Source organism: Rhodobacter viridis, assembly GCF_003217355.1.
GTDB lineage: Bacteria > Pseudomonadota > Alphaproteobacteria > Rhodobacterales > Rhodobacteraceae > Rhodobacter > Rhodobacter viridis.
The window spans coordinates 1-55,707 of sequence record NZ_QJTK01000018.1; the positions used below are offsets into that span (position 1 = coordinate 1).

47 protein-coding genes are annotated in these 55,707 nt (G+C 66.5%); 30 read left to right on the plus strand and 17 right to left on the minus strand.

Annotated elements, in window-relative coordinates; genetic code table 11:
* Window positions 1–251: 251 nt before the first annotated feature.
* From C8J30_RS16175 to C8J30_RS16205, 7 genes are all read right to left on the minus strand, one after another.
* Window positions 252–734, minus strand: a complete 483-nt coding sequence (locus C8J30_RS16175) for a diheme cytochrome c (protein WP_110806879.1) — start codon at window positions 732–734, stop codon at window positions 252–254.
* A 15-nt stretch (window positions 735–749) separates the two neighbouring features.
* On the minus strand, window positions 750–1,145 hold the full coding sequence (locus C8J30_RS16180; protein WP_110806880.1) for a DUF1924 domain-containing protein: 396 nt from the start codon (window positions 1,143–1,145) through the stop codon (window positions 750–752).
* Between the two features lie 4 nt (window positions 1,146–1,149).
* Complete coding sequence (locus C8J30_RS16185; RefSeq protein WP_110806881.1) at window positions 1,150–2,262, minus strand: cytochrome b/b6 domain-containing protein; 1,113 nt, start codon at window positions 2,260–2,262, stop codon at window positions 1,150–1,152.
* Window positions 2,263–2,344: 82 nt separating this feature from the next.
* Window positions 2,345–3,688, minus strand: coding sequence for a sensor histidine kinase (locus C8J30_RS16190; RefSeq protein ID WP_110806882.1), 1,344 nt, complete (start codon window positions 3,686–3,688; stop codon window positions 2,345–2,347).
* Entirely contained in the window at window positions 3,685–4,350 is a 666-nt protein-coding gene (locus tag C8J30_RS16195; protein ID WP_110806883.1) for a response regulator transcription factor, read from the minus strand. The genes C8J30_RS16190 and C8J30_RS16195 overlap by 4 nt, the downstream gene beginning before the upstream one ends.
* Complete coding sequence (locus C8J30_RS16200) at window positions 4,350–4,658, minus strand: PepSY domain-containing protein (protein ID WP_110806884.1); 309 nt, start codon at window positions 4,656–4,658, stop codon at window positions 4,350–4,352. Before C8J30_RS16200 ends, C8J30_RS16195 begins: the two co-directional genes overlap by 1 nt.
* A 59-nt stretch (window positions 4,659–4,717) precedes the next feature.
* Window positions 4,718–6,307: a coiled-coil domain-containing protein gene (locus C8J30_RS16205; RefSeq protein WP_110806885.1), complete on the minus strand. Its 1,590-nt coding sequence runs from the start codon at window positions 6,305–6,307 to the stop codon at window positions 4,718–4,720.
* Between the two features lie 257 nt (window positions 6,308–6,564).
* Here C8J30_RS16205 and C8J30_RS16210 point away from each other — a divergent pair, with 257 nt between their 5' ends.
* The 9 genes from C8J30_RS16210 to C8J30_RS16250 all read left to right on the plus strand — a co-directional run bounded on the left by C8J30_RS16210 (window position 6,565) and on the right by C8J30_RS16250 (window position 15,308).
* A complete protein-coding gene (locus C8J30_RS16210) occupies window positions 6,565–6,828 on the plus strand; it encodes a hypothetical protein (RefSeq protein WP_110806886.1) in 264 nt (87 codons plus the stop codon).
* 2 nt (window positions 6,829–6,830) lie between these two features.
* Complete coding sequence (locus tag C8J30_RS16215) at window positions 6,831–7,196, plus strand: response regulator (RefSeq protein WP_110806887.1); 366 nt, start codon at window positions 6,831–6,833, stop codon at window positions 7,194–7,196.
* Between the two features lie 18 nt (window positions 7,197–7,214).
* On the plus strand, window positions 7,215–9,191 hold the full coding sequence (locus C8J30_RS16220; RefSeq protein WP_110806888.1) for a chemotaxis protein CheA: 1,977 nt from the start codon (window positions 7,215–7,217) through the stop codon (window positions 9,189–9,191).
* Between the two features lie 10 nt (window positions 9,192–9,201).
* Window positions 9,202–9,684, plus strand: a complete 483-nt coding sequence (locus C8J30_RS16225) for a chemotaxis protein CheW (protein ID WP_181420921.1) — start codon at window positions 9,202–9,204, stop codon at window positions 9,682–9,684.
* 21 nt (window positions 9,685–9,705) lie between these two features.
* Window positions 9,706–11,898 carry a HAMP domain-containing methyl-accepting chemotaxis protein gene (locus tag C8J30_RS16230; protein ID WP_110806890.1) on the plus strand — a complete coding sequence of 731 codons (2,193 nt, stop codon included), beginning with the start codon at window positions 9,706–9,708 and terminating at the stop codon, window positions 11,896–11,898.
* Between the two features lie 111 nt (window positions 11,899–12,009).
* On the plus strand, window positions 12,010–12,546 hold the full coding sequence (locus C8J30_RS16235; protein WP_110806891.1) for a chemotaxis protein CheW: 537 nt from the start codon (window positions 12,010–12,012) through the stop codon (window positions 12,544–12,546).
* A 50-nt stretch (window positions 12,547–12,596) separates the two neighbouring features.
* Complete coding sequence (locus C8J30_RS16240) at window positions 12,597–13,457, plus strand: CheR family methyltransferase (RefSeq protein WP_110806892.1); 861 nt, start codon at window positions 12,597–12,599, stop codon at window positions 13,455–13,457.
* A 3-nt stretch (window positions 13,458–13,460) separates the two neighbouring features.
* Window positions 13,461–14,567: a protein-glutamate methylesterase/protein-glutamine glutaminase gene (locus tag C8J30_RS16245; RefSeq protein WP_110806893.1), complete on the plus strand. Its 1,107-nt coding sequence runs from the start codon at window positions 13,461–13,463 to the stop codon at window positions 14,565–14,567.
* Window positions 14,568–14,705: 138 nt separating this feature from the next.
* On the plus strand, window positions 14,706–15,308 hold the full coding sequence (locus tag C8J30_RS16250) for a FecR domain-containing protein (RefSeq protein WP_110806894.1): 603 nt from the start codon (window positions 14,706–14,708) through the stop codon (window positions 15,306–15,308).
* Here C8J30_RS16250 and C8J30_RS16255 read toward each other — a convergent pair.
* Entirely contained in the window at window positions 15,298–17,049 is a 1,752-nt protein-coding gene (locus C8J30_RS16255) for an adenylate/guanylate cyclase domain-containing protein (RefSeq protein WP_110806895.1), read from the minus strand. The genes C8J30_RS16250 and C8J30_RS16255 overlap by 11 nt on opposite strands.
* Window positions 17,049–17,750 (minus strand): Crp/Fnr family transcriptional regulator, encoded by a 702-nt coding sequence (locus tag C8J30_RS16260; RefSeq protein ID WP_110806896.1) that lies wholly within the window; start codon window positions 17,748–17,750, stop codon window positions 17,049–17,051. Before C8J30_RS16260 ends, C8J30_RS16255 begins: the two co-directional genes overlap by 1 nt.
* 135 nt (window positions 17,751–17,885) lie before the next feature.
* Here C8J30_RS16260 and C8J30_RS16265 point away from each other — a divergent pair, with 135 nt between their 5' ends.
* Window positions 17,886–19,763: a calcium-binding protein gene (locus C8J30_RS16265; RefSeq protein WP_181420922.1), complete on the plus strand. Its 1,878-nt coding sequence runs from the start codon at window positions 17,886–17,888 to the stop codon at window positions 19,761–19,763.
* A 59-nt stretch (window positions 19,764–19,822) separates the two neighbouring features.
* Here C8J30_RS16265 and C8J30_RS16270 read toward each other — a convergent pair whose 3' ends face one another.
* Window positions 19,823–20,752: an L-lactate dehydrogenase gene (locus tag C8J30_RS16270; protein WP_110806898.1), complete on the minus strand. Its 930-nt coding sequence runs from the start codon at window positions 20,750–20,752 to the stop codon at window positions 19,823–19,825.
* A gap of 295 nt (window positions 20,753–21,047) precedes the next feature.
* On the opposite strand from C8J30_RS16270, the gene C8J30_RS16275 reads away from it, so the two are divergent.
* The 12 genes from C8J30_RS16275 (at window position 21,048) to recN (ending at window position 35,092) form a co-directional block, all read left to right on the plus strand.
* A complete protein-coding gene (locus tag C8J30_RS16275) occupies window positions 21,048–22,217 on the plus strand; it encodes a peptidoglycan glycosyltransferase FtsW (RefSeq protein WP_110806899.1) in 1,170 nt (389 codons plus the stop codon).
* 11 nt (window positions 22,218–22,228) lie between these two features.
* Window positions 22,229–23,332: a UDP-N-acetylglucosamine--N-acetylmuramyl-(pentapeptide) pyrophosphoryl-undecaprenol N-acetylglucosamine transferase gene (locus C8J30_RS16280; RefSeq protein WP_110806926.1), complete on the plus strand. Its 1,104-nt coding sequence runs from the start codon at window positions 22,229–22,231 to the stop codon at window positions 23,330–23,332.
* A complete protein-coding gene (gene murC, locus C8J30_RS16285; RefSeq protein ID WP_110806900.1) occupies window positions 23,329–24,735 on the plus strand; it encodes a UDP-N-acetylmuramate--L-alanine ligase in 1,407 nt (468 codons plus the stop codon). The genes C8J30_RS16280 and murC overlap by 4 nt, the downstream gene beginning before the upstream one ends.
* A 12-nt stretch (window positions 24,736–24,747) precedes the next feature.
* Window positions 24,748–24,987, plus strand: a complete 240-nt coding sequence (locus tag C8J30_RS16290) for a DUF2484 family protein (RefSeq protein WP_110806901.1) — start codon at window positions 24,748–24,750, stop codon at window positions 24,985–24,987.
* A gap of 185 nt (window positions 24,988–25,172) precedes the next feature.
* Window positions 25,173–26,093 (plus strand): UDP-N-acetylmuramate dehydrogenase, encoded by a 921-nt coding sequence (murB, locus tag C8J30_RS16295; RefSeq protein WP_110806902.1) that lies wholly within the window; start codon window positions 25,173–25,175, stop codon window positions 26,091–26,093.
* A gap of 113 nt (window positions 26,094–26,206) precedes the next feature.
* Complete coding sequence (locus C8J30_RS16300) at window positions 26,207–27,085, plus strand: D-alanine--D-alanine ligase (RefSeq protein WP_245909874.1); 879 nt, start codon at window positions 26,207–26,209, stop codon at window positions 27,083–27,085.
* A complete protein-coding gene (locus C8J30_RS16305; RefSeq protein ID WP_110806904.1) occupies window positions 27,073–28,023 on the plus strand; it encodes a cell division protein FtsQ/DivIB in 951 nt (316 codons plus the stop codon). The genes C8J30_RS16300 and C8J30_RS16305 overlap by 13 nt, the downstream gene beginning before the upstream one ends.
* Window positions 28,020–29,348, plus strand: a complete 1,329-nt coding sequence (gene ftsA, locus C8J30_RS16310; RefSeq protein ID WP_110806905.1) for a cell division protein FtsA — start codon at window positions 28,020–28,022, stop codon at window positions 29,346–29,348. Before C8J30_RS16305 ends, ftsA begins: the two co-directional genes overlap by 4 nt.
* 202 nt (window positions 29,349–29,550) lie before the next feature.
* The gene (gene ftsZ / locus C8J30_RS16315; protein ID WP_110806906.1) at window positions 29,551–31,281 is read left to right on the plus strand and encodes a cell division protein FtsZ; all 1,731 of its coding nucleotides are present in this window, start codon (window positions 29,551–29,553) and stop codon (window positions 31,279–31,281) included.
* Window positions 31,282–31,496: 215 nt separating this feature from the next.
* On the plus strand, window positions 31,497–32,414 hold the full coding sequence (gene lpxC / locus C8J30_RS16320; protein WP_110806907.1) for a UDP-3-O-acyl-N-acetylglucosamine deacetylase: 918 nt from the start codon (window positions 31,497–31,499) through the stop codon (window positions 32,412–32,414).
* A gap of 152 nt (window positions 32,415–32,566) precedes the next feature.
* Window positions 32,567–33,412 carry an outer membrane protein assembly factor BamD gene (locus tag C8J30_RS16325; RefSeq protein WP_110806908.1) on the plus strand — a complete coding sequence of 282 codons (846 nt, stop codon included), beginning with the start codon at window positions 32,567–32,569 and terminating at the stop codon, window positions 33,410–33,412.
* Window positions 33,413–33,442: 30 nt separating this feature from the next.
* Window positions 33,443–35,092, plus strand: a complete 1,650-nt coding sequence (gene recN, locus C8J30_RS16330; protein ID WP_110806909.1) for a DNA repair protein RecN — start codon at window positions 33,443–33,445, stop codon at window positions 35,090–35,092.
* A gap of 171 nt (window positions 35,093–35,263) precedes the next feature.
* Here recN and C8J30_RS16335 read toward each other — a convergent pair whose 3' ends face one another.
* Together C8J30_RS16335 and C8J30_RS16340 are read right to left on the minus strand one after the other, a co-directional pair.
* Window positions 35,264–35,656 (minus strand): SgcJ/EcaC family oxidoreductase, encoded by a 393-nt coding sequence (locus tag C8J30_RS16335; RefSeq protein WP_110806910.1) that lies wholly within the window; start codon window positions 35,654–35,656, stop codon window positions 35,264–35,266.
* Window positions 35,653–37,038, minus strand: coding sequence for an FAD-binding oxidoreductase (locus C8J30_RS16340; RefSeq protein ID WP_110806911.1), 1,386 nt, complete (start codon window positions 37,036–37,038; stop codon window positions 35,653–35,655). The genes C8J30_RS16335 and C8J30_RS16340 overlap by 4 nt, the downstream gene beginning before the upstream one ends.
* Before the next feature lie 158 nt (window positions 37,039–37,196).
* Between C8J30_RS16340 and C8J30_RS16345 the strand changes: the two genes are divergently transcribed.
* Together C8J30_RS16345 and C8J30_RS16350 are read left to right on the plus strand one after the other, a co-directional pair.
* Window positions 37,197–38,582: a bifunctional enoyl-CoA hydratase/phosphate acetyltransferase gene (locus tag C8J30_RS16345; RefSeq protein WP_110806912.1), complete on the plus strand. Its 1,386-nt coding sequence runs from the start codon at window positions 37,197–37,199 to the stop codon at window positions 38,580–38,582.
* A complete protein-coding gene (locus tag C8J30_RS16350) occupies window positions 38,582–39,751 on the plus strand; it encodes an acetate/propionate family kinase (RefSeq protein ID WP_110806913.1) in 1,170 nt (389 codons plus the stop codon). Before C8J30_RS16345 ends, C8J30_RS16350 begins: the two co-directional genes overlap by 1 nt.
* Window positions 39,752–39,913: 162 nt before the next feature.
* Here C8J30_RS16350 and C8J30_RS16355 read toward each other — a convergent pair whose 3' ends face one another.
* Genes C8J30_RS16355 through cobS form a run of 3 tightly spaced genes read right to left on the minus strand, consistent with a single transcriptional unit; the run spans window position 39,914 to window position 44,579 of the window.
* Window positions 39,914–41,713, minus strand: coding sequence for an aminopeptidase P family protein (locus C8J30_RS16355; protein WP_110806914.1), 1,800 nt, complete (start codon window positions 41,711–41,713; stop codon window positions 39,914–39,916).
* A 7-nt stretch (window positions 41,714–41,720) separates the two neighbouring features.
* The gene (gene cobT, locus C8J30_RS16360) at window positions 41,721–43,595 is read right to left on the minus strand and encodes a cobaltochelatase subunit CobT (RefSeq protein ID WP_110806915.1); all 1,875 of its coding nucleotides are present in this window, start codon (window positions 43,593–43,595) and stop codon (window positions 41,721–41,723) included.
* A 9-nt stretch (window positions 43,596–43,604) separates the two neighbouring features.
* A complete protein-coding gene (cobS, locus tag C8J30_RS16365; RefSeq protein ID WP_110806916.1) occupies window positions 43,605–44,579 on the minus strand; it encodes a cobaltochelatase subunit CobS in 975 nt (324 codons plus the stop codon).
* 183 nt (window positions 44,580–44,762) lie between these two features.
* On the opposite strand from cobS, the gene C8J30_RS16370 reads away from it, so the two are divergent.
* Window positions 44,763–45,131 carry a DUF4177 domain-containing protein gene (locus tag C8J30_RS16370; protein ID WP_110806917.1) on the plus strand — a complete coding sequence of 123 codons (369 nt, stop codon included), beginning with the start codon at window positions 44,763–44,765 and terminating at the stop codon, window positions 45,129–45,131.
* 146 nt (window positions 45,132–45,277) lie between these two features.
* Window positions 45,278–45,901 carry a J domain-containing protein gene (locus tag C8J30_RS16375; protein ID WP_110806918.1) on the plus strand — a complete coding sequence of 208 codons (624 nt, stop codon included), beginning with the start codon at window positions 45,278–45,280 and terminating at the stop codon, window positions 45,899–45,901.
* 145 nt (window positions 45,902–46,046) lie between these two features.
* Here C8J30_RS16375 and C8J30_RS16380 read toward each other — a convergent pair whose 3' ends face one another.
* Window positions 46,047–48,200, minus strand: coding sequence for a malate synthase G (locus C8J30_RS16380; RefSeq protein WP_110806919.1), 2,154 nt, complete (start codon window positions 48,198–48,200; stop codon window positions 46,047–46,049).
* Window positions 48,201–48,355: 155 nt separating this feature from the next.
* Between C8J30_RS16380 and pepN the strand changes: the two genes are divergently transcribed.
* The 4 genes from pepN to C8J30_RS16395 all read left to right on the plus strand — a co-directional run bounded on the left by pepN (window position 48,356) and on the right by C8J30_RS16395 (window position 55,070).
* A complete protein-coding gene (gene pepN, locus C8J30_RS16385) occupies window positions 48,356–50,902 on the plus strand; it encodes an aminopeptidase N (protein ID WP_110806920.1) in 2,547 nt (848 codons plus the stop codon).
* Window positions 50,903–51,075: 173 nt separating this feature from the next.
* Window positions 51,076–52,593, plus strand: coding sequence for an Asp-tRNA(Asn)/Glu-tRNA(Gln) amidotransferase subunit GatB (gene gatB, locus C8J30_RS16390; protein ID WP_110806921.1), 1,518 nt, complete (start codon window positions 51,076–51,078; stop codon window positions 52,591–52,593).
* Entirely contained in the window at window positions 52,503–54,095 is a 1,593-nt protein-coding gene (locus C8J30_RS18390; RefSeq protein ID WP_220033809.1) for a HEPN domain-containing protein, read from the plus strand. The genes gatB and C8J30_RS18390 overlap by 91 nt, the downstream gene beginning before the upstream one ends.
* Complete coding sequence (locus tag C8J30_RS16395; protein ID WP_110806922.1) at window positions 54,096–55,070, plus strand: DUF808 domain-containing protein; 975 nt, start codon at window positions 54,096–54,098, stop codon at window positions 55,068–55,070.
* A gap of 3 nt (window positions 55,071–55,073) precedes the next feature.
* Here the strand turns inward: C8J30_RS16395 and C8J30_RS16400 are convergent, their stop codons facing one another.
* Window positions 55,074–55,577 carry a hypothetical protein gene (locus C8J30_RS16400; RefSeq protein WP_110806924.1) on the minus strand — a complete coding sequence of 168 codons (504 nt, stop codon included), beginning with the start codon at window positions 55,575–55,577 and terminating at the stop codon, window positions 55,074–55,076.
* Window positions 55,578–55,707: the final 130 nt, after the last annotated feature.

The following is a 55,707-nucleotide window of genomic DNA, read 5'->3' on the forward strand; positions in this document are numbered from 1 at the left end:
GCCCGGATCGCCGCCGGAACGCCGCCCGTCAGGAAGACCGAGAGCATCGCAAGACCCTCGACCCAGCCCGCGCCAAGACCGGGAAAGATCCAGTGGACGATGCCCCCGACGCCCATGCCCAGAATGGTCAGCGCCGTCAGGATCAGCCGCTGCATCTCTTCGTCGATCTTCATTCTTCCGTTCCTTTTTTCACGTCGAAGCCCCGGCGCATCTGCTGCGCCGGGGCCAATCCTGTTTTCCTGTCCGAAAGCTCAGTCGCCCTCGAAAGCCCCCTGCGCGGCGCCCTGATGGCAGGCGGCGCAGTTCGACATCGATTTCGCCTTCGTCTTCATCTGGTTGGAAACCTCGCGACCATGTTCGCGCACGAACCACGACAATTCGCTGATCCGCAGCGGCGTCGCCCCCGGGGCCGGATCGCGCCGCCCCCAGCCCGACTGCACATCGGCGGCGTTCTGGGTCAGGTAGCCTTCGATCTCGGTGCGGGTCTTGTCATCGAGCGTCGCGTTCTCGCCGAAATGGTCGTCGAGCCCGGCCATGATCGCCGTCCACGACCGCGCGGGCAGGAAGCCCGCCGGATAGGCGATGTGGCAGCTGCCGCATTCGGTCTGGAACGTCGGGTTCGCGGCGACGGCGGTGCGGAACCCGCCTTCGCCCTCTTCCTCCTCCTCGGATTCGGCAAAGACGGGGGTAGCGGCAAGGGCGAGGCAGAGGATCAGGCTAGCAGGACGGATCATCAGGATCTCCAGAGGTCAGAGGGACGAAAGCCAGGCGAGCAGGTTGGCTTTCTCGGCATCGGTGCAGGCGCGGCCGAGGACCGAATCGCAATTGCGCCCGAACCATTTCTCGACCTTGGCACTGTCGGTGAAGCGCGCGGGCGTGGCGGAGGGGGCAAGCGGATCGATCGCCTTGCCGGTGCGGGCCTGACCGGGTTTCGTCGGGTCATTGGTGTGGCAGGTGGTGCAGGACGGCGTGTCGGGTTTGCCGCCAGTGTGATTGGCGAGGAAGAGATCGCGCCCGGCGGCCGGATCGGCCTTGGCACCGGCGGCGGCTTCGTAGCCCGCGATCAGCGCGGCGGGGGTGGTGTCTTGTGCCACGGCGGGCAGGGCGAGGGCGCAGAGCGCAAGGGTCAGAGAGAGCGTTTTCATCAGGTCACTCCTTGGGGATGGCAATGGCGAAGGGGCTGAAGCGGCCCGTCGCGGCGTCGTGGTGGCAGGCGGCGCAATTGGCGCGGCTCGCCACCGGTTTGGCGCGGAAAAGCGCCTCCGGCAGATCGCCGTGAATGCGTTTCCAGGCCGGGGTCTCGGTCAGGGTGAAGGGGGCTTTCGCATCGGTGCGGGCAAAGATCCGGGCGGGCAGGGTCTGCACGGTCTCGGCGGCATTCGCGGTGAGCCAGCTTTCGATCTGCGCCGCGGTCGCGGGCGGCAGCGAGGCATCCTCGCCGAAGTGATCGGACAGGCCCGCCATCAGCGCCTGCCACGAGGCGGCGGGCAGCAGCGAGGGCGGGTAGGCCATGTGGCAGGCGCCACATTCGGCCGCGGTGGTGGCGTCGATCTGCGTCACCGGCAGGCCCGGCACCGGGCGGTGCGAGAGCGCGGCATTGGCGGTGAGGAAGCTTGCGCCCAAGGCGGCGATCAGCAGCAGCGCCATCAGCAGCTGCGCCTTGGTCTCGCGCACCGGCACATCGCCCGGACGGCTTTCCTTGACCCCGGTCAGCATCGCCCGGGCCAGATTTTCGCGCGAGCGGCGGCTTTCGAAAACCACCCCAGCGAGATGCGCCGCGATCAGCGCGACGACGCAAAAGGCAATCATCTCATGCAGTTCGCGGGCGCCAAAGCCCGCATCGGGGCCGAAACTGGCGGCGAGCGGTCCAAGGCGCAGGACGCCGCCCAGAATGACGAGTCCGGTTCCGGCAAGCACAAGCACCGCGGCAAGCATGGCGAAGACCATCAGCGCGCCGAGCGGATTATGGCCCAGATGCCGGGCATCGGCGCCGTTCAGATGCGCGCGGATCGCGGCCGGATCGGGCAGGAAATCGGCAAAGCGCGCATGGGTCGGGCCGAAGAAGCCCCAGACGATGCGCGCGATCACCAGCGCCGCCGCGATCAGCCCGGCGGTGATGTGGATCCTGAGCGTGTCGGCCTCGCCCAGAAACCCGGTCAGGGCGGCGAGGCCGACGGTCAGCGCCAGCGCCCAATGAAAGAGCCGCACGCCAAGATCCCAGACGGGGGTCAGGGTCGGTTGAGTCGTGGTGGCTTCGGTCATGCGATCCTCTCCGATTGGGCAGGTGAGGAGCGTTTCGCACAGGGCTGCTGACAGGGTTCTGACAGCGCCCGTCAGCGTTTTGTCAGGGAGCCGCGGGCAGCGTCAGCCGCGCTTCAAGGCCGGGATCGGCGGGGTGAAGGGTCAGTTGGCCGCCCAGAGCCTCGGCGATGTCATGGGCGATCGCAAGGCCAAGGCCGGTGCCCGGCCCGAGCAGATCGGCGCGGGTGCCGCGTTCGATCAGCGTGGCGATGCGGTCGGGCGGAATGCCCGGACCATCGTCGATCACCGAAATCCGCGTGCCCTCGGCGCTGGGTTTTGCGCGGACAAGAACCCGGGTGCGGGCATGGCGGGCGGCGTTTTCCACAAGCGCGCCAAGGGCTTCGGCCAGATCCTCCGGTTCGGCGGCGAGCACGAGGCCGGGCGCAATCTCGGTGACCCAGTCGCGCGCCGCCCCGGTTTCGGTGCGTCGGATCACCCGGATCAGCCCCGCCACCACCTGCGCCACATCGGCCCGCGCCTGCGGCCCCTTCATCGCGACGCGGGTCCGGGCCAGCTCGCGTTCGACATGCGCGCGCATCGCCGAGGCGATTTCCTCGATCGCGGCGGCCTCGGGGCGGCCCGCGGCGCGCAGCCGTCCGGCCTCGCCCAGCAGTGCTTGCAGCGGCGTCTTCAGACCATGCGCCAGATCGCCCGCGCGGGTGCGGGCGCGGGCCAGCTCGGTTTCGCGGGCATCGAGAAGGGCATCGACCTCGGCCGCAAGCGGCAGAGGCTCGCGCGGCAATTCCTCGCCCAGCCGCCGCGCGCGCCCGGCCCGCAGCGCCGCGATGCGGGCGCGGATGTCGGAGAGCGGGCGCAGCCCGACCGCGATCTGCCCCCAGCCCGCCATCACGAGGACAAAGGCCAGTCCCGCCGACCAGGGCGCCAGATCGCGCAGGAAATCGCTCCGCGCCTGCGTGAGTTCGGCGCGATCCATCGCCACCGCCGCCCGCATCGACGCCGCGCCGAGCCGCGCGGGCAGGGTGACCGAGCGCTCGACGACCAGAAGCGCGGTGTTCGCGGGACCCGGCAGCGCATGGATATGCTCGGCCCCGTCCTTCAGATCATCGGGGGGCAGCGGAATTTCGACATCCCACAGCGAGCGCGAGCGCATCAGCCGCCCCTCGGCCGAAATCTGCCAGTAAAGCCCGCCATAGGGGCGCTGAAACCGCGGATCGGCGGGCGTGGTGGAGAGGATCAGCTTGCCGTCGCCATCGCGTTCGATCCCCGCAAGCACCTGATCGAGCTGCACCGAAAGCTCGGCCACGGCGCGGCGCTCGACATGGGCCGAGAAGAGCGCGGCCAAGCCGAAGGAGGCGGTGGCGATCGTCAGCGTCACCGCCGCGGCCCCGGCCACGACAAGGCGCAGCCGCAGCGAAAGGCGTCTCATGCTGCGGCACCTTCCAGATAGTAGCCAAAGCCGCGCCTTGTGCCGATGATGCCTGTACCGAGCTTGCGCCGGAGCCGCGCCACCAGCGCCTCGAGGGCATTGGCCTCGCGTGAATCCTCGTCGCCGTAAAGGTGTTCGAGCAGTTCCGTCGGGGCCACCACCCGGTCGCGATTGAGCACCAGATAGGCGAGCAGCCGATATTCGAGCGCGGTCACCGCGACCGGCAGGCCCCGCACCGCCACCGTCATCCGGTTCGCATCAAGGCTCAGATCGCCCACCTTCTGTTGCGCGCTGCCCCGCCCGGCCGAGCGGCGCACCAGCGCGCGGGCGCGGGCCACAAGCTCCTCCATCCGGAAGGGTTTGGGCAGATAATCATCGGCCCCGGCATCGATCCCCTCGACCCGTTCGGACCAGGTGCCGCGCGCGGTCAGCACCAGAACCGGCATCTCGCGGCCATTCGCCCGCCAGCGCTTCAGCACGGTCAGGCCGTCGAGCCGCGGCAGGCCCAGATCGAGCACGATCAGGTCATAATCCTCGGTATCGCCCAGAAACCAGGCCTCTTCGCCGTCCGCGCAGCGCTCGACCCGATAGCCCACGGTTTCCAGCGCGATGGCCAGATCGGCGCCGATGCGGGGATCGTCTTCGACCAGAAGCACCCGCATCAGTCGCCGTCCCCGTCATGGCCGCCGGTCTCCGCCCCGATCACCGCGCCGGTCGCGGCGTCGACATTCACGTCGACGATCTGGCCGCGCGGGGTGATCAGTTCGAATTCATAGACGAACCGCGGGCCTTCCTCGTCCAGTTCGACGCTGAGCAGCCTTGCGCCAAATTGCGTCTGCAGCCCCGGAAGAATGGCGGAGAGCGGCAGGATCGCGCCCTGCGCCAAGGCGGAATGCGCGCGGTCGTGATCGTCCTCGGCCAGCCCCGGGACGGTCAGAAGCAGCAAAAAAAGGGCGCTTCGCAGGATCATGCGCCGGTTCTACCGTCTCGAAACTTGCGCGTCGCTGACAAAACGCGACGGATCAGCGGTCAGAACAGGATCGAGTCGAGCGTATCTTGCGGCGCGGGCGCCGACAGGGTCCCCACGCCGAACCCGGCCGCGTCCGGCGACAGGCCCAGCACCTCGGCATGGACCTCGCGTTCGCGGTCCATGGTGTAGATCGGCGCGATCTCGGCCAGGCAAGACATGTCTGGGGCCGCCGTCAGCCCCTCGCGCAAGAGCGCGCCCAGAGCCTCGATCCGCAGGATCGTCTGCACGAGCCCCGAGGTCATCTGCCGGCCCGAGACCGCCAGCCGCGCCAGCGCCGTGGTTTCCGTCCGGGTCTCATCTTCGAGCCGCGACAGCAGCGCCTGCCGCGTGCGCGCCTTGTCCAGCCCCGCGGCGATCTGGCCCAGATCGCCTTCAAGCCGGTTCATCCCGTCTTGCAGCGCGGAAAATTCCCCGGTGTCGAAACTGGTGCGCAGCTTGTCGAGCGTGCGCCCGGTATCGGCAAAGGTCTTCAGCGCCTGTTGCGCCGTCTCCTTCACCGACATCGCGATATAGGTCAGTTCCTTCTGTCCGACCTCGGCGCGGGCGGCTTCCAGATGCGAGTTCACCCCCGCAAGCCCGATCGTCTGGCCGATCCCGGCAAGGTTGTCGAGCCGCTCATGCAGCAGGTCGATCTGCCCCTCGAACCCGGCAGAGCGGGCGATGATCCCCTGCAGCGTCGGCATCACCGTGCCAAGCGCCTCGTTGAGTTGGCCAAAAGCCCGGTCCTGCGCCGCCAGAAGCGGTTCGACCTCGGCGCGCTGTGCGGCCAGTTCGGCCACGAAGCCGCCGCCAAGCCCCTCGATCGTCTGGAAGCTCTCGTCGAGCAGGGTCAGGATTTCGCTCATGTCCTGTTCAAGCGCCTGCAACTGCGCCGAGGCCAGCCGCTCGAACGCCGCCCGCTCCGGCCCGGGCGGGTGGGCGGCGCCGCGCGCCAGAATCGTCTCGACATGTTCCAGCCGCTGCGCGGCCGAATCCGAGAACTGGAAAGTGCCGACAAGACGGGCGATCACCTCTTCGATCCGGCCCGACAGATCCTGCGCCTGCTGCGTCACCCGACCCCGCCGCGTCCCCATCTGCGCCTGCCCGGCGACGATCGGGGCCAGGATCTCGGTCAGCCGACGCGCGGCCGGATCGAGATGATCGGCGCCCTCACGCGCGACGGTCAGGATCGACTCGAAGGACTGGTCGAACGCGTCGAGCCCGCCTTGCGCCTGTGCCAGTTCGGTCTCGATCTGCGCCGAAACGCCCCGCAGCGCGCCGACGAAAGCGCTCAGCTGACCCGAGCGGCTGCGCGAGATCTGGATCGAGGTGATCGTCGCAAGGAATTGAAAGAAAATGCGAATGCGCGTCAGGCCGTTCAGCAGCGTCCGGGTTTCGCGCAGCAGCATCCGGCTGGTGCCATTCGTCATGCTGCCCGACCAGTGCCGCATCGCCCCGGCCAGATCGCTGGCAAGTTCGGGGATGTGGGTGACGCCCTCGATCGGCTCCTGCTGCGCGCTGACAAGCGCGCAGGTGCGATCGTTCACCGCCATCAGATGCCCCCGCACGTCGACGAGCAGCGAGGACAACGCATCGAGCGATGCGATCATGTCTCGTCGCACGGACTGTACGGAAGATAGTCTGTCCATTCCTGCCCGATCCTGACTGACCCCGGACGGCGCCAAAGTGCCGCAAGTGCCCCCCACTCTCGACGAGGGTGATTAAGAAACCCTCTAGGCCTGCGACAGGATCGCCAGAATTCTCCGAAACCGCTTTTGCCCGCCTGCCGGGCCGCGATTAACCGGCGCGAAAGACATCGCGCGTATCAAATTGCCTCTGAGACAGTAAGACGCAGGGAGAGGCAGGCGTGACCGACGACGAAATGCTGACATTGGCGATCCCGGCCGATCTGGCCGTGGCCGATGCTGAAGAGTGCCGCCAGCGCCTGCTGGGCCTTCTCGCGGCGGGCGACGCTCCGGTGACGGTGCTGTTCGAGGGCGAGGAACGTCTGGGCGTGGTGGCGATGCAGCTGGCGCTGGCCGCGACCACTGCCGCCAATGCCGCGGGCCGTGCCGCAAGCTTTGATGCCGACAGCCGCGCCGCGCTTGCCCACCTTGGATGGGAAGGCTGAACATGGCGAAAACGGTTTTGACGATTGATGACAGCAAGGCGATCCGTGACATGGTGTCTTTCACCCTGTCGGGGGCGGGTTATCGCGTGGTCGAGGCGGAAAACGGGCTTGAGGGGCTGGCGAAGCTGAAAAGCGAGCCGGTGTCGCTGGTCGTGGTCGACCTCAACATGCCGGTGATGAACGGCTTCGAATTCATCCGCAAGGCGCGGCAGGAGCCGCGCGGCTCGGGCGTGCCGATCCTGATGCTGACTACCGAAACGAAGCCCGAGGCCAAGGCTGAGGGCAAGGCGCTCGGCGCCACCGGCTGGCTGAACAAGCCTTTCGATGCCGCCATGCTGGTCGCGGTCGCGCGCAAGCTTGTCGGCTGACGGACAGAAGGGACCCCCATGAACCCCGCCGCCCAGAGTTACATTCATGAAGCCCGGGATCTGCTGACGCAGCTCGAACAGATGCTTCTGGATCTTGAGACCGATGCTTCGCCCGAGGCGATCGACTCGGTGTTTCGGGCCTTGCACACGCTGAAGGGCGGGGGGGGCATGTTCGGCTTCCCGGCGCTGTCGGCCTTCGTGCACCATTTCGAAGATGCCTTCGACCGCGTGCGCGAGGGCAAGATCGGCATTTCGAAACCGCTGCTTGATGCGGCGCTGGAAGGTCGCGACCACGTCATCGCGCTGCTCGATGCGGGCGGCGACGAGGCTGCGACGGCGGAGCTGGTGGGGTCGAATCAGGCGCGGAGGATTCTGGCGGCGCTCGAGGGCGCGGTGGCCGGGGCCCCGCCCGCGGTGGTGCGCCTGCACCGCTGGGAGGTCTCCTTCCGCCCGTCGAAAGGGTCGTTGCGCTGTGGCATGCGCCCGGATCTGCTGCTCGAGGAGTTGCGCGAACTGGGCGAATGCCGGATCCGCTGCGATGTTTCGGATCTGCCGTCGCTTGAAAGCCTTGATCCGACGCTGTCGCATCTGGGCTGGGTGGTCGAACTGACGACCGCACAGCCGCGCGCGGCGATCGAGACGGTCTTCGTCTTCGCCGATGACGCCGACCCGCGCATCGTGCAACTGGATCTGGACGAAGAGCCTCAGATTGTCGCGGCCACGCCGGTGACCGCGGCTTCGGCCGAGGTTGTCACGGCCCCGGCTGTTGCGACCGCCCCGGCGGCGCCTGCGGCCCGCTCCGGCCAAAGATCGCAAAGCCTTGCGGCGCAAGATACCGTCCGCGTGCCCTCGGCGAAGCTCGATTCGATCCTGGATCAGCTCGGCGAGCTGGTGATTGCCCAGGCGCGGCTGAACCAGACCGCGGCGCGGCTGGGCGATTCAACGCTCGAAGGTCTGGTCGAAGAGGTGCATCGGCTGGTGACCGGCCTGCGCGACACCACGCTTTCGGTGCGGATGCTGCCGATCGAGACGGTCTTCGGCAAGTTCCGCCGCGTTGTCCGCGATTTGTCGACCGAACTGGGCAAGGACGTGGTGCTTGTCACCGATGGCGGCGAGACCGAGATCGACAAGAACGTGCTTGATCGTCTCAGCGAGCCGCTCGTTCACATGATCCGCAATTCGGCCGATCACGGCATCGAAGCCGCGGCTGACCGGGTGGCTGCAGGCAAACCGGCGCAGGGCCGGGTGCGGCTGGCCGCCTCGCAGGATGCGGGCGAGATCGTCATCGTGATCGAAGACGACGGCCGCGGGCTCGATCACGAGAAAATCCGCCTGAAGGCGATCGAACGCGGTCTTCTGGCAGCCGACGCCCGCCCGAGCGAGGCCGCGCTGGCGCAGATGATCTTTGCGCCGGGCTTTTCCACCGCGGACAAGGTCTCCTCCGTCTCCGGCCGCGGGGTCGGCATGGATGCCGTGCTCTCGGCCATCACCGCGCTGCGTGGCACGGTCGAAGTCACCTCGCGCAAGGGCGAGGGGACGCGGCTGACGCTGCGCCTGCCGCTCAGCCTTGCGATCATCGACGGGCTTCTGGTGCGGCTTGGCCCCGATGTCTTCGTGCTGCCGCTGATCGCGGTCGAGGAATGCGTCGAATTCGACGTCACCGAACTGACCCGCAGCAGCGGCCGCCGGATGCTGCGGATCCGCGAACATCTGGTGCCCTTCGTCGATCTGGCCGATGCGCTGGACGGCACCGTCGAAAACGATGGCCGCCGCCGCGTGGTGATCGTGCGCGCCGAGGGCGAGCGGATGGGTCTCGTGGTCGATGACATCCTTGGCCAGCACCAGACCGTCATCAAACCGATGAGCGCCTATCACGCCGATCTCGAGGATTTCGCCGGGGCGACGATCCTTGCCGATGGCACGGTGGCGCTGATCCTTGATGTGGCGATGCTGCTGCGCCGTCTGGGCGGCACCGGCATCGGCCTTGCCGCCTGAGGAGACAGCCATGACCCAGATGCCCAGTGCCGCTGCCTTTGCCGATGACGAGGCGAATTCCATCGCCTTGATCATCCGCGTCTGCGGCGAGGCGCTTGCGATCCCCGTGAGCCATGTTCACGAGGTCATCGATCCGATCCCCCGCACCCGCGTGCCCCGGGCCTCGGCCTTTGCGCCCTGGCTGATCAATGTGCGCGGCGCGGTGGTCCCGCTTGTCGACGTGCGCCAGCGGCTGCGGATGCCGGTGAGCCATGGCAATCAGGGCCGCATCGTCGTGCTCGACATTGCGATGGGGGCGGATTCCTTCCGCCTCGCGATGCTCGCCGACGAGGTGCAGGAGGTGGTCGACATCGACCCGGCCGCCGTCGAGCCGCTGCCGGAAAACGGCTCTCCCTGGCCTGCGAACTATGTCACCGGCGCGCTCAGACGCGGCGACGACCTGATCCTTCTGCTCGATCCCGAAAACCTCTTCCGTCCCGAACAGGCGGCCTGAACCGAACAAAGTGAGACAACCATGAAACTGACTATCAAGGCCAAGTTGATGGCCACCTTCGGGCTGGTGCTGATCTTGCTGGCCGCCATATCCTGGATCGGCCTTTCGGCGCTGGGCGGGGCCAACGCCGATGCGAACAAGATGGCGAATGTGAATGCGCGCATGCAGACCCTTGTGGGCGAGCTGAAGGAAAGCCTCGCGCTGTCCGACATCAAGACCTATCGGCACATTGCTGCGAGCAGCGACGCCGAGATGCAGGGCTACGAAGAGGGCATCGCCGCCGATCGTGCGCTGCGCACGAAGCTGATGGACGAGATCAAGAGCCTCGACGACGGCACGCTGCGGGACGATTTCGCGCGCTATGACGAGCTTCTCGCCAAAGCGAAGGACCTGCGCGATCAGGCGCTGAAACTGTCGCGCGAAGGTAGCGTGGCGAAAGCCAAGAAACTGTTCATCTATGGGTCCTATGCCGAGCTCGAAAAGATGGATGTCGAGGTGGCCCGACTAGAAGCTGCGCTCGAAAAGGCGCCGATGCTGCCCTATCCGGTCGATGCCGCGAAGGTGCGGATCCTCGATCTGGAGCGCGCGCTGATGGAAGTGAGCTCGATGAACGCCCGCGCCATCATGGAGGAAAGCGACGCTGGCACGGCGGAATTCCTTGGCAAGATCAAGGAGCTGCGCGCTGATGTTGCGGCCCAGATGGACAAGATGCAGGCAATGCTCGGGCCGCAATTCCCTGAGGAAGTGGCCAGTGTGCAGGCGATCGTGACCGACTACTTCAAGATCAACGACGATCTGGAAGCCAACGCCGCCTCGAATTCGGAGCCGCGCGCCATGGTCATCATGGCCGGGGATTTCCGGGCTGCGATCGACGCGCTGGGCGCTCAGCTCGACACCATCACCGACAAGGCTGGCGCGGCCATGGCGGCCTCGCAGAAGGGCCTGAACGACAGCTATGCGGCGAGCAAGTCGCAGATCCTGACCATTGCCGGCGTGGCGATCCTCGGCTCGCTGATCGCGTCGACGCTGATCCTGATCGGCATCAGCCGCGGCCTGAGCCGTGCCGTCTCGGTGGCCCGCAAAGTGGCCGAGGGCGATCTCAAGGTCGATGTCCGCGTGACCTCGAAGGACGAGATCGGCGAACTGATGGAAGCGCTGGGCGAAATGACCGTCGCGCTGGAAGGCATGGCGACTGTCGCCGAGTCGATCTCGCGCGGGGATCTGACGGTGAACATCAAGCGCCGCTCGGAGGCGGATTCGCTTGGCATCGCGCTGGAAACCATGATCACCAAACTGCAGGAGATCGTGATCGACATGCATGTTTCGTCGCAAAGCGTCTCGGCGGGCGCCCATGCGATGAGCGCGACGGCCGAAGATCTGTCCTCGGGCTCGACCGAGCAGGCAGCGGCCGCCGAACAGGCCAGCTCGGCGATGGAAGAGATGACGGCGAACATCCGTCAATCGGCCGACAATGCGGCCCAGACCGAGAAGATTGCGACCCAGGCCTCGGCCCGCGCGATCGACACCGGCAAGGCCGTGGACGAGGCGGTTGGTGCGATGAAGACGATTGCCGACAAGATCACCATCATTCAGGAAATCGCCCGTCAGACCGACCTTCTGGCGCTGAACGCCGCGGTGGAAGCCGCGCGGGCTGGCCAGCACGGCCGCGGCTTCGCGGTGGTCGCCTCGGAGGTGCGCAAGCTGGCCGAACGCAGCCAGCAGGCGGCGCGCGAGATCAACGAACTGTCGAGCCGCTCGGTCGAGGTCAGCCGCAATGCGGGCGACATGCTCGGCGAACTGGTCCCGGCCATCCAGCGCACGGCCGATCTGGTGCAGGAAATCTCCGCCGCGATGCGTGAGCAGAACACCGGCGCCGATCAGATCAACCTTGCGATCCGCCAGCTCGATACGGTGATCCAGCGCAATGCCTCGGCCTCGACCGAAGCCGCCTCGGTCTCCGAGGAACTGGCGAGCCAGTCCGAGCAGCTGCATGACGTGATCGGCTTCTTCAAGGTGCAGGGCGAACCCGGTCGCTCGGATCGGGCCGAGCGCGCCAAGGATGCGGCCTGGGCCCGCACCGCACGGCACGAGGCCCCCGCTGCGGCCCCGGCCAGCCGTCGCAAGACACGCGCGGCGGCGGGCACCCGCAATGGCGGCTTCGCCCTGGATCTGTCCGAAGACGACATCGACGATTCGGACTTCGAAAAGATCTGATCCGCGGGCCATGCCCCAGCGCTCCGCCCGGCCGGCACGGCTTCGGGCGGGGCTTACCCCGACGCGGGTCCCCCCGCCGCGGGAAAGTTCAGCACCGAAAGGGACCCCCGGATGTCTGCCGCCCCGCTTCTCAAGGAAACGTCGCCGTTCGGCCACCAGGTCGAAGCCGATATCGTCGACACAAGGCGGGCCTATGTGACCTTCGACATCGGCAGCCAGATTCTGGCGGCGGAGGTCGCGGATGTGCGCGAAATCCTTGATCATCAGGTGATTGCCCCGCTGCCGAACGCCACCGCGGCGCTTCTGGGCATGATCGACCTGCGCGGCGAGGGGATCGCCGTGATGGATATCGCGCTGTCGCTGGGTCTGTCGCGTCAGGTCGATGATTGCGACGGCCGGATCATCGTTCTGGATCTGCAGACCGACCGCGAGGCGGCGATTGCGATCGTCGTCGATCGGGTGCGGACCGTGGTCGAAGTGGACGAGGCCGATGTCGATCCGGTGCCCTCGGTGCCGGGCGGCTGGAATGCCGGGGCGATGTTCGGTCTGACCCGGGTCGAGGGCGAGCTCGTCTATCTGATCGATTTGCGGGCCGCCCTCGGCCAACCTGGGTCGGCAGGCTTGCCCGGACCGTTCGATTTCGACTGACGGAGGCTGCCTTGCGTCGATCCGCGCGGGTTTCCGCCGACTATGCTGAAATGCTGATGCAGCCGTCGGTGCCGATGAGCACGGCCGCCGCGCGCGAGATCGTGACGATCCTGAAGGCGGAGGCCGGGATCCGGATCGATCCGTCGAACACCCAGTTCATCTCCTACCGGCTCGACCGGCGGGTGACGGCCTTGGGCATGAGTGATTACGACCAATATCTGCTGCATCTGCAAAGCGCCGAAGGCCCGGCCGAGATCCAGCGGCTGGTCGAAAGTCTTGCGACCCACACCACCAGTTTCTTCCGCGAAAAGGCGCATTACGACTGGCTGGAGACCGTCGGCCTGCCGAAGCTGGTCGAGACCGGGGCAGGGCGGACGCATCCGTTGGTGGTCTGGAGCGCGGCCTGTTCCTCGGGCCTTGAACTCTGGTCGGCGGGCATCGTGCTGGATCGCTACAGCCACAGGGTGCATGGTGGCCTGCGCTGGGGGCTTGTCGGCACCGACATTTCGGCGGCCATCCTGCGCAAGGCCCGGCTTGGCATCTATTCGTCGTCGGAACTCTCGGGCCTGTCCTTCGATCTGCGCTCGGAATATCTCTTGCGCTCGAAGCCCGGCGCACGGATCTCGCCCAAGCAGCGCGTCTACCGGATCGCCCCGGCGCTGCGCAACCGCGCCCATTTCAGCCCCGCCAACCTGCTGACGAAACTCGAGGGGCATGTGCCGCTCGCCGATGTGGTCTTCCTGCGCAACGTGTTGATTTACTTCACGGGCGAGGATCGGATCCGGGCGATCCGCAATGTCATGCAATGCATCCGGCCGGGGGGCTTTCTGCTTCTGGGCCATTCCGACAATCTGCGCAGCCTGCCCGAGGGCCTGACCCAGGCGGGCACGGCGATCTTTCGAAAGGACTAGGTGATGACCGCGATGCCCGATCCGAAATCCACCCGCCTGCCGCCCGACGGCCGCCCGGTCCGGGTCTTCATCGTCGATGACAGCGCGGTGGTGCGTCAGGCCCTGACCGACATCATCGGCTCCGATCCGCGGCTCGAAGTGATGGCGACCGCGGGCGATCCTTTCGCCGCGGCGGAGCGGCTGAAATCGATGGTGCCCGACGTGATCATCCTCGATGTCGAGATGCCGCGGATGGACGGGCTGACCTTCCTGCGCAAGCTGATGGCGCAGCATCCGCTGCCGGTGGTGATCTGTTCCTCGCTCGTCTCGGACCGGTCGGAAACCTATCTGGCCGCGATGTCGGCGGGGGCGGTCGATGTGATTGCCAAGCCCGAGATCGGGGTGAAGCAATATCTGTCGGAAAGCGCGCAGCGGATCCGCGATGTGCTGGTCCACGCGGCCTCGGCCAAGGTGCAGCCGATGCGCGAGCGCCCGGTGCAGCCGAAACTGAGCGCCGATGCGATGCTGGCGCCGCCGCGCGAAAGCGGGGCGATGCTGCGCACGACGGAAAAGATCGTGGCGATCGGCGCCTCGACCGGCGGGACCGAGGCCTTGCGCGAATTGCTGCAGGCGATGCCGCCCGATTGCCCGCCGATCGTGATCGTGCAGCACATGCCGGAGCTGTTCACCGGGGCCTTTGCCAAGCGCCTGGACGGGCTTTGCGCGATCAGCGTGAGCGAGGCGAAACCGGGCGATCGGCTTTTGCGCGGTCATGCGCTGATCGCGCCGGGCAACAAGCACACGCTTCTGGCCCGCAGCGGCGCGCAATATCACGTCGAGGTCCGCGATGGCCCGCTGGTGTCGCGCCACCGCCCCTCGGTCGATGTGCTGTTCCGCTCGGTCGCGCGGTTTGCCGGGCGCAATGCGGTCGGCGTGATCATGACCGGCATGGGCGACGATGGCGCCCGCGGCCTGCGCGAGATGCGCGACACCGGGGCCTCGACGCTTGGTCAGGACGAGGAAAGCTGCGTCGTCTATGGCATGCCGAAAGAGGCGATGGCGCGCGGGGCGGTCGGGCAGGAACTGGCGCTGGGGCAATTGCCCGGGGCGATCCTGCGCGCGGCGCGCTGATCCGGGGCGCTTGATCCGGGGCGGTTTCGCGTCATACTCATCGGGGGCGCTTCGGAACATCCGGAACAGGGGGCGGGATCGCGGGATCGAGCGCGGCACCGGCGGAGGCCCGACAGGGAAATTCCGAACGGGTGTCACATGACCATAAGCCGACGTCTTCTGCTCTCTCTGCCTGCGCTGGCCTTGCTGCCGCGCGGCGCCCTTGCGCAAGCCGCGATCGGCACCACCCGGGCGCTGACCGGGCAGGCCAGCCTGACCCGCGCCGGCACCAGCGCCGATCTGCACCCGCGCGATCCGCTGATGGAGGGCGACGAGGTTGCGACCATGGCCGCCTCGACCGCGGCGCTGGAGCTTTTCACCGCGACGCAGATCAACCTTGGCCCCGAGACCCGGTTCACCCTGGATCGCTTCACCGCCGATCTGGGCGGGGTGGTCAGCATCGGCGGCGCGATGGTGTTTGACCGGCCCGAGGATCTGCCGAAACTCGATCTGACGGTGCAAAGCGCCTTTGCCCGCATCGGCGTGCGCGGCACGCGGTTCTTCTGCGGCCCGTCGAAAGGGGTTTACGGCATATTCGTCGCGCGCGGCGCGATCGAGGTGGTGGCGGGCGGCGAGACCCGGCGTCTGGGACCGGGCGACGGCATCGACATCGTCCGCCCCGGGGCCGCACCGAGTGCGGTGGCGCAATGGAAAGCGCCGCGGATCGCCGCCGCCTTCGCCTCGGTCGGGCTCACGCCCTGAGCGTGTAAAGGGCAAGCCGCCCGAAGCTGCGCAGCTCGGTCTCGCCCAAGGGGACAAGGCCGGGCACCCGCGCAGCGAGCGCCGGGCCGATGCAGATCCTTGTGCCAAGCGCCTTGTTCGCCTCTTGCAGGCGGGCGGCAAGGTTCACCGCGGGCCCATGCGCGGTGTAATCGATGCGGGTGCCAAAACCGACATCGCCCAAGACCGCGGGGCCGCATTCGACGCCGATCCGGGTGATGCCGAAGCCGTTGTTTTCGCGCGCGAAAACCTCTGTCACGGCGAGGATCTCGGCGGCACAGGCGAGCGCCGCCGCCTCGTGGCCCGGCTGATCCAGCGGGGCGTTGAACAGCGCATGCACGCTGTCGCCCACCAGCTTGTCGATCATCCCGCCATGGCGCAGCACGATCGCGCAGGTCAGCGCGAAATAGGCGTCAAGCCGCGCCACCATCTCGACCGCGCCCATCGCCGAGGTGGCGGCGGAAAAGCCCTCGATATCGGTGAAAAGCGCGGTGACCTCGCGGGTTTCGCCTTCGAGCCGCATCAGGCGCGGCTGCGCGGCAATGCGGCTGACAAGGGCGGGGGGCAGCAATTGCCCCATCCGGTCGCGCAGCACCCGCTCGGCCCGCGCGAGCGCTGCGGCGCGGCCCAAAAGCGCGGTCAGCAGGATCAGCGCCAGTGCGAAGACCGGCAGGATCGGATCGATGAGCACCCCGCCGCGCGCCAGAAGTGTGGCCGCCCCAGCCCAAAGGGCTGCAAGGGTTCCGGCCGCGGCGGCGGCGCGCGAAGGGGGGAGGCGCAAGAGCAAGATCAGCGTCAGAAGCCCCGCCAGAGCGGCAAAGCCGCCCTCCACCACCGGCGCCCAGCTGGGGCGCTGCGGCATCTGCCCCGCCCGCAGCCCCGCCACCGCATCGGCGAGGATCTGCACCGAGGGCATCACCGGGCTCGCGGCGCTTGGCCGGAGCCCGCCGCGCTCGGGCAGGCTCGATCCGATCAGCACCACCGCGTCTTCGGGCGGCAGCGCCTGCCCCGCCAAAACGGCCGCGGCGGGCAGGGTGCGAAGGGGCCAGTCCGCGGGGCGCGAGGCGGCAAAGCGCAGACTGCCTGCCTCGAGTGGGAAGGTTTTGGCGCCAAGCCGCAGGCCCGCGGGGCCGATCAGCGGCAAAACCCGCTCGGCCCGGGCGGCGATGGCGACGGCGAGACCGGGCAGGGGCTCGCGCCCCACCGCAACGGCGGCCGGAACCCGGCGCACCGTGGCGTCAGGGTCGCCCATCAGCGCCATCACCGCCCAATCCTGCGCAGCGAATTGCGGGCAGGGCGGCTCGGCCCCGGCTGCGGGCCAAAGCGGCAGCGGCCCGGTCTGGCCGAGCCGCGCGGGCGGCAGGCGCGGGCCGGGGGTGTCGGCAAGCAAAAGCCCCATCACCGCGGGTTGGTCCTGCAAGGCCCGGGCCAGATCGCGGGCGGCCGGGCCGTCGCAGTCGTCCGCGATCAGCATGTCGATCCCGATCACCCGGGGCTTCGCTTGCGCCAGCCGCGCCACAAGCCGCGCCGTCGCGGCTCGGGTCCAGACCTGCCCGGTCTCGTCCTCGGCCCCGATGTCGATCACCACGATGCCGCGACTGTCCGCCGGGCGGGGCAGGGGATCGAAAATCCGCTCCTGCAGGCCCCGCAAGGACGCGGGCGGCAGCGCGAGCAGCAGGCCAAGCGCCGCCGTTGCCGCCAGAACCGCGCCGCGCCAGACCATCACGCCTCCGGCTCGGCGGCGGCCAACAGCGCCGCCATGTCGAGCGTCCAGGCACCATCCTTGCGCAAGATCGCCCCGGCGGCTTCCAAAGCCTGCAGGGCGCGGTTCACCTTGGGACGGCTCGCGCCGAGCACCGCGGCCAGCTCGCCTTGCGAGATTTCGAGCCGCAAGACCGCGCTTGGCGGCAGATCGGGGCCATTCAACTGCCGCAGGCTGAAGAGCAGAAACCGCGCCAGCCGGGCTTCGAGCTGATAAAGCGCGATGCCCTCCAGCTGCTCGGTCGTCTCGCGCAGACGGCGGCAGAAATAGCGCGCGACGGACAGGCCAAGCGCCGGATGCGCCTCGGCCAGCGTGGCAAACCGCGCCCGGTCGAGCACGAAGCCCGTCGTCGCCATGACCGCCGTCGCATCGGCCGAGCGCGGCTCGCCATCGACCAGCGCGAATTCGCCCAAGGTGTCGCCCGCCTCGGCATGGCGCAGGATCAGCTCGCGCCCGCCGGGGGCCAGCAGCGTCAGCTTCACCCGCCCCGCCGCCAGCGCGACCATCCAGTCGCCCGGATCGTCGCGCTGAAACAGCATCTCTCCGGGCGCCCACTGCCGCAGCCGCGCCAGACCCGACAGCGCCGAGAGCGCTGCCGCATCCAGCCCCTCGAAGAGCGCGAAAGAGCGCCAGAAGGCCGGTTTTCCCGCCAGATCCCGCATATGTGGCCCCTTTCCCTTGCCCCATGCTGGCCGGGCCGGGGCCGTCTTGCAAGCCTGTTCCCTGCGGAACAGCGCCAGCGCCCGCGACCGGGCAAGGTGACCCCATCGCAACATTCCAACCGAAAGGTCACTTCCATGGCGGACATCATCGGCACCAACGGCTCCAACACCCTCGACGACGCGTTCTCGCTGGGGATCCCGGGCTTTCGCAACGACCGCGTTGCGGCGCTTGGCGGCAATGACACAATCACGATCAACGACGGCAACGACACGGTCTTCGGCGGCAGCGGCAACGACCGCATCGTCGATGCCGCGCTGATCGGCTTCATCTCGGGCGATGACCAGATCTTCGGCGAGGCGGGCAATGACACGATCGTTGCCGGCGAGGGCCGTGACACGATCGATGGCGGCTCCGACACCGACACCGTCGATTACAGCCGCTCGGGCGCGGCGATCACCGTCAACCTCGGCTCGAGCTCGGCGCAATCGGGCGGTATGGCCTCGGGCGACCGTCTGTTCAGCATCGAAAACCTGATCGCCAGCAATTTCAGCGACAACCTGACCGGCTCGTCCGCCGCAAACCGGATTTCGGCCTCGGGCGGCAATGACCGGGTCTCGGGCTCGGGTGGCAATGACGTTCTGGACGGCGGCAGCGGCAATGACACGCTGTTCGGCGGCACCGAGAATGACAGTCTCATTGGCGGGACCGGCAATGACAGCCTGGCGGGCGAGAGCGGCAATGACACGCTTTCCGGCGATGACGGCACCGATACGTTGTCGGGCGGCACCGGCGATGACCTGATGTCAGGCGGCACCGGCAACGACCAGCTGGACGGTGGCGACAATGACGACCGGCTTTCGGGCGATGCGGGCAATGACGACCTCTTGGGCGGGTCCGGCAACGATGTGCTGACGGGCGGCGCCGATGGTGACACGCTGTCGGGCGGGACGGGCAATGACACGGTCGATGGCGGCGATGGCAGCGACTTCGTGCGTTTCGAAAGCCGGACCGACGCCGATCGTCTCGAAGGCGGCGCCGGGATCGACACGCTCAGCTTCTCGACCCTGCCCACCGTCTTCCTGCCGCCGGGCGTCTTCACCGGCATCGATCTGGTCACCGGCCGCGCCTTTGCCACCACCTTCCACGGCTTCGAGAATGTCATCGGTTCAGCGCAGGCAGATGCGATCTCGGGCGATGCGCTGGGCAACCGTCTGGATGGCAGCTCGGGTTCGGACCGGATCGATGGCCGCGACGGCATCGACACGCTGATCGGCGGCAGCGGGGCCGATACGGTTTCGGGCGGCAATGGCACGGACGGGCTGTTCGGCGGCACCGAGGGGGACCTGCTGTCGGGTGGCAATGAGGGCGACCGGGTCGACGGCGAGGCCGGGGCTGACCGCGTGAACGGCGATGCGGGCAATGACACGGTCTTTGGCGGGCTCGACAATGACACCGTCTCGGGTGGCACCGAGAATGACCTGGTCTCGGGCGGCTCCGGCAACGATCTGGCGCATGGCGATGCGGGCAATGACACGGTGACGGGCGACAGCGGCGCCGACACGATTTTCGGCGACGATGGGGCGGATCAGCTCTTGGGCGGCACCGAGGATGACCGGCTTGACGGCGGTACCGAGAATGACGTGCTGCGCGGCGACGACGGTGCCGACGTGCTGATCGGCGGCACCGGGGCCGATACGATGGATGGCGGGGCGGGGGCGGATACGTTCGTCTTCGTGACCACTGTCGACTCGCTGAACTCGGTGGGGGGCAGCGATCACATCACCCGCTTTGAACTCGGTGTGGACAAGATCGACCTCTCGGCGCTCTCGCCTGCCGCCGAGTTCCATCTGGCGCTGGTCGCCGATGGCGCCGGGGCGGTGGTGACGAACGTGGTCAATGGCGCCACCGTGGTCAGCGTCTTCACCGATGCCGATGGCGCCCCGGATCTGGTGTTCCAGATCGATGCGCTCTCGGGTGTGGGCACGCTGACCGAGACCGACTTCCTGTTCTGAGCCGTCGCAAGACGATGCCCCCGGTCCGCAAGGCCCGGGGGTTTTCGCGGTTTCAGGGGTTACCAGAGCCCCGCCGTGCTGTCCTTCAGCACCTCGGCCGAGCGTTTCAGCGCCGCCCATTCCCCGTCATCGAGCGAGGGCACCAGCGTCGACACCACCCCCGCCGCGCCGATCACCCGCGGCAGCGACAGCGCCACATCGGCAATCCCCGCCACCTCGGGCGAGCGGATCGAGACCGACATCACCGCGCGCTGATCGTCGCGGATCGCCTGCACGAGCCGCGCGAGCCCGGCGCCGATGCCATACCACGTCGCGCCCTTGCCCGCGATGATCCGGTAGGCCGCCTGCCGCACCCCCGCATCGATCTTCGCGCGCACCTCCTCGGTGATCGCAACGCCAAGCTGCAGGGCGATCCGGTCGAGCGGCTCTGCTCCGACCCGTGCGCTCGACCAGGCCAGCACTTCGCTGTCGCCATGTTCGCCCAGCACGAAGCCATGCACCGAATGCGCCGCAACCCCCAGATGCCCGGCCAGAAGCGCACGGAAACGGGCGGAATCGAGCAAGGTGCCGGTGCCGATCACCCGCTCCGGTGGCAGGCCCGAGGCGCGCTGCGCCACCTCGGTCATGATGTCGACCGGGTTCGAGGCGACGATGAGCAGGGCATCGGGCGCGTGCTGCCGCACCCGGGCGATGACCTCGGAAAACACTTCGGCATTGCGGGCGAGCAGGCTCAGACGGCTTTCCCCCGGCTTTTGCGCCACGCCCGCGGCCAGAATCACGATGCCCGCGCCCGCCAGAACCTCGTAATCCCCCGCGCCCAGCTTCACCGGATGGGCAAAGGGCACGGCATGGCCGATGTCCTCGGCCTGCGCCTGCGCCAGCGCCGCGTTGCGATCGACAAAGACCACCTCGCGCGCGCCGCCGCGCATCGCGATGGCAAATCCCGCCGCCGAGCCGACCATGCCCGCCCCCACGATTCCGACCTTCATCGCCCGACTCCTTCCGATTGGTGGCGCTACCATGTCACGCCCGTGCCGCCACGCAACCCCGTTTCGCAGCGTCTGCAGCGCTCCCGGCTTCGGCTTTTCCTTGGCCAAATACGCCCGGGGGTGCGGGGGCGGAGCCCCCGCGGGTCGCCCCGGCGCAGCCGGGGCGAAAGCGCAATCGCCTTTTTCCCACAGGCAAAAGCTCTGGCCAGCGCGCGCAACTTGGGCTAGAGTCGCTCCTCAAGACCCGGTGACCGGGCGTCTCTCGGCAGATACAGGCAAACGAGCGGTTTTCGCGATGACGGAAATGGTTTTCGGCACCGTCCCCTTGCGGGCGACGGATCCCGTGCTTCCACGCTGGTGGCGCACGATCGACAAATGGGCGCTGACCGCGGTCTTCGCGCTCTTTGGTGTCGGCATGCTGCTTGGCCTTGCGGCCTCGGTGCCGCTCGCTGAAAAGAACGGGCTCGAGCCCTTCTATTACGTCAAGCGTCAGGCGCTTTTCGGCGGCATCGGCCTTGCGGTGATGATCGCGCTCTCGATGATGAGCCCGCAACAGGTGCGCCGCATCGGGGTCGTGGGCTTCGCGCTGGCCTTCCTCACGCTCATGGCGCTACCGGTGATCGGCACCGATTTCGGCAAGGGCGCGGTGCGCTGGATCTCGCTCGGCTTCGCCTCGTTCCAGCCCTCGGAATTCCTCAAGCCCGGCTTCGTCATCGTCACCGCCTGGTTCATGTCGGCGGCGATGGAGGTCGCAGGCCCGCCCGGGCGGCTTTATTCCTTCATCCTGACCGCGCTGATCGTGGTTACGCTGGCGCTTCAGCCCGACTTCGGGCAGGCCTCGCTGATCCTGTTCTCGTGGATGGTGATGTATTTCGTTTCCGGTGCGCCGATCCTGCCGCTGGTCGCGGCGGGCGGTCTGAGCGCCGCGGGCGTCGTCTTCGCCTATAACGTCTCCGAGCACGTCGCGCGGCGGATCAACGGGTTCCTCTCGGCCGAGGTCGATCCCCGCACCCAGATCGGCTATGCGACGAACGCGATCCAGGAAGGCGGCTTCTTCGGCGTCGGCGTCGGCGAGGGCACGGTGAAATGGTCGCTGCCCGACGCGCATACCGACTTCATCGTGGCCGTCGCGGCCGAGGAATATGGCCTCGTCCTCGTGATCGGCATCATCCTGCTTTATGGCACGGTCGTCCTGCGCTCGCTTTACCGCTCGATGGGCGAACGCGACCCCTTTGCCCGGATCGCGGGCGCGGGTCTCGCCTTTGCCTTCGGCGTGCAGGCGCTGATCAACATGGGCGTGGCGGTGCGGCTTCTGCCCGCCAAGGGCATGACGCTGCCCTTCGTCAGCTATGGCGGCTCTTCGGTGATCGCTTCGGGGATCGCGCTTGGCTTCCTGCTCGCGCTGACCCGCACCCGGCCGCAAAACGAGATCGCCCGCATTCTCGGCAATCGTCCCGCCGCCTGATGGAGGGTGACATGGGCCAGACCAAACCACCGCTGCTTCTGATCGCTGCCGGGGGGACCGGGGGACATATGTTCCCGGCCCAGGCGCTCGCGGAAGCGATGGTCCGCCGCGGCTGGCGGGTGAAGCTCTCGACCGATGCGCGTGGCGCGCGCTACGCGGGCGCCTTTCCGGCGCAGGTGCCGGTCGAGCAGGTCGCCTCGGCCACCTTTGCCCGCGGCGGTCTTGCAGCGAAGCTCGCGGTGCCGTTCCGGCTTGCGGGGGGGATGGTCTCGGCGGTTGCGCGCAATCTGATCGACCGGCCCGCCGTCGTGGTGGGCTTTGGCGGCTATCCGACGATCCCGGCGCTGAGCTCGGCGCTGGTGTTGGGCATTCCGCGCGCGATCCATGAACAGAACGGGGTGATGGGCAAGGTCAACCGCGTCTTCGCCCGCCGCGTTCAGGCCTTTGCCTGCGGCACCTGGCCCACCGATCTGCCGCCCGGCGTGCAGGGCGTGCACACCGGCAACCCGGTGCGCGCCGCCGTGGTCGAGCGTGCTGGCGCCGCCTATATCCCGCCCGGCGCCTATCCGATGTCGGTTCTGGTGATCGGCGGTTCGCAAGGCGCGCGGATCCTGTCGGATATCGTGCCCGCCGCCTTTGCCGCGCTGCCCGAGGGCCTGCGCCGCCATCTGCGCATCGCCCATCAGGCCCGCCCCGAAGATGCCGCCCGCGTCACCGAAGCCTATGACGCCGCGGGGATCGAGGCCGAGGTCGAGCCCTTCTTCACCGATGTGCCGCGTCGCCTGGCGGAATGCCAGCTGGTGATCTCGCGCTCGGGCGCCTCGTCCATTGCCGATATTTCGGTGATCGGGCGGCCCGCCATCCTCATTCCCTTTGCCGCCGCCACGGGCGACCATCAGACCGCGAATGCCCGCGGCCTGACCCGCGCGGGCGCCGCCGTGATGATCCCCGAAACCGCCGCCACCGCCGCGGCGCTGGCAACACAGATCGCGCTCGTGCTGGACAATCCCGAGGGCGCGGTGCAAATGGCGCGGGCAGCGCTGGCCGAAGGCATCCCGGATGCCACGGCGCGGCTCGTGACCATCGTCGAAAAGCTTGCAGGACCCCGCCCATGAACGCGACCAAACTGCCCGGAGAGCTGGGCCCCATCCATTTTATCGGCATCGGCGGCATCGGCATGTCGGGCATTGCCGAAGTGCTGATGACGCAGGGCTTCGCGGTGCAGGGATCGGATGCGAAGGCCTCGAAGATCACCGATCGGCTCGTCGAACTTGGGGCAACTTTCTTCGAGGGCCAACGCGCCTCGAACATCGGCGAAGCCGCCGTGGTGGTGATTTCCTCGGCGATCAAGCCCGGCAACCCCGAGCTTGAAGAAGCCCGCCGCCGCCATCTGCCCGTCGTGCGCCGCGCCGAGATGCTGGCCGAGCTGATGCGGCTGCGCTCGAACATCGCGATCGCGGGCACGCATGGCAAGACCACCACGACGACGATGGTGGCGACGCTTCTGGATAAGGGCGGCTTTGACCCCACCGTGATCAACGGCGGCATCATCCACGCTTACGGCTCGAATGCGCGCGCAGGCGCGGGCGAATGGATGGTGGTCGAGGCGGATGAAAGCGACGGTTCCTTCAACCGGCTGCCCGCGACGATCGCCATCGTGACGAACATCGACCCCGAGCACATGGAGCACTGGGGCACGATCGAGAACCTGCGCAAGGGGTTTTATGACTTCGTCTCCGGCATCCCGTTCTACGGTCTGGCCGTCTGCTGCACCGACCACCCCGAGGTGCAGGCGCTGGTGGGCAAGATCACCGATCGCCGCGTCGTGACTTTCGGCTTCAACGCCCAGGCCGATGTGCGCGCGACGAACCTGCGCTTTGAAAACGGCCGCAACTGCTTTGACATCCAGCTGCAGGGCGAGGGCGCGGTGATCGAGGGCTGCACCCTGCCGATGCCGGGCAATCACAACGTCTCGAACGCCTTGGCCGCCGTCGCCGTCGCCCGCCATCTGGGCATGAAGAAAGACGAGATCCGCGAGGCGCTGGCGAATTTCGCGGGGGTGAACCGGCGCTTCACCAAGGTCGGCGAAGTGCTGGGCGGCGTCACCGTGATCGACGATTACGGCCACCATCCGGTCGAAATCGCGGCGGTGCTGAAGGCCGCGCGGCAGGCGGTTTCCGCCACGCCGGGCGCGCGCGTGATCGCGGCGCATCAGCCGCACCGCTACACCCGGCTGCACAATCTCTTCGACGACTTCTGCACCTGCTTCAACGAGGCCGATGTCGTCGCCATCGCCGATGTCTATGCCGCGGGCGAAGAGCCCATTCCGGGCGCCGGGCGCGATGATCTGGTCTCGGGGCTCATTCGCCACGGCCACCGCCACGCCCGGGCGCTGCTGAACGAGGAAGACCTCGCGCGGCTGGTCAAGGAACAGGCGCGGCCCGGCGATATCGTCGTTTGCCTTGGGGCGGGGACGATCTCGACCTGGGCGAACGGCCTGCCGGCCAAACTTGGATAACGGAGGACAGCCATGACCCTCTCGCTTGCCACCGCTTGTCTCTGGGCGGTGATCGCATCGCTCATTGCCCTTGGTCCGCGCCGGTTTCACTGGCCCGCCGCCTGGGGGCTGATCGCGGCGGGCGTGCCGATCCTGGGTTGGGTCACCTATGAGAACGGCCCGGTCTGGGGGCTGGTGGTGCTGGCGGGGGGGCTCAGCGTGCTGCGCTGGCCGGTGCGGCGGCTCTTTGCCGCGATGCATCCGCGCGACTGACGGGCAGGGCAGGGGGGGCGCCGCCCCCCTCTTTTGGCTGCGCCAAAATTCACCCCCGGGCGTATTTGCACCAAGAAGAAGCCCGCCATTTCTTCTTGGCCGAAATACGCCGGGGGGAGTCCGCTTGCGGACGGGGGGCAGCGCCCCCCCTTGCCCCATTGGGGCACTCTCGCTAAGGCAGGGTCATGGAAAAGCTGAGCTACACCCCGCGCGGCGCGCTGACGCCGAACTACCCTTTGGCCGATCTGACCTGGCTGCGCGTCGGCGGTCCGGCGGATTGGCTGTTTCAGCCCGCCGACGAGGCGGATCTGAGCGCCTTTCTGGCCGCACTGCCCGCCGATGTGGCGGTCTTTCCGATGGGGGTGGGCTCGAACCTGATCGTGCGCGATGGCGGCATCCGCGCCGTGGTGATCCGGCTTGGTCGCGGCTTCAATGCGATCACGGTCGAGGGGGATACCGTCACCGCGGGGGCGGCGGCGCTCGATGCCCATGTGGCGCGCAAGGCGGCCGAGGCCGGGCGCGATCTGACCTTCCTGCGCACCATTCCGGGCGCGATCGGCGGCGCGGTGCGGATGAATGCGGGCTGCTATGGTGCCTATGTCGCCGATCATCTGATCGCCGCGCGAGTCGTGCTGCGCTCGGGAGAAGTCGTTGAAATCTCGGCGGAAGATCTGCATCTCGCCTATCGCTCCTCGACCCTGCCCGAGCAGGCGGTGATCATTGCCGCGACCTTCCGGGCCGGGCCGGGCGATCCCGCGGTGCTGGCCGCGCGGATGGCCGAGCAGATCGCCAAACGCGATGCGAGCCAGCCGACCAAGGACCGTTCCGCCGGATCGACCTTCCGCAATCCCTCGGGCGCCTCCTCCACAGGCCGCGCCGATGACAGCCAGGAGTTGAAGGCCTGGAAGGTGATCGATGACGCGGGGATGCGCGGCGCGACGCTTGGCGGGGCGCAGATCAGCCCGATGCACTCGAATTTCCTGATCAATGCGGGCGGTGCAACGGCCCATGATCTGGAAACTTTGGGCGAGCAGGTGCGCAAAAAGGTTTTGCAGACCCAGGGAATTTCGCTAGAATGGGAAATCATGCGCGTGGGCGAATATTGAGGTCGTCGCGCAATCCATAACAAGATGCGGCAAGAACAGTCCGGGGGAGAACCCCGGCAGGGACGAAAGTGGCGGGCATGTCGAGCAGGACAGTCCCCCTCGTGGCGGTACTCATGGGCGGACCCTCGGCTGAACGCGAGGTGTCATTGTCTTCCGGGCGCGAATGCGCGGCGGCGTTGCGGGCGGCGGGATACGACGTAGCTGAAATCGATGCGGGGGCAGACCTCGCGGAGCGTCTTCGGGCGCTCGCGCCCGATGTTGTCTTCAACGCGCTGCATGGCCGCTGGGGCGAGGATGGCTGCGTACAGGGCATCCTCGAGTGGCTGCGGCTGCCCTATACCCATTCCGGCCTGCTGGCCTCGGCCCTTGCGATGGACAAGACCCGTGCCAAGGCGGCCTACAAGGCGGCCGGGCTGCCGGTCGTCGAGAGCCGCTTGGCCTGCAAGGCCGAGGTGATGGCGCATCACGTCCTGCCCGCGCCCTATGTGGTCAAGCCCAACAACGAGGGCTCCTCGGTCGGCGTTTATCTGGTGCTCGATGGCGCCAATCAGCCGCCGCAGCTTTCCGACGAGATGCCCGACGTGGTGATGGTGGAAACCTATGCCCCGGGGCGCGAGTTGACTTGCACCGTGATGGGCGAGCGCGCGCTCTGCGTGACCGAGATCATCACCACCGGCTGGTATGATTACGCGGCGAAATACACGGCGGGTGGCTCGCGGCATGTCTGCCCGGCCGATTTGCCCGCCGAGATCGCGGAAACGATCCGCGACTATGCGCTGCGTGCCCACAAGGCGCTTGGCTGCCGCGGCGTCAGCCGCACCGATTTTCGCTGGGACGAAAGTCGCGGCGTGGCGGGTCTGATCCTGCTCGAGACCAACACGCAGCCCGGCATGACGCCCACCTCGCTTGCGCCCGAACAGGCCGCGGCCGAGGGGATGTCCTTCGCCGATCTCTGCCGCTGGATGGTGGAGGACGCTTCATGCGACCGTTGATCGCCGAGCCGCGCTATCCGCAGGCGCCGGGGGCGGCGCCGCAAAAGCCCGCGCAGGCGCTGAAGCCGCAAAAGGCGCCGCGCCGTACCGTCGCGCCGACTCGTCTGGCGTTCCGGCTCGAGCGGCTCTGGCTGACGCCGGTCGTGCGCATCATCACCCGTGTCGGCGTGCCGGTTTTCTGCGTCACCCTTGGCCTTGGCCTCTGGCTCGGCGATGGCGATCGTCGCGCCGATCTGATCGAGCGCTATCAGGATCTGCGCACGCAGATCGAGAACCGGCCGGAGTTCCAGCTGTCGGCGCTGGCGATCGAGGGCGCCTCGCCCGAGGTCGAAGCCGCCGTGCAGGCGCTCTTGCCGGTGCATCTGCCCGCCTCGCGCTTCGCGCTCGATCTTGATGGCTACCGGGCCGCGATCCTGCGGCTGGATGCGGTCAAGACGGTGGCGCTGGTGGTGCAGCCGGGCGGCACGCTGAGCGTGCGCGTGACCGAGCGCGAACCGGTGATCCTGTGGCGCACCGCCCTTGGTCTGCAGATGCTCGATGAAAGCGGCCACCGCACCGCTTCGCTCAAGCGCCGCGATGCCCGGCCCGACCTGCCGCTGATTGCGGGCGAGGGGGCCGACAAGGCCGTGCCCGAGGCGCTGGCGATCCTCGCTGCCGCGAAGCCGATCCTGCCGCGGGCGCGCGGCCTGATCCGCATCGGCGAGCGGCGCTGGGATATCATTCTGGATAACGACCGGCGCATCATGCTGCCGGAAAACGACCCGGTGCAGGCGATCGATCGCGCGCTTGCCCTCAATGCCGCCGAAGATCTTCTGAGCCGTGACTTCACGCGGCTCGACCTTCGCAACGCAACCCGGCCGACGATCCGTCTCAGCGTACCCGCGCTGGTGGCGTTTCAGCAGGCGGCCGCGCAAACCACAGCAGAGGCCTCGCAATGACCGAGTTTCACAAGACTCAGCGTGCCATGCGCACGATGCGGACCACCGCCATGGCGCGGGGTGTGATCGCTTTGCTTGATATCGGCACCTCGAAAGTGTCCTGTCTGGTGCTGCGCTTCGAAAATCCCGAAGCGGCAAATGATGTTGTCACGCCGCTGTTCCGGCAATCCGCGATGCGGGTGATCGGGGCGAAGACCATCGCCTCGCAGGGGGTCCGCTACGGCGAGATCGATGCGATGGCCGATACCGAACGCGCGATCCGCACCGCGGTGCAGGCGGCGCAGAAGATGGCCAACACCCGCGTCGATCACGTCATCGCCTGCTTTGCCGGTGGCGAGCCGCGCAGCTACGGGCTGGCGGGCGAGGTTGATGTGGCGGGCGGTCATGTCGACGAGCAGGATGTGGCCCGCGTGCTGGCCGCCTGCGATCTGCCCGAGATCGGCTATGGCCGCGAAGTGCTGCATGCCCATCCGGTGAACTTCGCGCTTGACCATCGCTCGGGCCTGTCCGATCCGCGCGGCCATGTCGGCTCGAAACTTGCGACCGACATGCACATGCTGACGGTCGATGCGGCTTCGGTGCAAAACATCATCCACTGCATCCGGCGCTGCGATCTGGAACTGGCGGGGATCGCCTCGTCGGCCTATGTCGCGGGGCTGTCGGCGCTGGTCGAGGATGAGCAGGAGCTTGGCGCGGCCTGCATCGACATGGGCGGCGGCGCGACCGGCGTGTCGATCTTCCTGAAGAAACACATGATTTTCGCCGATACGGTGCGGATGGGCGGCGATACCGTCACCCGTGACATCGCGGCCGGGCTGCAGATCGGCACGCAGCTGGCCGAGCGCATCAAGACCTTCCACGGCGGCGTGCATGCGACCGGCATGGACGACCGCGAGATGATCGAGCTGTCGGGCGATTCGGGCGATTGGGAAAAGGACCGTCGTCAAATCAGCCGCACCGAGCTGATCGGCATCATGCGACCGCGCGTCGAGGAGATCCTGGAAGAGGTCCGCGCCAGCCTTGATGCGGCCGGGTTCGACCATCTGCCCAGCCAGCAGATCGTGCTGACGGGGGGCGCGAGCCAGATCCCCGGTCTCGACATGCTGGCGGCGAAGATTCTGGGCCAGAATGTGCGTCTGGGGCGGCCGATGCGCGTGCAGGGCATGCCCGAGGCGATGCGCGGCCCGGGATTCGCCGCGATGGTGGGGCTGGCGCTCTTTGCGGCCTGGCCGCAGGACGAATGGTGGGACTTCGAGATTCCTTTGGACCGTATGGGCGGACGCTCTTTCAAGCGGGCAATCCGCTGGTTCCGCGATAATTGGTGATTCAATCTGAAGGGGAAGCACGATTCCTTTCCCCTAGATGATGGTGTTTGCGCGAAATACCGCTTAATGCGTCAGCATGGCCTCCACATTTTGTGGATTCTTCGTGTTTTTTGGGTGACGGAACCCTTAAAGCTGGCTACACTTGGACACAATTTCGGGGACAGTCGGCCGTCGAAGGCCGCGTGAACACAGGCGGACTCCAATGACCTTGAATCTGAGCATGTCAGAGCATGAAGACCTCAAGCCGCGCATCACCGTTTTCGGTGTCGGCGGTGCGGGTGGTAACGCGGTCAACAACATGATCGACAAGGCGCTGGAAGGCGTCGAGTTCGTCGTGGCCAATACCGATGCTCAGGCGCTGCAGCAATCGCGCTCGCGCGACCGCATCCAGATGGGTGTGAAGGTGACTGAGGGTCTCGGTGCGGGCGCGCGTCCGTCTGTCGGCGCCGCGGCGGCCGAAGAAACCATCGAGGAGATCGTCGATCATCTGGTTGGCGCGCATATGTGCTTCATCACGGCGGGCATGGGCGGTGGTACCGGCACCGGCGCGGCACCGATCATCGCGCAAGCGGCCCGTGAGCTTGGCGTTCTGACGGTGGGCGTGGTCACCAAGCCCTTCCAGTTCGAAGGGCCGAAGCGGATGCGTCAGGCCGAAGCGGGCATCGAAGCCCTGCAAAAGGTCGTCGATACGCTGATCATCATTCCGAACCAGAACCTGTTCCGTCTGGCGAACGAAAAGACCACCTTCACCGAAGCCTTCGCCCTGGCCGATGACGTGCTTTATCAGGGCGTCAAGGGCGTGACCGATCTGATGGTCCGTCCGGGCCTGATCAACCTCGACTTCGCCGACGTGCGTGCGGTGATGGACGAGATGGGCAAGGCGATGATGGGCACGGGCGAGGCGGCGGGCGATGACCGCGCCGTTCAGGCCGCCGAAAAGGCGATCTCGAACCCGCTCCTGGACGAAATCAGCCTGCGTGGCGCCAAGGGTGTGCTGATCAACATCACCGGCGGCTACGATCTGACGCTGTTCGAACTCGACGAAGCCGCGAACCGCATCCGCGAGGAAGTGGACCCGGACGCCAACATCATCGTCGGCTCGACGCTCGACCCGTCGATGGAAGGCATGATGCGCGTTTCGGTCGTCGCGACCGGGATCGACGCCGTCGTGGCGCAGGAAATCCCGGTGCCGCGCCGTTCGATGGCCGAGCCGCTGAAGGCCGCGCATGTCGCCGCTCCGGTGGCCGCCGAACCCGTGCGTCCGGCGCTCGCCGTGACCTCGGCGCAGCCGGTGGTGATGCAACAACCGGCGCCGCAGCCGGTCGTGCAGCAGCCCGCGCCGCAGCCCGTGCAGCATCAGCCGATGGCCGCGCCGCAAGCCGCCGCGCAGCCGGTCTATGACCGCAACCTGTTCGAAACCCCGGTCGCTGCCGCTCCGGCGCCGCAGCCGGTCGCCGCGCCCGCGCCGCAACCGGTGGCGCAGCAGATGTCGGACGAGCTGCCGCCGCCCGCCTACCAGCCGCGTCCCGCGGCCCGCGAGATGATGATGCAGGACGACGAGGCGAGCTTCGTTGCGCCGCGTCCGCGTGCGCCCGGCCAACCCTCGCCCGAGGCGCTGGCCCGTCTGCAAGCGGCGGTGAGCAAGGTTCCGGGCGGCACGCAGGCTCCGGCCGCGGGCTATCACCGTCCGGTGGCGCAAGGCGCTGTCAGCGCCGCTCGCGCCGCCATGCCGCAACAAGCCACGGCCGAGAAGCCGCGCTTCGGCATCAATTCGCTGATCAACCGGATGACCGGTCATGCCGAGGCGGCTGCCGTCGCCCCGACTCAGCGTCAGATGCCCGCTGCGCCGCAGCATCAGCCCTATGATGACGAACAGGATCCCGAGCAGGATCGTATCGAAATCCCGGCTTTCCTGCGTCGTCAGGCGAATTGACGCATCACAACGTGACGCACAAGGGCCGGTCATGACCGGCCCTTTTCGTTTTTAAATCAACGTTTTAACCCGAAGTCGGCAGGGATTCGCCCAGCTCCCCGCCTTCTGTTTCAGTTTGTTGCAAAAGGTGAATTGAGTGTTTGGTCAACGGTTCTTAACTGAGGCTCGGAACTCCCCGCCACGATCGGTGGGGAAAAAGAAAGGCAAGCACGACCGTGCAAACCACGCTTGGCGCATCTGTCACCTTCACCGGAATCGGCCTGCATTCGGGCAAGCCGGTGCGGATGCTTGCGCATCCCGCGCCCGCCGATCACGGCATCGTCTTCCGCCGCACCGATGTGAGCGGTGTCGACCCGCGCATCCCTGCGGTCTGGGACCATGTCACGCCCTCGAAACTCTGCACGCTGATCGTGAACGCCGATGGCGTCTCGGTTTCGACCATCGAACATATCATGGCGGCGCTCGCCGGTCTGGGCATCGGCAATGCGCTGATCGAGATCGACGGCCCGGAAGTGCCGATTCTCGACGGTTCCTCGGCCCCCTTCGTGAAGGCGATCCGCCGGGTCGGCCTGCGGCGTCTTGACGCCGATCTGCGCGCGATCCGGGTGCTGTCGCCGATCGAAGTCCGCGAGGGCGAGGCGGTGGCGCGGCTTGAACCCGCCGCGACGCTCGAGATCGATTTCGCCATCGACTTTGCCGATGAAGCGATCGGCAAGCAGGCGAAAAGCCTGAAGATGGCCAATGGCGCCTTCGTCCGCGAGCTGATGGACAGCCGCACCTTCTGCCGTCAGGCCGATGTCGATTTCATGCGCGCCAATGGTCTCGCGCTCGGTGGCACCTATGAAAACGCTGTCGTCGTTGATGGCGCCGAAGTGCTGTCGCCGGGCGGTCTGCGCCATTCCGACGAGGCCGTGCGCCACAAGATGCTTGATGCGATGGGCGATCTCGCGCTGGCCGGGGCGCCGTTGATGGCGCGTTATGTCGGCAATCGCGCCGGGCACGCCCTGACGAACAAGCTCTTGCGTGCGCTTTTTGCCCAACCCGAGGCTTGGGTTTGGGAAACCTGCTCGCCCGAACAGGCGCATCGTCTGCCCGGGGCGGGCGTTCTGCGGGGTTCGCTGGCGGCGCGCTGAGCCTTCACGGCTGCGACAGTCTCCCCCCGCAAGAGCGAAAGGCGTTTTGCGCCGCCGTTTTTTCTGTGCTAGGACGGGCGAAACAGCGACCCCTCGCGGGGTCTCAGGCGGCAGATCGGACAAAGTTCCGGTGACGAACGGAAGAGGCAGCGATGGCAACGGGCAAAACGGCGGCGCTACGAGTCGGCAGTCTCGCGCTGCTCGCGGCTTTGGCGGCTTGCGGCTCGTCGCAAAAGGAGCCGCCGCTCGAAAATTTCACCGCCGAGGAAATCTACAAGCGCGGCGAGTATGAGCTCGAGGTCGGCAACCCGCGTCGCCCGACCGATGCGCTGCGCTACTTCTCGGAAGTGGAACGGCTTTATCCCTATTCCGAATATGCCAAGCGCGCGCTGATCATGGAGGCCTTCGCCCAGCACAAGGCGAAGAAATACGAAGATGCCCGGTCTTCGGCGCAGCGCTATCTCGACACCTATCCGGGGTCCGAGGATGCGGCCTATGCCAAGTATCTGCTTGCGCTCTCTTATTACGACCAGATCGACGAGGTGGGCCGCGATCAGGGCCTGACCTTCCAGGCGCTGCAGGCGCTGCGGGCCGTGATCGAGGAATATCCCGACAGCGATTACGCCCGTTCGGCGGCGCTGAAATTCGATCTTGCCTTCGACCATCTGGCGTCGAAGGAAATGGAAATCGGCCGCTTCTATCTGAAGCAGGGCCATTACACTGCCGCGATCAACCGCTTCCGCGTCGTGGTCGAGCAATACCAGACCACCACCCACACGCCCGAGGCGCTGGAGCGACTGGTGGAATGCTATCTCTCGCTCGGCCTGACCGACGAGGCGCAGACGGCGGGCGCCATCCTTGGCCACAACTTCCAGTCCTCGCCCTTCTACGAAGACGCCTACAAGCGCCTGAAGAAGCAAGGTCTCGAACCCGAGGCGAAAGGGTCGAGCTGGCTGTCGGCGGTCTATCGGCAGGTCATCAAGGGCGAATGGCTCTGATCCTTTCGGGGACCGGGGCAGGGGGCTGAGATGCTGCGCACGCTCGACATTCGTGACATGCTGCTGATTGACCGGCTGGAACTCGATTTCGGCGCCGGTCTGAATGTGCTCACCGGCGAGACCGGGGCGGGCAAGTCGATCCTGCTTGATTGTCTGGGATTCGTGCTGGGTTGGCGCGGCCGGGCGGAGCTGGTGCGCAAGGGCGCGGCGCAAGGCGAGGTGGTGGCGGTCTTCGATCTGCCCGCGGGCCATCCCGCGCGGATGGTGCTGCAAGAGGCGGGCATTCCGGCCGAGGACGAGCTGATCCTGCGCCGGGTGAATGCGCTCGATGGCCGCAAGACCGCTTTCATCAATGATCGCCGCGCCAGCGGCGAGGTGCTGCGGGCGGTCTCTGATACGCTCGTCGAGCTGCACGGGCAGCAGGATGACGGCGGGCTTCTGAATGCGCGCGGTCACCGGGCGGCGCTCGATGCCTTTGCGGGCCACGATGATCTGCTGGCGGCGGTGCGCTCGGCCTGGGCGGCGCGCTCGGCGGCGGCGAAGCGGCTGGCCGAGGCGCGCACGGCGCTGGCCGCCGTGAAGGGCGAAGAAGATTTCCTGCGCCATGCGGTGGCGGAGCTTGAGAAACTGGCCCCCCAGCCGGGCGAGGAAGCCGATCTCGACACCCGTCGGCGGCTGATGCAGGCGGCCGAGCGGATCCGGGCCGATGTGGTCCGCGCGCATCAGATCCTTGGCCCCGAGGGCGCCGAGGGCGCGATGCGCGATGCCGACCGCTGGCTGTCGGGCGCGGCTGACAAGGCCGAGGGGGCGCTTGATGGCGCGATGGCCTCGCTCGAACGGGCGCTGATCGAGCTTGGCGAAGCGGTGTCTGGCGTCGAGGCGGCGCTTGATGCGATGGCCTTCGATCCGCGCGCTTTGGAGGCCTGCGAGGAGCGGTTGTTTGCCCTGCGGGCGGCGGCGCGCAAGCATGGGGTGCAGCCGGACGCGCTGGCCGATCTGACCGGCAAGCTCTCGACGCGGCTGCAGGCGCTCGATGCGGGCGAAGAGGGGATTGCGCGGCTCGAAGCCGATGTCGCGGCGGCCGAGGCGGCTTTCGCGGCGGCGGCCGAGAAACTGTCGGTTGCGCGGGCGCAGGCGGCGGGGCAGCTTGATGCGGCGATGGCGGCGGAACTGGCGCCGCTGAAGCTGGAACGCGCTGTTTTCGCGACGAAACTCAGCAAGGGCGATCCCGGTCCCGAGGGCTGGGATGCCGTCGCCTTCACCGTGGCGACGAACCCGGGCGCGCCTGCGGGGCCTTTGGACAAGATCGCTTCGGGCGGGGAACTCTCGCGGTTTCTGCTCGCACTGAAAGTGGTGCTGGCGAAGGGCGCCGATGCGCTCGTGCTGATCTTCGACGAGATCGACCGCGGTGTCGGCGGGGCCACGGCGGACGCTGTCGGGCGGCGTCTGGCGCAGCTTTCGGAAACCGCGCAGGTTCTGGTCGTCACCCACAGCCCGCAGGTGGCCGCGCGCGGCTCGCATCATTTCCGCGTAGCGAAATCGGTCAGTGACGGCATGACCACCTCGCGCGTCGAGGCGCTGCCGCCGCCCGAGCGGGTGGATGAAATCGCCCGGATGATCTCGGGCGCCGAGGTCACCGATGCCGCCCGGGCCGCGGCGCAATCGCTTTTGCACAGCTGAGGCAGGGGGGCTCTGCCCCCCGTCCGCAAGCGGACTCCCCCCGGGATATTTGAAGCAAGATAAAAGGGCGGGGGATTCCTCTCCGCGCCTCGTCTTACCTTGCTGCAAATATCTCGGGGGGTGAATTTGCGCTTCAGCGCAAAGAGGGGGGCAGCGCCCCCCTCGCTTCCGTTACGATTCCACCACGAATTGCGCGGTGACGATCTGCCAGCCCTGCGGGCCCGCGCATTCGAGCGTGGCGCAAAGGACGGCGCCGATCCGGCCCGCATCCTGGCCGTGTTCGTCGACCAGTCCCGAGAGCACGAAGCGTTGCATCAGCACCGTCACTTCGGTGCCGATCGGGCGCAGCCGGGTGCGGCCGGTCACCAGACGCGCGCGCTGGAAGGCGCCGGCGAATTCGCCTGCAACGAGGTCCGCAATCGCCGCGCGCCCTTGTGCTGCGCCGCCGGTCAGGCTCAGGATCTCGCCGTCTTCGGCAAAAAGCTGCGCCATGCCAAGCGCATCGCGTGCGCCCCAGAGCATCGCAAAGGTCCGCGGCAGGTCCGCCGGTTGGCTCAGGCTCACGGTGTTTCTCCGGCTTGCGGCACGACTTTGCCGGGGTTGAGGATGTTCAGCGGATCGAGCGCGGCCTTGATCGCGCCCATCACCGCCCAGGCCTCTCCATGTTCCTCGATCATCATGGCGCGCTTGCCCATGCCGATCCCGTGCTCGCCGGTGATCGTGCCGCCCATCGTCAGCGCCATCTCGGCCAGATCATGCGCGACGGTCTTTGCTGTCGCCAGTTCCGCGGGGTTCTCGCGGTCGAGAAGCAGGATGGCGTGGAAATTGCCGTCGCCGACATGGCCGAGGATCGGGCCCAGAAGCCCCGCCGCGTCGATCATCGCCCGCGCCCGCGCCACCGCCTCGGCCAGCCGCGAGATCGGAACGCAGACATCCGTCACCAGCCCCATGCAGCCCGGCCGCGAGGCGATGCAGGCGGAATAGGCGCCGTGCCGCATCTTCCAGAGCTTCGTGCGCTCCTCCGTCGTCGTCGCCCATTGGAAATCGGCGCCGCCCATCTCGGTCACCACCTCGCCGAAGCGCTGCGAGGCTTCGGCGACCGAGGCCTCCGAGCCGTGGAATTCGATCATCAGATGCGGCGTCTCGGGCAGGGAGGTGCCGTTCATCTTGTTGAAGACGCGGGCGATTTCCTCGTCGACGAATTCGATCCGCGCGACCTCGATGCCGAGTTGAATGACCTGCTGCACGGTTTCCACCGCCGCCTCGAAGCGATCAAAAGCGCAGACCGCCGAAGAGATCGCCTCGGGCTGGCCATGCAGCCGCAGCGTCAGTTCCGTGATCAGGCCGAGCGTGCCTTCCGAGCCGAGCATCAGCGCGGTGAGATCATAGCCGGAGGCCGATTTCGCCGCGCCGGAGCCCGTGCGGATCACCCGCCCGTCGGCCAGAACCACGGTCAGCCCCGCCACATTGTCGCGCATCGAGCCATAGCGCACCGTCGTCGTGCCGCTGGCCCGCGTCGCGGCCATCCCGCCGAGCGACGCATTCGCCCCCGGATCGACCGGGAAGAACAGCCCCGTCGCGCGCAGTTCGGTGTTGAGCGCCTCGCGGGTGATGCCCGGCTCGACCCGCACCAGACGATCCTCGGGGCGGATTTCCAGCACCCGGTTCATCGAACTGAAATCGACGACGATTCCGCCCGATACCGCCAGCGCATGGCCTTCAAGCGAGGTTCCGGCGCCCCAACCGACCAGCGGCACGCGATGGGCGGCGCAAATTTTCGTGAGGGCGGCGACCTCTTCGGTGCTTTCGGGAAAGACCACCGCCTCGGGCGGGGTCAGGGGGAACCAGGTCTCGGATCGGCCATGGGTTTCGCAATCTGTCCTTTTTTTGCTGATCCGGTTGCCGAAAATTACCTGCGCCTCTTGCCAGAATGTCGCGTCCGCCATGTGCCCCTCCCGGTATCGCTTCGTCTTAAGCGCATCGGCGTCGGCACGAAAGGGGCGAAAAACCGCAGCAACAGGCGTTGAACAATGTCTCTCGCGGATGCACCAATCCGCTCGGACAGGAGAACGCCGCAGAGTCGCGGCGATGGAAGGAGTCCGCGATGATTTTCGAAAGCCGCATGTATCACGAGATCGAGCCGGGGATGAGCGCAGAGCTGCGCCGGCTCTGCACTGCAGATGATATTTATGCCTTCGTCGCTGCCTCGGGAAACCACAACCCGATGCACCTCGAACATGTCGACGAGGATGGACAGAAGGAAAAGCCGCTGGCGCCGGGCCTGTTCGTGGCCTCGCTGATCTCGTCGCTTCTGGGCTCGATCCTGCCCGGGCCGGGGACGCGCTACCGCGACCAGCATCTGGCCTTCCATGACTATGTCACCGCGGGTGAGGAACTGGTGGCCAAGGTCACGGTCACCGCCAAGGAAGCCGACGGCGTGATCGTGATGGACACCGAGGTGCGCCGGGTCGAGGGTGGGGCGCTGATCTGTTCGGGCACGGCGCACGTGCTCGCCCCCAAGACCTACATCCGCTATGAGGAAATCGACGCTCCCGGCCTGATCGTGCAGCGCCACCGCCATTTCGAGGCGCTGCTCGAGCGGGCCGAAGCGTTGCCGGCGATCGGCACGGCCGTCGTCTGCCCTGAGGAGCCATCGGCGCTGGAAGGCGCGCTGATCGCGGCCGAGCGCGGGCTGATCCGGCCGATCCTGATCGGCAATCCGGCGAAGATCGAGGCCACCGCCAAGGCGATGGGCAAGTCGCTGGCGGATTACGAGATCGTCGAGATGCTGAGCCACCGCGAGGCCGCGCGCTCGGCCGTCGATCTGGTGCGCGAGGGCCGCGCGCAGGCGATCATGAAGGGGCATCTGCACACCGATGACCTGCTGCGCCCGATGCTTGACAAGGAAAAGGGGCTGCGGATCGGACGGCGCTTCACCCATGTCTTCGTGATGGACGTGCCCGGTGTCAGCCATCCGCTGCTGGTGACCGATGCGGCGATCAACATCGCCCCCGATCTGGCGACCAAGGTCGACATCGTGCAGAACGCCATCGATCTGGCGATCTCGCTTGGCATGGAAACGCCGAAAGTGGGCGTTCTGAGCGCGGTCGAGACGGTGAACCCGGCGATGCCGTCGTCGATCGATGCGGCGCTTCTGTCGAAGATGGCCGAGCGCGGGCAGATCAAGGGCGGTGTCGTGGATGGCCCGCTCGCCATGGACAACGCGGTCGACATTGGCGCCGCGCGCACCAAGGGGCTGCGGGGCCCGGTCGCGGGGCAGGCCGATGTGCTGGTCGTGCCGGGGATCGACGCGGGCAACATGCTGGCGAAACAGCTGGCCTATATTTCCCACGCCGAAGCGGCGGGCGTGGTCTTGGGCGCCCGGGTGCCGGTGATCCTGAACTCGCGCTCTGACAGCGCCATGGCGCGGCTTGCCTCGGCCGCCGTCGCTTCGATCCACTGGAACCGCATTCGCGAAGGGAGCCGCTGATGACCAGAGCCATTCTGACCCTGAACGCGGGCTCGTCGTCGCTGAAACTCGGTCTCTTCGACGAGGCGCTGGCGCCTTTGGCGACCGCCCACGTCGATCGGCTGGGCGCGCCCGAGGGCTCGCTCAAGCTGAAGGATGCGGACGGCGTTGCGATGCCGGTGCCGCATCTGGGCCCCGATGACTTCGCCACCCACACGCTGGCGCTGCGCTCGGCGCTTGGCGCGTTCCGCACCGATCTGCCGGGGCTGGAGATCACCGCGATCGGGCACCGGATCGTGCATGGCGGCACCGCCCATGCCGAGCCGGAAAAAGTCACCGATGTGCTGATGGACCACCTCGAACGGCTGAACCCGTTCGCGCCGCTGCATCAGCCGCACAACCTTGCGGGCGTGCGCGCCGCGATCGAGGCCTTCCCGGGTGTGCCGAACGTCGCCTGCTTCGACACCGCCTTCCACCGCGGTCATCCCTTTGTCGATGACACCTATGCGCTGCCGCGGCACTATTACGAGAAAGGCGTGCGGCGCTACGGCTTCCACGGCCTCAGCTACACCTATATCGACGGGGTGCTGGAAGCCGAGGAGCCGGAACTGCGCGCGGGCCGCGTGGTGATTGCGCACCTTGGCTCGGGCGCGTCGATCTGTGCGGTGCACAACGGCCAGTCGATCGCCTGCACCATGGGCTTCTCGACGCTGTCGGGTCTGCCGATGGGGACGCGGGCGGGCGAACTTGACGCCGGGGTGGTGGTCTATCTGATGGACCAGGAAAAGATGAACGCCGAGGATATCACCGATCTGCTGTTCCGCCGCTCGGGGCTGATCGGCATGTCGGGCGTATCGAACGACATGCGCACGCTCGAAGCCTCGAAAAACCCGCATGCCAAGGAAGCGATCGACTATTTCTGCCACCGGGTGAAGCGCGAGATCGCTTCGCTCGCGGCGGCGATGGGCGGGATGGATGCGCTCGTCTTCTGCGGTGGCGTCGGCGAGAACTCGTCGCATGTGCGCGCGGCGGTCTGCGAGGGGCTCGACTGGGCCGGGATCACGCTTGATGAAGCGGCGAACCTGGCGCATGCGCGCGAAATCTCGACCGGCCGCGTCGCGGTGCGGGTGATCCCGACGAACGAGGAAATCGTCATCGCCCGCGCGGCGAAGGACGCGCTGCATATCTGAGCGAGGCCGGGGGCTCTGCCCCCGGACCCCCGAAGCAGGGGGGCTGCGCGCCCCCCTCTTGCCTGCGGCAATTCACCCCGCGGCGTATTTTGCAAAGGAAAACCAAGGGGCAGGGCCGGTCGATCCGGTCCTGCTTCTTCTTGGCGCAAATACGCCCTTTCCTTAAAGGGGGGCGCAGGCCGCCGTCAGCCAGTCGCGCGCCGCCGGGCCGACCAGCGGGCCGATCCGCGCCAGAACGCCGGCGTGGTAGCTGTCGATCCAGCTGTGTTCCGCCTGCGACAGCATGTCGACGACGATCAGGCGGCGATCGATCGGCACCCAGGTCAGGGTTTCGAAACACAGATGGTCGCGGCCGTCGCCGATCTTCGGCGCCTCGGTGACGAGGATCAGGTTCTCGATCCGGATGCCCCACTGGCCCTCGCGGTAATGGCCGGGTTCGTTCGACAGGATCATGCCGGGGGCAAGGGGGACGTCAGAGATGCGCGAGATCCGCGCCGGGCCTTCATGCACGCAGAGCGCCGCGCCGACGCCGTGGCCGGTGCCGTGGTCGTAATCCATTCCCGCCTGCCAGAGCGCGATGCGGGCGAGCGCATCAAGGTCACGCCCCGCAAGGCCGCGCGGGAAGCGGGCGCGGGAAATCGCGATCATGCCTTGCAGCACGCGGGTGAAAGCCTCGGCCGCGCCCTCGGGCACCGGGCCGACGGCGACGGTGCGGGTGATGTCGGTGGTGCCGTCGGGGTATTGCGCACCGCTGTCGATCAGCAAGAGTTCCCCGGGGGTGACCTTGCGGTTCGTCGCCTCGGTCACGCGGTAATGCACGATGGCGCCATTCGGTCCGGCGCCGCAGATCGTGTCGAAGCTGATGTCGAGAAGCTGCCCGGTGGCCCGGCGGTGGTTTTCGAGCCGCTCCACCACGTCGATCTCGGTCAGATTGCCTTTCGGCGCCTCGGCCTCGAGCCAGCACAGGAACTCGACCAGCGCCGCACCGTCGCGGATATGGGCGGCCTTCATCCCCGCCACTTCGGCCGCGGTCTTGCGGGCCTTCGGCAGGATGCAGGGATCTTCGGCCCAAAGGACGAGCGTGCCCGCTTCCTCCAACTCGCGGCCGACCTGATGCGGCGCCGAGGCGGGATCGACCAGAACCGGGCCCTTCAGGCTGCGCAACGCGGCATCAAAGGCCGAGACCGGGCGCAAAGTCACCTCGTTGCCCAGATGCGCGCGCAGCTCGGGCGAAAGCTTCGCCGCCTCGGTGAAGAGCGTCAGATGGCCATTGCCATGCAGCACGGCGAAGGCCTGCATCACCGGATTGCGCGGAATGTCGGCGCCGCGGATGTTCAGCAGCCATGCGATGGAATCGGGCAGGGTCAGCACCGCCGCCTGCGCGCCCTGTTTGACCACTCCGGCCCCCAGACGCTGGCGCTTTTCCGCGCTCGGCTCGCCTGCGAATTGGGCGGGATGCACCCGCGCGGGCTGCATCGGCGGGGCAGGGCGCTCGGTCCAGACCGCATCGATCAGGTTCGCCGTCTCGACGAGCTCAATGCCCGAGCCATCGAGCGCCTTGCGCAGATCGTCCACCTCCTTGCGGGTGTGCAGCCAGGGATCAAAGCCGATCCGGCCGCCCTCGGGCAGGTTTTCCAGAAGCCACGGCCCGGCTTTCACCTCGGGCCAGGGGACGGGGGTGAAGGCGGTCAGGTCGACCTCGGATTTCACCTGCACCCGGTAGCGGCCGTCGATGAAGACGCCCGCCAGATCGGGCAGCACGACGCAGAACCCGGCCGAGCCGGTGAAGCCGGTCAGCCAGCCCAGCCGCGCATCGCATTCGGCGACATATTCGCCCTGATGCACATCGGCGCGCGGCACCAGATAGCCGGTCAGCCCGGCCTTCGCGATCACCTGCCGCAAAAGCGCAAGCCGGGCCGGTCCGTTCGCGCGGGTCGAGCGGGTGGTGAACTCCTGAAACATGGCTCTGTTACCCCGTCTTTTTCAGGCCCAGCACCCGGGCCCGGGCACGCGGATCGCTGTCGAACAGTGCCGCCAGCTGCTCGGTCATCGCGCCTGCCAGCTGCTCGACATCGGTGATGGTGACGGCGCGCGAATAGTAGCGCGTCACGTCATGGCCGATGCCGATGGCCAGAAGTTCGACCGCCCGCTTGCGCTCGACCATCGCGATCACGTCGCGCAGGTGTTTTTCCAGATAAATCGCAGGGTTGACCGACAAGGTGGAATCGTCGACCGGGGCGCCGTCGGAAATCACCATCAGGATTTTCCGCGCCTCGGGGCGTGCCATCGAGCGCTTCCACGCCCATTCCAGCGCCTCGCCGTCGATGTTTTCCTTCAGCAGGCCTTCCTTCATCATCAGGCCAAGGTTCGACCGCACCCGCCGCCAAGGCGCATCGGCGGATTTGTAGATGATGTGGCGCAGGTCATTGAGCCGCCCCGGCCCCTGCTTGCGCCCCTCGGCGAGCCATTTTTCGCGCGATTGGCCGCCCTTCCAGGCGCGGGTGGTGAAGCCGAGGATCTCGACCTTGACCGAGCAGCGTTCGAGCGTGCGGGCGAGCACGTCGGCGCAGATCGCGGCGATGGAAATCGGGCGGCCCCGCATCGAGCCCGAGTTGTCGAGCAGAAGCGTCACGCAGGTGTCGCGGAATTCGGTGTCCTTTTCGACCTTGAAGGACAAGGGCGTCGTCGGGTTCGCCACGACGCGGGCGAGCCGCCCGGCATCGAGCGTGCCTTCCTCGCGGTCGAATTCCCACGACCGGTTCTGCTGCGCCTGCAGCCGCCGTTGCAGCTTGTTCGCGAGCCGCGCCACCGCGCCCTTGAGCGGTTCAAGCTGCGTGTCGAGGTAAGCGCGCAGCCGTTCGAGTTCGGCCGGTTCCGCCAGATCCTCGGCGCGGATTTCCTCGTCGAACTCGGTGGTGAAGACGGTGTAATTCGGATCGGCCGAGGAATGCGGCGCGGGCGGCGGCGGCTCGGGCGGGGCGTCGGCCTGCGGCATGTCGATTTCGTCGCCGGTCTCGTCATCGGCGAGATCGTCTTGCGACACCGTGGTCTGGCGCTGATCCTGCTGCTGTTCCTGACTTTGCTCGGGCGTTGCTTCTCCGTCGTCGTCCTGCTGGTCCTCTTCCGAGCGGTTGTCCTGATCCGCCTCGGGATCTTCCTCGCTCTCCTGATCGGCCTCGTCGTTTTGCTGCGCGTCGGGGTCGTCGCCCAGCTGATCGCCATAGCCGAGATCGGCAATCACCTTGCGCGCCAGCCGCGCAAAGGCCGCCTGATCGGCCAAAGCATCTTCGATGCCTTGAAAATCCTCGCCCGCCTGATCGTCAAGGAAGCCGCGCCAGAGGTCGAGCACATGGTTCGCGGCTTGCGGCAGTTTCCGCCCCGTCGCCATTTCGCGCACCATGTAGCCCGCGGCCACCGCAAGCGGCGCCTCGGCCTGCGTGCGGATCTGGCCGTAGCCCTTGCGCTCGGCCTCATGGCCGATCTTGAAGTCGATGTTGGTCAGCGTGCCGGGCATGTCGCGCGCGCCCAAAGCCTCGCAACGGGCGGTTTCCATCGCCTCGTAAAGCGATTTCGCCATGTCGCCCGAGGGCGCATAGCGGGCGGCCACGGCGGTATCGTGGTGGCGCTGACGCAGCGCCAACGCATCGCCGGTGCCGCGCGCCATCATGATCTCGTCGCGGGTCATCCGGCGAGAGACCTGCGGCAGGCGCATCTGATCGCCCGCCACGCCGGGCGGATCGACCGAGAAACTGACGTTCAGCTCGGGTGCATCGGCCAAGGTCCGGGTGGCCTCGGCCAAGGCCTTCTTGAACGGATCGGCGGGGTTGTCGTTGGGCTTGCTCATCGCCCCCCCTTAACGCCCCGCGATGACGGCGGCGCTTTCGGGCAGTTCCTCGTCGAACAGGCGCTGGTAGAACTCGGCCACGGTGGCGCGTTCGAGCTCGTCGCATTTGTTCAGGAAGGTCAGCCGGAAGGCATAGCCCACGTTGCGGAAGATGTCGGCGTTCTGCGCCCAGGCAATGACGGTCCGGGGCGACATCACGGTCGAAAGGTTCCCGGCCATGAAGGCGGTCCGGGTCAGATCGGCCACGGTGACCATCTGCGAGATCACCTTGCGGCCCTTCTCGGTGTTGTAATGCGGCACCTTCGACAGAACGATCGCGGCTTCGGCGTCGTGGCTGAGATAGTTCAGCGTCGCGACGAGCGACCAGCGGTCCATCTGGCCCTGGTTGATCTGTTGCGTGCCGTGGTAAAGCCCGGTGGTGTCGCCCAGACCCACGGTGTTCGCCGTCGCGAACAGACGGAACCAGGGGTTCGGCGTGATCACCTCGTTCTGATCGAGCAGGGTGAGTTTCCCGTCGGCTTCCAGAACGCGCTGGATCACGAACATCACATCGGCGCGGCCCGCGTCATATTCATCGAAGACGATCGCGGTCGGGTTGCGCAAAGCCCAAGGCAGGATGCCTTCGTGGAAGACCGTGACCTGCTTGCCGTCAACGAGCTTGATCGCGTCCTTGCCGATCAGGTCGATCCGACTGACGTGGCTGTCGAGGTTCACCCGCACGCAGGGCCAGTTCAGCCGCGCCGCGACCTGTTCGATATGGGTCGATTTGCCGGTGCCGTGATAGCCCTGGATCATCACGCGGCGATTGTAGGCAAAGCCCGCCAGAATCGCCTGCGTGGTGTCGGGGTCGAACTTGTAGGTCGGATCAAGGTCCGGCACGCGGTCGGTGCGCTCGGCGAAGGCTTTCACCTTCATGTCGCTGTCGATGCCGAAGACCTCGCGCAGGTCGATGTCCTCGGTGGGCTTGGCGGTCAGGTCGAGCATCTTGGGTCCTCTTTGGCAATCCGCCAATTTGTGGCCGAAGGGGCAGGGCTGCGCAAGAGGCGGATTGTGCGGGGGACAAGGCCGCGGGCGCTTTGTGGAACCGCGGTGAAGGCCGCGTTCACCCCATCGTTGCTTGACCCCCGGCACGAGAGGCGTATCTGTCGCGCCAAAACGAGGAGCGCCATGCAGCTTTACGAATACAAGGTGGTTCCCGCGCCGGTGCGGGGCGAAAAGGACCGCGGGCTGACCGGGGCCGAGCGCTTTGCCCTTGCGCTGAGCGAGGTGATGAACGAGCTGGCGCGCGACGGCTGGGAATACTGGCGCGCCGAGACGCTGCCCGCCGAGGAACGCGCCGGGCTTGCCTCGAAGACGACGGTGATTCACCACCTGCTGGTGTTCCGCCGCGCGCTTGAAGACGAAGAGGTCTCCGACGCGGAGGGCGAGGACGAGGACGGGCTGACATTTTCGTCGGAGCGGCGCGGTCGTCTGACCGCCTTTGCCCCCGAGGGACGCGCGCCGCGGCTCGGTCCGGCGGCCGACGAGACCTTCTGAGCAACGGCTCGTTTCTCAATCTGCCAGCTTGCCCTTGGCTTGGCGGTGAAAACCTCTATCCTCTGGCACCCGAGTCGGCAGCGGACGCAGAAACCGTGCCGAGACCCTGACCGCGCCCAACTTGCGGACGTGATTTGCGAGGCCCCATGAGCAAGACCGACCCTTTCGGCTTCAACATCTCTGCCGCAGCCGACAAGAAAAGTCGGACCAAAGGCAAGCGCGGTATGTCCGGCGCCTTTGAAACGTCGACGCGGCAATGCGATCACCCCGAGTGCAGTGAGCCGGGTCAGTATCGCGCGCCGAAGAGCCCGAAGGTGCTCGACGACTATTTCTGGTTCTGCAAGGACCATGTGCGCGAATACAACCTGCGCTGGAACTATTTCCAGGGCCAGTCCGACGAGGAATTCCAGCAGTTTCTGGACAGTGCCAATGTCTGGGAACGGCCGACGAAACCCTTTGGCCGCTCGAAAGAGGAAAAGGGCTGGGCGCGGCACGGCATCACCGACCCGATGGAGCTGCTCGGGGCGAATGCGACGCAAAACCCCGGGCGGACCGTGGTGGGCCGCAAGCTGCCGCCGACCGAACGGCGCGCGCTCGAGCTCTTGGATGCCCGGGACACGATGACGAAGACCGAGATCCGCGGCTGCTACAAGGCGCTGATCAAGGTGCTGCACCCCGACATGAACGGCGGCGACCGGAGCCAGGAAGAGATGCTGCAGCAGGTGGTCTGGGCCTGGGATCAGATCAAGGACAGCCGCAACTTCAAGTGAAGCAGCGGGGGCGCTGCCCCCGCACCCCCGAGATATTTCGAGCAAGATAAAAGGGCGCCCATTGCGGAGCGCCCTTTGTGTTTTATCTTGCCCCAAATATCCCGGGGGGAGTCCGCTTGCGGACGGGGGGCAGAGCCCCCCTTTTTCAGGCCTTGGCGGCCTTCACCTGCGCCCGGCGCTGGTGCAGCACGGGTTCGGTATAGCCCGAGGACTGGATCCGGGCGAGGAAGACCAGATCGCAGGCGGCCTGAAACGCCAGCCCGTCGAAATAGGGGCCCATCGGCTGATAGGCCGGATCACCCGCATTCTGCCGATCGACCACGGCGGCCATCTTGCGGAACGCCTTCATCACCTGCGGCTCGCCACAGATGCCGTGATGCAGCCAGTTCGCCAGCGCCTGCGAGCTGATCCGCAGCGTCGCGCGGTCTTCCATCAGGCCGACGTCATGGATGTCGGGCACTTTCGAACAGCCGATGCCCTGATCGACCCAGCGCACCACATAGCCGAGAATGCCCTGCGCGTTGTTCTCGATCTCCGCGGTGATCTCGGCCTCGGAATAGGTGCGCCCGGCAGCGAGCGGGATCGTCAAAAGGTCGAACAGCCGCAGCGGCCGTTGCAGCTGCGCGATCTCGCGCTGGCGGGCCTTCACATCGACGCGGTGGTAATGCGTCGCATGCAGCACCGCCGCGGTGGGCGAGGGCACCCAGGCGCAATTCGCCCCGGCCATCGGATGGGCGATCTTCTGCGCCAGCATCTCGGCCATGGCGTCGGGCGCGGCCCACATGCCCTTGCCGATCTGCGCCTTGCCGGGCAGGCCGCAGCGCAGGCCGATATCGACGTTGCGATCCTCGTAAGCCGAAATCCACGGCTGCGATTTCATCTCGGCCTTGGTCACCATCGGCCCGGCTTCCATCGAGGTGAAGATCTCGTCCCCGGTGCGGTCGAGGAAGCCCGAGTTGATGAAGGCCAGCCGATCCTTGGCGGCGCGGATGCATTCCTTGAGGTTCGCCGAGGTCCGGCGTTCCTCGTCCATGATCCCCAGTTTCACCGTGTTCGCGGGCAGGCCCAGCACCTCTTCGACATGGGCGAAGGTGGCGCAGGTGAAAGCCACTTCCTCGGGGCCATGCAGCTTCGGCTTCACCACATAGACCGAGCCTGTGGTGGAATTGGCCCCGCGCTTCAGGTCATGCAGTGCGCAAAGCGTGGTGATCATCGCGTCCATCAGCCCCTCGGGCGCCTCGGCGCCGGAGCGGCAGAGAATCGCGGGGGTGGTCATCAGTGGGCCGACATTGCGCACCAGCATCAGCGCCCGGCCCTTGAGCGTGACGGAGCCGCCCTCAGGGGCGGTGAAGGTGAGGTCCGGCGCCAGCGCGCGGGTGAAGCTGCGCCCGCCCTTGGTCACCGTCTCGGTCAGGTCGCCGCGCATCAGGCCCAGCCAGTTCGTATAGGCCAGCACCTTGTCGGTCGCATCGACGGTGGCCACCGAATCCTCGCAATCCATGATCGAGGACAACGCGGATTCGAGCACCAGATCGGCGAGGCCGAGCGGATCGCTGGCGCCGATCGGATGGGCGGGGTCGCGCTTCAGGATCAGATGCAGGCCATTGTTGCGCAACAAGATCTCGGCGGGGGCCTCGGCCGGGCCGCGAGTGCCCGCGAATTGCGCCGGGTCCTTGAGCCCGGTTTCCTCGCCCGCCACGTCGGCGAACAAGCCGCCATCCTGCGCCCAAAGCCGCGTCGCCTGCGCCCAGGAGCCCGCCACCAGCGGGCAGGCGGTGTCGAGGAACTCCTTCGCCCAGGCGATCACCTTCGCGCCGCGGACGGGGTCATAGCCCGGCGCGGCGGGCGGCGTTCCCAAGGCATCGGTGCCGTAAAGCGCATCGTAGAGGCTGCCCCAGCGCGCATTCGCGGCATTGAGCGCATAGCGCGCATTGGTGATCGGCACCACAAGTTGCGGGCCGCAAACGCTGGCGATCTCGGCATCGGTCGGGCCGGTTTCGATGACAAAATCGGGGCCTTCGGGCGCGAGATAGCCGATCTCGTCCAGAAAGGCGCGGTAGGCGGTGGCGTCATGGCCCTGACCACGGTTGTGCAGGTGCCAGGCGTCGATGCGCGCCTGCATCTGGTCGCGCTTCTCCAGCAGGGCGCGGTTTTTGGGCCCGAATTCATGGATCAGCGCCGAAAACCCGGCCCAGAACCGCGCCGGATCGACACCCGTGCCGGGAAGCGCCTGCGCTTCGATGAACGTCGCCAGTTCGGCCGCAACTTGCAGCCCTTCGCGTTCCACGCGTTCCGTCATCGGCTCCTCCCAAGCTTTGGCGGTATCTTGGCCCTGATGCCGCCCCTGTCCAGCAAAAATCGTATCGACTTTGCGTCTCGGCGATGCCTTGCCGGGGGCACGCGAACCGCCTAGCTTGTGAGAAAGCCCAGTCGAAGCCCAGTGCGAGGAAGCTTATGGACGGCGTTACGCTGCTTTCGGACTACAAACCCTATCCCTTTGAAATTTCCTCTGTTTCGCTGATCTTTCGGCTGGATCCCGCGGCCACGCGGGTGCTTGCGACGCTCGAGGTGACGCCGCGGCAGCCGGGCGCCGAGATGGTGCTGCAGGGCGAAGATCTGAAGCTGATCTCACTTTCCGTTGACGGGCGCGCGCTTGGCTCTGGCGATTATCGTCTGGACGAGACGGGGCTTGTCCTGCCCGCGGCGGTGCTGCCCGCAGGCCCGTTCCGGCTGCAAACCGAGGTCGAGATTGCGCCGGCCGCGAATACCGCGCTTGAAGGGCTTTACATGTCGAACGGCATGTATTGCACGCAATGCGAGGCCGAGGGCTTTCGCCACATCACCTTCTACCCCGACCGCCCCGATGTGATGAGCCGCTTTCATGTGCGGATCGAGTCGGATCTGCCGGTGCTGCTGTCAAACGGCAATCCCGTCGGTCGGGGGCCTGGCTGGGCGGAATGGGACGATCCCTGGCCGAAGCCCGCCTATCTTTTTGCGCTGGTGGCGGGCGATCTGCGCGCCACTTCGGGGACGTTCACCACCCGCTCCGGGCGCAAGGTCGATCTGAACATCTGGGTGCGTCCGGGCGACGAGGACCGCTGCGATTTCGCGCTGGGCGCGCTCGCCCGCTCGATGAAATGGGACGAGGAAGCTTACGGGCGCGAATATGACCTCGATCTTTTCAACATCGTCGCGGTTGATGATTTCAACATGGGGGCGATGGAAAACAAGGGCCTGAACATCTTCAACTCGAAGCTGGTGCTGGCCTCGCCCGAAACCGCGACCGATACCGATTACGAGCGGATCGAGGCGGTGATCGCGCATGAATATTTCCACAACTGGACGGGCAACCGCATCACCTGCCGCGACTGGTTTCAGCTTTGCCTGAAGGAAGGCTTGACGGTCTATCGCGATCAAGGCTTCACCCGCGACGTGCGGCTGGGCGCGCTCAAGCGGATCGACGACGTGGCCAGCCTGCGCGCGCGCCAGTTCCGCGAGGATGCGGGGCCCCTTGCCCATCCGCCGCGGCCCGACCGCTACAAGGAAATCAACAACTTCTACACCGCGACCGTCTATGAAAAGGGCGCCGAGGTGGTCGGCATGCTGGCGACGCTTCTGGGCCCCGAAGGCTACCGGGCCGCGCTCGATCTGTATTTCGAGCGTCACGACGGGCAGGCCTGCACGATCGAGGACTGGATCAAGGTGTTCGAGGACACCTCGGGCCGCGATCTGCGCCAGTTCAAGCTCTGGTATACGCAGGCGGGCACGCCGAAACTGACGGTGTCCGAGGCCTATGAAAACGGCACCTACACGTTGGAGGTGACACAGGTGACCCCGCCCACCCCGGGCGAGGAGGAGAAACCGCCGCGTCACATTCCGCTGGCGGTCGGGCTGTTGTCGCCAAACGGCGACGAGGTGCTGCCGACGACGGTGCTGGAACTGACCGAGGCGCGGCAAAGCTTCCGGTTCGAGGGGCTCTCGGCGCGGCCGGTGCCCTCGATCCTGCGCGGGTTCTCGGCGCCCGTCGTGCTGGAGCGTGCGACGACGCCCGCCGAACAGGCGTTCCTGCTCGCCCATGACACCGATCCCTTCAACCGCTGGGAAGCGGGACGGACGCTGGCGCGGCAGACGCTGATGGCGATGGCGCGCGGCGAGGGGGCGCAGCTCGATTACCTCGATGCGGTCGGGCGGCTGATTGCCGATGACGAGGCTGATCCGGGTTTCCGCGCCGCCTGTCTGCGCCTGCCGGGCGAAGACGAGATCGCGGCGGCGCTTTTTGCGCGGGGCGACACCCCCGACCCCGACGCGATCCGCACGGCGCGGCGCAAGCTGATGAAGATGCTCGCCACCCGTCACGGCGCAGCGCTGACGCGGGTCTATGACAGCTGCGCGGTCACGGGTCCCTACAGCCCCGACGCCGGTCCCGCCGGACGCCGGTCGCTGCGGCTTGCCACGCTGGCGCTGCTCACCACCGAGGATGGTGGCGCCCGGGCGGCGGCGCTCTTTGCCGAGGCGACGAACATGACCGAGAGCATCGGTGCGCTGAATGCGCTGGTGGGCGAGGGGAAAGGGCAGGGGCAGCTGGCCGCCTTTGCGGCGCGCTGGGCCGCTGACCCGCTCGTCATGGACAAGTGGCGGATGGCGCAGGGCGCGCTGACCCCGCCCGACGAGGCTGCGGAAACCGTGGCCCGGCTGAGCGCCGCCGCGGCGTTCGACTGGAAGAATCCGAACCGCTTCCGCAGCCTTCTGGGCGGCTTTGCGGCCAACCACGCGGGCTTTCACCGGGCCGATGGCGCGGGCTATGCGCTTTACGCCGATTGGCTGCTGCGCCTCGATCCGCTCAATCCGCAGACGGCGGCGCGGATGTCGACGGCCTTCGAAACCTGGCGGCGCTATGATGCGACCCGGCAGGCGCATGCGAAGGCCGCGCTTGATCGCATCGCCGCCACGCCGGGCCTCAGCCGCGATCTGGCCGAGATGGTCGGTCGGCTTGCGGGCTGAGAGCGCCGGGGCGCTGCCCCGGACCCCGGCGTAGTTGCGCCAAGAAGAAGCTCCTCCATTTCTTCTTGGCAAAAATACGCCCTTTCGACCTCAAGGCTGCCGCGCGGGTGGTTCGTCTTGCCCCGCGCGCGCGGCTGTCCTAGAAGGGCCGAAGCCGAGAAAGGGAACCCGCAATGCTTGATCACCTTGCCTTCACCGCCCCCGAACCGAAAGTCATTGCCGGCGCGAAAAGCGACTGGGAGCTTGTGATCGGGATGGAGGTGCACGCGCAGGTGGCCTCGAATGCGAAGCTGTTCTCGGGCGCCTCGACGACCTTCGGCAACGAGCCGAACGCCAACGTCGCCTTCGTCGATGCGGCCATGCCCGGCATGTTGCCGGTGATCAACGAATTCTGTGTCGCCCAAGCCGTGCGGACCGGGCTGGCGCTGAAGGCGGGCATCAACCTGCGCTCTGCCTTCGATCGCAAGAACTACTTCTACCCCGACCTGCCGCAGGGCTATCAGATTTCGCAGCTTTACCATCCGATCGTGGGCGAGGGCGAGATCATCGTCGACATGGGCCCGGGCGTCGCCCGCAAGGTCCGGATCGAGCGCATCCACCTGGAACAGGACGCGGGCAAGTCGATCCATGACATGGACCCGACGATGTCCTTTGTTGATTTCAACCGCACCGGCGTCGCGCTGATGGAAATCGTTTCGCGCCCCGACATTCGCGGCCCGGAAGAAGCCGCCGCCTATATCGCCAAGCTGCGGCAGATCCTGCGCTACATCGGCACCTGCGATGGTAACATGCAAAACGGCAACCTGCGCGCCGATGTGAACGTCTCGGTCTGCCGTCCCGGGCAGTATGAGAAATATCAGGAAAGCCAAGATTTCAGCCATCTCGGCACGCGCTGCGAGATCAAGAACATGAACTCGATGCGCTTCATCCAGCAGGCGATCGATTACGAAGCCCGCCGCCAGATCGCCATTCTGGAGGATGGTGGCAAGATCGTGCAGGAAACCCGGCTGTACGATCCGGACAAGGGCGAGACCCGCTCGATGCGCTCCAAGGAAGAGGCGCATGACTACCGCTATTTCCCCTGCCCGGATCTGCTGCCGCTCGAAATCGAACAAGCTTGGGTCGATGACATCGGCGCGACGATGCCGGAACTGCCGGATGAAAAGAAGGCCCGCTTCGTCAAGGATCTGGGGCTCAGCGAATATGACGCCTCGGTGCTGACGGCGGAAGTGGCCGATGCCGAGTATTTCGAAGCCGTGGTGGCCGTGGCCGAAGATGGCAAGCTGGCCGCGAACTGGGTGATCAACGAACTGTTCGGCCGTCTGAAGAAGGAAGGCCACGAGATCGGCCAGAGCCCGGTCAGCCCGGCGCAGCTGGGCGGCATCATCCGGCTGATCCGTTCGGGCGACATTTCGGGCAAGATCGCCAAGGATCTCTTTGAGATCGTCTATACCGAGGGCGGCGATCCGGCCGCGATCGTCGAGGCCCGCGGCATGAAGCAGGTCACCGACATGGGCGCGATCGAGACGGCGGTGGACGAGATCATCGCCGCGAACCCGGCGCAGGTGGAGAAGGCGAAGGCCAATCCGAAGCTGGCGGGGTGGTTCGTGGGGCAGGTGATCAAGGCCTCGGGGGGCAAGGCCAACCCCGCCGCGGTGAACGAGATCGTGGCGAAGAAGCTCGGGTTGTAAGAGAAAAAAGGCGCTCCTTCGGGAGCGCCTTTTGGTTTGGGGGGGGGGCATTATCTTCTTTGCGGCAGGAGGTTTATCGTTTGTCTGGTCGGCCTTCCAACAAAGAGATCCGTGAAGTAATCAGCTTTGTTCGTGGAGAGCTGTCTAGGTACCAAGAATTGTTGCGCGACTATAAGTCTTACGCTGAGGAAGTTAGGAAAGATGAGTGGCCATTTTTTGATTTGCCTCATCCAAACGGCTCTCGAAGGAAGATAGGTTCGCAAGCTTTTAGGAGACTCCAAAATCTAAGCCGAAAAATTGTTTCCAATGATCCGCGCTTGGCGGGGAGGATGGAGAATGAAACATTTTTTAAACTATTTTCCCGAGAGGTTTCGGCTCAAATTTTTAGTGATGTCTGTATCGATGAGAGGCAGCTTGTCGAGTTCTGTATAACTAGTGCTTTGCAGGAGTGCATAGCTCCTAGAATACATTTTGTTCCTTGTGTGCTGCCAAACTACAGTGGGATTTCAAAATTTAGTATTGGTCCGGTTCGATTTTTTAAGAAAGACGATTTCTTTTCGGGAAAAATATGTGGCGACTTCATTGATTATTATGGTGATTTAGAGCGTGCAAAGGAATTCTATCAAAGACAGAATTGGGTTGCTTGCGTTGCTATTGATGGTTTCGATAAGAAGAAAGCGCAGGAACGCGCGTTTCTATTCGTAAGGCTTGCGATTGCATCCATAAAGGTCAAGCTGGATCAAGGCTTAGCCCAATGGTTGGGCACGGAGAGGCAATCATTCCCAAATTTGCGAAACTACTCGTTCGTTTCTGAATCAACTAATTTGGAGATGGGGAAGGTCGCATTGGGTTGGGGGCACAAATATGTTTTGAATTCGGGCAACAAAAGTGTCGAGCACTTGCGATCGGAGAGTTCGAGGGCTTGGTTTTTTCTTGTTGGGGCGTTTCTTGATAGAATTATTGGAATTCCTGATTGGAGTTTCTTGGAGTCAAAAATTGTAACCGCTTTGATTTGGTCGGATATTGGTGGTAGTCCAGTAAGCAATGCAGAGCGGATTGTTGCATTCTCAAATTGTTTAGAGGCATTGTTCGTCACTCACGAAAACGGCAAGAAGTCTCAATTGGTGGAGAGGTCGCGTTTGTTTTTGGAGTATGCGGGTTGGCGGCCTGATTATAACTCAAGAGTTTCCAATTTCTATTCTAAGAGGTGTGATATCGTTCACGGCGAAGAAATGCCGTTGCGTCCGGAGTTGAGAGAATTTGCAGAGGTTGGAAAGTACTTTTCAGATGTATGTGTGGAAGGGTTTGTGAACTTTGCCTACTGGTTGTTGATGAAGCATCGCGATGAAGGTACGAAGCAACACCTTAGACCCTTTAATGGGCGGAGCAGTTTTGACAAAGCAATGAGGGAAGAACTTCCCATCTTTTTTGAACGGTTGTCGTCCCCCTTGCACCCCACACCCCCAGCCCCTACTTTCCCGCGACACCCAAGGGAGACATGAATGAGCGGCCTTCTCGCCCTTCTCGATGACGTGGCGGGGATCGCCAAGATTGCGGCTGCCTCGGTGGATGATGTCGCTGCGGGCGCCGCGAAGGCCGGGGCCAAGGCCGCGGGCGTGGTCATCGATGATGCCGCCGTCACGCCGCGCTATGTGCATGGGTTCGAGGCCAGCCGCGAATTGCCGATCGTCGGCAAGATCGCCATGGGCTCGATCCGCAACAAGATCGTCTTCCTGCTGCCGATCGCGCTGATCCTGTCGGCCTTCGCGCCCTGGGTGATCACGCCGCTCTTGATGCTTGGCGGTGCCTATCTCTGTTTCGAGGGCGCCGAGAAAGTCTTTCACGTCCTCTTCCCGCATGCGCCGCATGCCGACAGCCATATCGACCCCGATGATGATCCGGCGGGCGACCCCGCGCATCTGGAGCGCGAAAAGGTCTCGGGCGCGGTGAAGACCGATTTCATCCTCTCGGCCGAGATCATGACCATCGCGATGGCCTCGCTGCCCGCGGGCGAGCCGCTCTGGATGCAGGCGCTGGCGCTGGCGGTGGTGGCGGTGGGGATCACCGTGCTGGTCTACGGCGGCGTTGCGCTGATCGTGAAGGCCGATGACGTCGGGCTGTGGCTGGCGCGCAAGGGGGCGATCGCGCCGATCCGCTGGCTCGGGCGGGGGCTGGTGCGGGCGATGCCGCCGCTGCTTGCCGCGCTGTCGATCCTGGGCACGGCGGCGATGATCTGGGTCGGCGGCGCGATCTTGCTGCATGGCGCGGCGGAGCTCGGCTGGCCTGCCGTCTACGACACGATCCACCATCTGGCCGAGGGGGCGGGGCATCTGTTGCCGGCAGGCGGGTTCACCGAATGGCTGGTCACCGCCGCCTGCGATGGCGTGCTGGGGCTGATCTTCGGCCTGATGCTGATCCCGCTCGCGATGTTCATCGTCGATCCGCTGATCCGGCTGGTGGGCCGCCTGCGCGGCTGAGGCTCAGACCGCGGTCGTCAGCGGCCGGGCCCCCGCGGGAACGGCGCTCAGCACCCGGGTCTTGCCCGCGCGCTGCGGGGCGGGGCGGGGGGCTTCCGGGCGGCGCCCCTCGGGGCCGAGCGGCTCGGGATGGGCCATCAGAAGCCCGTGCCGCGCCTTCAGCGCCGACAGCGCCGCCGCGGTGCGCAGGTCTTCAAGCGCGGCCAGCGTGTGGGCGAGCTGATCCGACAGCGCGATCAGCTGCGCCTCGGGCAGTGTTTCATGCCGCGTGCGCTGCGATTGCGCGCGCAGAATGAATTCGGCCTGCATGGTCACCGCCGCGAGCATCCGCATTTCGCCCACGGCCAGATCGAGGTCTTCTTCCTGCAGCAGCAGCCAGCGCTCGCGGCCTTCGCCCGCATGGGCAACGACCTGCAGCGCCTTGTCGCGCACCCGCTCGATCTGCAGGCGCAGCGCGGCCAGACGGGCCTCGCGGCGGGCAGCGCCGGGGCTGAGCCGACGGCGCAAGCGCTCCCAGAAGCTGGGGGGCTTGTGGCTGTGGTGTAAACCTCCGCCGAGGGCCGTCTGGACTTACCGGTTTTTCTCGTCGGCCATGATGCGCTCGATGACGTCGGGGTCGCACTTTTCGGCGCGCAGG

What these genes read in the sequence shown, in the direction of transcription:
- C8J30_RS16175 (WP_110806879.1), bottom strand. Translation starts at nt 734, where the DNA reads ATGATCCGTCCTGCTAGCCTGATCCTCTGCCTCGCCCTTGCCGCTACC.
- C8J30_RS16180 (WP_110806880.1), bottom strand. Translation starts at nt 1,145, where the DNA reads ATGAAAACGCTCTCTCTGACCCTTGCGCTCTGCGCCCTCGCCCTGCCC.
- C8J30_RS16185 (WP_110806881.1), bottom strand. Translation starts at nt 2,262, where the DNA reads ATGACCGAAGCCACCACGACTCAACCGACCCTGACCCCCGTCTGGGAT.
- C8J30_RS16190 (WP_110806882.1), bottom strand. Translation starts at nt 3,688, where the DNA reads ATGAGACGCCTTTCGCTGCGGCTGCGCCTTGTCGTGGCCGGGGCCGCG.
- C8J30_RS16195 (WP_110806883.1), bottom strand. Translation starts at nt 4,350, where the DNA reads ATGCGGGTGCTTCTGGTCGAAGACGATCCCCGCATCGGCGCCGATCTG.
- C8J30_RS16200 (WP_110806884.1), bottom strand. Translation starts at nt 4,658, where the DNA reads ATGATCCTGCGAAGCGCCCTTTTTTTGCTGCTTCTGACCGTCCCGGGG.
- C8J30_RS16205 (WP_110806885.1), bottom strand. Translation starts at nt 6,307, where the DNA reads ATGATCGCATCGCTCGATGCGTTGTCCTCGCTGCTCGTCGACGTGCGG.
- C8J30_RS16215 (WP_110806887.1), top strand. Translation starts at nt 6,831, where the DNA reads ATGGCGAAAACGGTTTTGACGATTGATGACAGCAAGGCGATCCGTGAC.
- C8J30_RS16220 (WP_110806888.1), top strand. Translation starts at nt 7,215, where the DNA reads ATGAACCCCGCCGCCCAGAGTTACATTCATGAAGCCCGGGATCTGCTG.
- C8J30_RS16225 (WP_181420921.1), top strand. Translation starts at nt 9,202, where the DNA reads ATGACCCAGATGCCCAGTGCCGCTGCCTTTGCCGATGACGAGGCGAAT.
- C8J30_RS16230 (WP_110806890.1), top strand. Translation starts at nt 9,706, where the DNA reads ATGAAACTGACTATCAAGGCCAAGTTGATGGCCACCTTCGGGCTGGTG.
- C8J30_RS16235 (WP_110806891.1), top strand. Translation starts at nt 12,010, where the DNA reads ATGTCTGCCGCCCCGCTTCTCAAGGAAACGTCGCCGTTCGGCCACCAG.
- C8J30_RS16240 (WP_110806892.1), top strand. Translation starts at nt 12,597, where the DNA reads ATGCTGATGCAGCCGTCGGTGCCGATGAGCACGGCCGCCGCGCGCGAG.
- C8J30_RS16245 (WP_110806893.1), top strand. Translation starts at nt 13,461, where the DNA reads ATGACCGCGATGCCCGATCCGAAATCCACCCGCCTGCCGCCCGACGGC.
- C8J30_RS16250 (WP_110806894.1), top strand. Translation starts at nt 14,706, where the DNA reads ATGACCATAAGCCGACGTCTTCTGCTCTCTCTGCCTGCGCTGGCCTTG.
- C8J30_RS16255 (WP_110806895.1), bottom strand. Translation starts at nt 17,049, where the DNA reads ATGGTCTGGCGCGGCGCGGTTCTGGCGGCAACGGCGGCGCTTGGCCTG.
- C8J30_RS16260 (WP_110806896.1), bottom strand. Translation starts at nt 17,750, where the DNA reads ATGCGGGATCTGGCGGGAAAACCGGCCTTCTGGCGCTCTTTCGCGCTC.
- C8J30_RS16265 (WP_181420922.1), top strand. Translation starts at nt 17,886, where the DNA reads ATGGCGGACATCATCGGCACCAACGGCTCCAACACCCTCGACGACGCG.
- C8J30_RS16270 (WP_110806898.1), bottom strand. Translation starts at nt 20,752, where the DNA reads ATGAAGGTCGGAATCGTGGGGGCGGGCATGGTCGGCTCGGCGGCGGGA.
- C8J30_RS16275 (WP_110806899.1), top strand. Translation starts at nt 21,048, where the DNA reads ATGACGGAAATGGTTTTCGGCACCGTCCCCTTGCGGGCGACGGATCCC.
- C8J30_RS16280 (WP_110806926.1), top strand. Translation starts at nt 22,229, where the DNA reads ATGGGCCAGACCAAACCACCGCTGCTTCTGATCGCTGCCGGGGGGACC.
- murC (WP_110806900.1), top strand. Translation starts at nt 23,329, where the DNA reads ATGAACGCGACCAAACTGCCCGGAGAGCTGGGCCCCATCCATTTTATC.
- C8J30_RS16290 (WP_110806901.1), top strand. Translation starts at nt 24,748, where the DNA reads ATGACCCTCTCGCTTGCCACCGCTTGTCTCTGGGCGGTGATCGCATCG.
- murB (WP_110806902.1), top strand. Translation starts at nt 25,173, where the DNA reads ATGGAAAAGCTGAGCTACACCCCGCGCGGCGCGCTGACGCCGAACTAC.
- C8J30_RS16300 (WP_245909874.1), top strand. Translation starts at nt 26,207, where the DNA reads ATGGGCGGACCCTCGGCTGAACGCGAGGTGTCATTGTCTTCCGGGCGC.
- C8J30_RS16305 (WP_110806904.1), top strand. Translation starts at nt 27,073, where the DNA reads ATGCGACCGTTGATCGCCGAGCCGCGCTATCCGCAGGCGCCGGGGGCG.
- ftsA (WP_110806905.1), top strand. Translation starts at nt 28,020, where the DNA reads ATGACCGAGTTTCACAAGACTCAGCGTGCCATGCGCACGATGCGGACC.
- ftsZ (WP_110806906.1), top strand. Translation starts at nt 29,551, where the DNA reads ATGACCTTGAATCTGAGCATGTCAGAGCATGAAGACCTCAAGCCGCGC.
- C8J30_RS16325 (WP_110806908.1), top strand. Translation starts at nt 32,567, where the DNA reads ATGGCAACGGGCAAAACGGCGGCGCTACGAGTCGGCAGTCTCGCGCTG.
- recN (WP_110806909.1), top strand. Translation starts at nt 33,443, where the DNA reads ATGCTGCGCACGCTCGACATTCGTGACATGCTGCTGATTGACCGGCTG.
- C8J30_RS16340 (WP_110806911.1), bottom strand. Translation starts at nt 37,038, where the DNA reads ATGGCGGACGCGACATTCTGGCAAGAGGCGCAGGTAATTTTCGGCAAC.
- C8J30_RS16345 (WP_110806912.1), top strand. Translation starts at nt 37,197, where the DNA reads ATGATTTTCGAAAGCCGCATGTATCACGAGATCGAGCCGGGGATGAGC.
- C8J30_RS16350 (WP_110806913.1), top strand. Translation starts at nt 38,582, where the DNA reads ATGACCAGAGCCATTCTGACCCTGAACGCGGGCTCGTCGTCGCTGAAA.
- C8J30_RS16355 (WP_110806914.1), bottom strand. Translation starts at nt 41,713, where the DNA reads ATGTTTCAGGAGTTCACCACCCGCTCGACCCGCGCGAACGGACCGGCC.
- cobT (WP_110806915.1), bottom strand. Translation starts at nt 43,595, where the DNA reads ATGAGCAAGCCCAACGACAACCCCGCCGATCCGTTCAAGAAGGCCTTG.
- cobS (WP_110806916.1), bottom strand. Translation starts at nt 44,579, where the DNA reads ATGCTCGACCTGACCGCCAAGCCCACCGAGGACATCGACCTGCGCGAG.
- C8J30_RS16370 (WP_110806917.1), top strand. Translation starts at nt 44,763, where the DNA reads ATGCAGCTTTACGAATACAAGGTGGTTCCCGCGCCGGTGCGGGGCGAA.
- C8J30_RS16375 (WP_110806918.1), top strand. Translation starts at nt 45,278, where the DNA reads ATGAGCAAGACCGACCCTTTCGGCTTCAACATCTCTGCCGCAGCCGAC.
- C8J30_RS16380 (WP_110806919.1), bottom strand. Translation starts at nt 48,200, where the DNA reads ATGACGGAACGCGTGGAACGCGAAGGGCTGCAAGTTGCGGCCGAACTG.
- pepN (WP_110806920.1), top strand. Translation starts at nt 48,356, where the DNA reads ATGGACGGCGTTACGCTGCTTTCGGACTACAAACCCTATCCCTTTGAA.
- gatB (WP_110806921.1), top strand. Translation starts at nt 51,076, where the DNA reads ATGCTTGATCACCTTGCCTTCACCGCCCCCGAACCGAAAGTCATTGCC.
- C8J30_RS16395 (WP_110806922.1), top strand. Translation starts at nt 54,096, where the DNA reads ATGAGCGGCCTTCTCGCCCTTCTCGATGACGTGGCGGGGATCGCCAAG.